Annotated in this window: 54 protein-coding genes and 3 tRNA genes (2 of these 57 only partly in view); 20 read left to right on the top strand and 37 right to left on the bottom strand. The window is 71.6% G+C overall.

Going from position 1 to position 56,443, the window contains the following annotated elements:
* The 9 genes from MTF65_RS15825 to MTF65_RS15785 all read right to left on the bottom strand — a co-directional run.
* Positions 1-66 carry the beginning of a TetR/AcrR family transcriptional regulator gene (locus MTF65_RS15825; RefSeq protein ID WP_243629332.1) on the bottom strand. 543 nt of this gene lie to the left of the window's left edge, so only the first 66 of its 609 coding nucleotides appear in the window; it begins with the start codon at positions 64-66; the stop codon falls past the left edge of the window.
* A 99-nt stretch (positions 67-165) separates the two neighbouring features.
* The gene (locus MTF65_RS15820; protein WP_243629331.1) at positions 166-2,436 is read right to left on the bottom strand and encodes a glycosyltransferase family 39 protein; all 2,271 of its coding nucleotides are present in this window, start codon (positions 2,434-2,436) and stop codon (positions 166-168) included.
* The gene (locus MTF65_RS15815; RefSeq protein WP_243629330.1) at positions 2,433-3,710 is read right to left on the bottom strand and encodes a glycosyltransferase; all 1,278 of its coding nucleotides are present in this window, start codon (positions 3,708-3,710) and stop codon (positions 2,433-2,435) included. Before MTF65_RS15815 ends, MTF65_RS15820 begins: the two co-directional genes overlap by 4 nt.
* A gap of 25 nt (positions 3,711-3,735) precedes the next feature.
* On the bottom strand, positions 3,736-5,346 hold the full coding sequence (locus MTF65_RS15810; RefSeq protein ID WP_374207236.1) for a sensor histidine kinase: 1,611 nt from the start codon (positions 5,344-5,346) through the stop codon (positions 3,736-3,738).
* A complete protein-coding gene (locus MTF65_RS15805) occupies positions 5,346-6,113 on the bottom strand; it encodes a response regulator transcription factor (protein WP_243629328.1) in 768 nt (255 codons plus the stop codon). The genes MTF65_RS15810 and MTF65_RS15805 overlap by 1 nt, the downstream gene beginning before the upstream one ends.
* Positions 6,114-6,200: 87 nt before the next feature.
* On the bottom strand, positions 6,201-7,082 hold the full coding sequence (locus tag MTF65_RS15800) for an amidohydrolase family protein (RefSeq protein WP_243629327.1): 882 nt from the start codon (positions 7,080-7,082) through the stop codon (positions 6,201-6,203).
* Positions 7,063-7,404, bottom strand: coding sequence for an antibiotic biosynthesis monooxygenase (locus MTF65_RS15795; protein ID WP_243629326.1), 342 nt, complete (start codon positions 7,402-7,404; stop codon positions 7,063-7,065). The genes MTF65_RS15800 and MTF65_RS15795 overlap by 20 nt, the downstream gene beginning before the upstream one ends.
* 127 nt (positions 7,405-7,531) lie before the next feature.
* Positions 7,532-8,494: a DUF2797 domain-containing protein gene (locus tag MTF65_RS15790; protein ID WP_243629325.1), complete on the bottom strand. Its 963-nt coding sequence runs from the start codon at positions 8,492-8,494 to the stop codon at positions 7,532-7,534.
* Complete coding sequence (locus tag MTF65_RS15785) at positions 8,491-8,925, bottom strand: Lrp/AsnC family transcriptional regulator (protein ID WP_243629324.1); 435 nt, start codon at positions 8,923-8,925, stop codon at positions 8,491-8,493. Before MTF65_RS15785 ends, MTF65_RS15790 begins: the two co-directional genes overlap by 4 nt.
* Positions 8,926-9,043: 118 nt before the next feature.
* Here MTF65_RS15785 and MTF65_RS15780 point away from each other — a divergent pair, with 118 nt between their 5' ends.
* Complete coding sequence (locus MTF65_RS15780; protein WP_374207241.1) at positions 9,044-9,961, top strand: SMP-30/gluconolactonase/LRE family protein; 918 nt, start codon at positions 9,044-9,046, stop codon at positions 9,959-9,961.
* Positions 9,962-10,019: 58 nt separating this feature from the next.
* On the opposite strand, the gene MTF65_RS15775 is transcribed toward MTF65_RS15780, so the two are convergent.
* The 3 genes from MTF65_RS15775 to MTF65_RS15765 all read right to left on the bottom strand — a co-directional run bounded on the left by MTF65_RS15775 (position 10,020) and on the right by MTF65_RS15765 (position 10,998).
* Positions 10,020-10,385: a PH domain-containing protein gene (locus MTF65_RS15775; RefSeq protein WP_243629322.1), complete on the bottom strand. Its 366-nt coding sequence runs from the start codon at positions 10,383-10,385 to the stop codon at positions 10,020-10,022.
* 219 nt (positions 10,386-10,604) lie between these two features.
* Positions 10,605-10,677 (bottom strand) — tRNA-Arg (locus MTF65_RS15770).
* 230 nt (positions 10,678-10,907) lie between these two features.
* A tRNA-Ser gene (locus MTF65_RS15765) sits at positions 10,908-10,998 on the bottom strand.
* A gap of 214 nt (positions 10,999-11,212) precedes the next feature.
* Here MTF65_RS15765 and MTF65_RS15760 point away from each other — a divergent pair.
* From MTF65_RS15760 to MTF65_RS15750, 3 genes are all read left to right on the top strand, one after another.
* On the top strand, positions 11,213-11,632 hold the full coding sequence (locus MTF65_RS15760; RefSeq protein WP_243629321.1) for an SSI family serine proteinase inhibitor: 420 nt from the start codon (positions 11,213-11,215) through the stop codon (positions 11,630-11,632).
* Positions 11,633-11,756: 124 nt separating this feature from the next.
* On the top strand, positions 11,757-15,347 hold the full coding sequence (locus MTF65_RS15755; RefSeq protein WP_243629320.1) for a PAS domain-containing protein: 3,591 nt from the start codon (positions 11,757-11,759) through the stop codon (positions 15,345-15,347).
* A gap of 13 nt (positions 15,348-15,360) precedes the next feature.
* Complete coding sequence (locus MTF65_RS15750; RefSeq protein ID WP_243629319.1) at positions 15,361-15,933, top strand: antibiotic biosynthesis monooxygenase; 573 nt, start codon at positions 15,361-15,363, stop codon at positions 15,931-15,933.
* A 7-nt stretch (positions 15,934-15,940) separates the two neighbouring features.
* Here MTF65_RS15750 and MTF65_RS15745 read toward each other — a convergent pair whose 3' ends face one another.
* The 17 genes from MTF65_RS15745 to MTF65_RS15665 all read right to left on the bottom strand — a co-directional run bounded on the left by MTF65_RS15745 (position 15,941) and on the right by MTF65_RS15665 (position 31,357).
* Positions 15,941-17,590, bottom strand: a complete 1,650-nt coding sequence (locus MTF65_RS15745; RefSeq protein ID WP_243629318.1) for a long-chain fatty acid--CoA ligase — start codon at positions 17,588-17,590, stop codon at positions 15,941-15,943.
* Between the two features lie 205 nt (positions 17,591-17,795).
* Entirely contained in the window at positions 17,796-18,329 is a 534-nt protein-coding gene (locus MTF65_RS15740; protein WP_243629317.1) for a SigE family RNA polymerase sigma factor, read from the bottom strand.
* Between the two features lie 145 nt (positions 18,330-18,474).
* Positions 18,475-19,641, bottom strand: coding sequence for a lipid-transfer protein (locus tag MTF65_RS15735; RefSeq protein WP_243629316.1), 1,167 nt, complete (start codon positions 19,639-19,641; stop codon positions 18,475-18,477).
* A complete protein-coding gene (locus tag MTF65_RS15730) occupies positions 19,638-20,042 on the bottom strand; it encodes a MaoC family dehydratase (RefSeq protein ID WP_243629315.1) in 405 nt (134 codons plus the stop codon). Before MTF65_RS15730 ends, MTF65_RS15735 begins: the two co-directional genes overlap by 4 nt.
* Positions 20,039-21,094: an acyl-CoA dehydrogenase family protein gene (locus MTF65_RS15725; protein ID WP_243629314.1), complete on the bottom strand. Its 1,056-nt coding sequence runs from the start codon at positions 21,092-21,094 to the stop codon at positions 20,039-20,041. Before MTF65_RS15725 ends, MTF65_RS15730 begins: the two co-directional genes overlap by 4 nt.
* The gene (locus tag MTF65_RS15720; protein ID WP_243629313.1) at positions 21,094-22,140 is read right to left on the bottom strand and encodes a bifunctional MaoC family dehydratase N-terminal/OB-fold nucleic acid binding domain-containing protein; all 1,047 of its coding nucleotides are present in this window, start codon (positions 22,138-22,140) and stop codon (positions 21,094-21,096) included. Before MTF65_RS15720 ends, MTF65_RS15725 begins: the two co-directional genes overlap by 1 nt.
* Positions 22,137-23,297 (bottom strand): acyl-CoA dehydrogenase family protein, encoded by a 1,161-nt coding sequence (locus tag MTF65_RS15715; RefSeq protein ID WP_243629312.1) that lies wholly within the window; start codon positions 23,295-23,297, stop codon positions 22,137-22,139. The genes MTF65_RS15720 and MTF65_RS15715 overlap by 4 nt, the downstream gene beginning before the upstream one ends.
* A gap of 161 nt (positions 23,298-23,458) precedes the next feature.
* Entirely contained in the window at positions 23,459-23,770 is a 312-nt protein-coding gene (locus MTF65_RS15710) for a hypothetical protein (protein ID WP_243629311.1), read from the bottom strand.
* Positions 23,771-24,247: 477 nt separating this feature from the next.
* Positions 24,248-24,637, bottom strand: a complete 390-nt coding sequence (locus MTF65_RS15705) for a DUF6344 domain-containing protein (protein ID WP_243629310.1) — start codon at positions 24,635-24,637, stop codon at positions 24,248-24,250.
* 142 nt (positions 24,638-24,779) lie between these two features.
* Complete coding sequence (locus MTF65_RS15700) at positions 24,780-24,974, bottom strand: antitoxin (protein WP_243629309.1); 195 nt, start codon at positions 24,972-24,974, stop codon at positions 24,780-24,782.
* Between the two features lie 131 nt (positions 24,975-25,105).
* Positions 25,106-25,426, bottom strand: a complete 321-nt coding sequence (locus tag MTF65_RS15695) for a hypothetical protein (RefSeq protein ID WP_243629308.1) — start codon at positions 25,424-25,426, stop codon at positions 25,106-25,108.
* 219 nt (positions 25,427-25,645) lie between these two features.
* Positions 25,646-25,732 (bottom strand) — tRNA-Ser (locus tag MTF65_RS15690).
* A gap of 129 nt (positions 25,733-25,861) precedes the next feature.
* Complete coding sequence (locus MTF65_RS15685) at positions 25,862-26,827, bottom strand: serine protease (RefSeq protein WP_243629307.1); 966 nt, start codon at positions 26,825-26,827, stop codon at positions 25,862-25,864.
* Positions 26,828-26,999: 172 nt separating this feature from the next.
* The gene (locus MTF65_RS15680; protein WP_243629306.1) at positions 27,000-28,052 is read right to left on the bottom strand and encodes a YeiH family protein; all 1,053 of its coding nucleotides are present in this window, start codon (positions 28,050-28,052) and stop codon (positions 27,000-27,002) included.
* Positions 28,052-28,606 (bottom strand): cysteine dioxygenase family protein, encoded by a 555-nt coding sequence (locus MTF65_RS15675; RefSeq protein WP_243629305.1) that lies wholly within the window; start codon positions 28,604-28,606, stop codon positions 28,052-28,054. Before MTF65_RS15675 ends, MTF65_RS15680 begins: the two co-directional genes overlap by 1 nt.
* A gap of 153 nt (positions 28,607-28,759) precedes the next feature.
* Positions 28,760-29,665, bottom strand: a complete 906-nt coding sequence (locus MTF65_RS15670) for a LysR family transcriptional regulator (RefSeq protein ID WP_243629304.1) — start codon at positions 29,663-29,665, stop codon at positions 28,760-28,762.
* 96 nt (positions 29,666-29,761) lie between these two features.
* On the bottom strand, positions 29,762-31,357 hold the full coding sequence (locus tag MTF65_RS15665) for a S1C family serine protease (RefSeq protein WP_243629303.1): 1,596 nt from the start codon (positions 31,355-31,357) through the stop codon (positions 29,762-29,764).
* A 235-nt stretch (positions 31,358-31,592) separates the two neighbouring features.
* On the opposite strand from MTF65_RS15665, the gene MTF65_RS15660 reads away from it, so the two are divergent.
* The 3 genes from MTF65_RS15660 to MTF65_RS15650 all read left to right on the top strand — a co-directional run bounded on the left by MTF65_RS15660 (position 31,593) and on the right by MTF65_RS15650 (position 34,281).
* Positions 31,593-32,393, top strand: coding sequence for a glycerophosphodiester phosphodiesterase (locus MTF65_RS15660; protein ID WP_243629302.1), 801 nt, complete (start codon positions 31,593-31,595; stop codon positions 32,391-32,393).
* Between the two features lie 85 nt (positions 32,394-32,478).
* Entirely contained in the window at positions 32,479-33,081 is a 603-nt protein-coding gene (locus MTF65_RS15655; RefSeq protein WP_243629301.1) for an ATP-binding protein, read from the top strand.
* Between the two features lie 225 nt (positions 33,082-33,306).
* Positions 33,307-34,281 carry a DUF5926 family protein gene (locus MTF65_RS15650; protein ID WP_243629300.1) on the top strand — a complete coding sequence of 325 codons (975 nt, stop codon included), beginning with the start codon at positions 33,307-33,309 and terminating at the stop codon, positions 34,279-34,281.
* A gap of 180 nt (positions 34,282-34,461) precedes the next feature.
* On the opposite strand, the gene MTF65_RS15645 is transcribed toward MTF65_RS15650, so the two are convergent.
* Entirely contained in the window at positions 34,462-35,049 is a 588-nt protein-coding gene (locus MTF65_RS15645) for a hypothetical protein (RefSeq protein WP_243629299.1), read from the bottom strand.
* 181 nt (positions 35,050-35,230) lie between these two features.
* On the bottom strand, positions 35,231-36,010 hold the full coding sequence (locus tag MTF65_RS15640; RefSeq protein ID WP_243629298.1) for a bifunctional DNA primase/polymerase: 780 nt from the start codon (positions 36,008-36,010) through the stop codon (positions 35,231-35,233).
* A 524-nt stretch (positions 36,011-36,534) separates the two neighbouring features.
* On the opposite strand from MTF65_RS15640, the gene MTF65_RS15635 reads away from it, so the two are divergent.
* The gene (locus MTF65_RS15635) at positions 36,535-37,962 is read left to right on the top strand and encodes a PP2C family protein-serine/threonine phosphatase (protein ID WP_243629297.1); all 1,428 of its coding nucleotides are present in this window, start codon (positions 36,535-36,537) and stop codon (positions 37,960-37,962) included.
* A 95-nt stretch (positions 37,963-38,057) separates the two neighbouring features.
* Positions 38,058-39,524, top strand: a complete 1,467-nt coding sequence (locus MTF65_RS15630) for an aminopeptidase P family protein (protein ID WP_243629296.1) — start codon at positions 38,058-38,060, stop codon at positions 39,522-39,524.
* A gap of 132 nt (positions 39,525-39,656) precedes the next feature.
* Here MTF65_RS15630 and MTF65_RS15625 read toward each other — a convergent pair whose 3' ends face one another.
* Complete coding sequence (locus tag MTF65_RS15625) at positions 39,657-40,139, bottom strand: ATP-binding protein (RefSeq protein ID WP_243629295.1); 483 nt, start codon at positions 40,137-40,139, stop codon at positions 39,657-39,659.
* A gap of 182 nt (positions 40,140-40,321) precedes the next feature.
* Between MTF65_RS15625 and MTF65_RS15620 the strand changes: the two genes are divergently transcribed.
* The 9 genes from MTF65_RS15620 to MTF65_RS15580 all read left to right on the top strand — a co-directional run bounded on the left by MTF65_RS15620 (position 40,322) and on the right by MTF65_RS15580 (position 50,107).
* Entirely contained in the window at positions 40,322-41,146 is an 825-nt protein-coding gene (locus tag MTF65_RS15620; protein ID WP_243629294.1) for a hypothetical protein, read from the top strand.
* A gap of 110 nt (positions 41,147-41,256) precedes the next feature.
* Positions 41,257-41,988, top strand: coding sequence for a YcnI family protein (locus MTF65_RS15615; RefSeq protein WP_243629293.1), 732 nt, complete (start codon positions 41,257-41,259; stop codon positions 41,986-41,988).
* 54 nt (positions 41,989-42,042) lie between these two features.
* Positions 42,043-42,693 carry an SCO family protein gene (locus tag MTF65_RS15610; protein ID WP_243629292.1) on the top strand — a complete coding sequence of 217 codons (651 nt, stop codon included), beginning with the start codon at positions 42,043-42,045 and terminating at the stop codon, positions 42,691-42,693.
* Positions 42,690-43,238: a copper chaperone PCu(A)C gene (locus tag MTF65_RS15605; protein WP_243629291.1), complete on the top strand. Its 549-nt coding sequence runs from the start codon at positions 42,690-42,692 to the stop codon at positions 43,236-43,238. The genes MTF65_RS15610 and MTF65_RS15605 overlap by 4 nt, the downstream gene beginning before the upstream one ends.
* Positions 43,239-43,260: 22 nt before the next feature.
* Complete coding sequence (locus MTF65_RS15600) at positions 43,261-45,189, top strand: copper resistance protein CopC (RefSeq protein WP_243629290.1); 1,929 nt, start codon at positions 43,261-43,263, stop codon at positions 45,187-45,189.
* Between the two features lie 5 nt (positions 45,190-45,194).
* The gene (efeB, locus tag MTF65_RS15595) at positions 45,195-46,493 is read left to right on the top strand and encodes an iron uptake transporter deferrochelatase/peroxidase subunit (protein WP_374207235.1); all 1,299 of its coding nucleotides are present in this window, start codon (positions 45,195-45,197) and stop codon (positions 46,491-46,493) included.
* 42 nt (positions 46,494-46,535) lie between these two features.
* On the top strand, positions 46,536-47,471 hold the full coding sequence (gene pheA / locus MTF65_RS15590) for a prephenate dehydratase (protein WP_243629288.1): 936 nt from the start codon (positions 46,536-46,538) through the stop codon (positions 47,469-47,471).
* Between the two features lie 549 nt (positions 47,472-48,020).
* Entirely contained in the window at positions 48,021-49,298 is a 1,278-nt protein-coding gene (gene serS / locus MTF65_RS15585; RefSeq protein WP_243629287.1) for a serine--tRNA ligase, read from the top strand.
* Complete coding sequence (locus MTF65_RS15580; RefSeq protein ID WP_243629286.1) at positions 49,295-50,107, top strand: HAD family hydrolase; 813 nt, start codon at positions 49,295-49,297, stop codon at positions 50,105-50,107. The genes serS and MTF65_RS15580 overlap by 4 nt, the downstream gene beginning before the upstream one ends.
* Positions 50,108-50,286: 179 nt before the next feature.
* Here the strand turns inward: MTF65_RS15580 and MTF65_RS15575 are convergent, their stop codons facing one another.
* The 5 genes from MTF65_RS15575 to MTF65_RS15555 form a co-directional block, all read right to left on the bottom strand.
* A complete protein-coding gene (locus MTF65_RS15575) occupies positions 50,287-50,934 on the bottom strand; it encodes a rhomboid-like protein (RefSeq protein ID WP_243629285.1) in 648 nt (215 codons plus the stop codon).
* An 85-nt stretch (positions 50,935-51,019) separates the two neighbouring features.
* Positions 51,020-51,739: an ABC transporter permease gene (locus tag MTF65_RS15570; RefSeq protein WP_243629284.1), complete on the bottom strand. Its 720-nt coding sequence runs from the start codon at positions 51,737-51,739 to the stop codon at positions 51,020-51,022.
* A 13-nt stretch (positions 51,740-51,752) separates the two neighbouring features.
* A complete protein-coding gene (locus MTF65_RS15565; RefSeq protein ID WP_243629283.1) occupies positions 51,753-52,664 on the bottom strand; it encodes an ABC transporter ATP-binding protein in 912 nt (303 codons plus the stop codon).
* Complete coding sequence (locus MTF65_RS15560) at positions 52,661-53,548, bottom strand: ABC transporter permease subunit (protein WP_243629282.1); 888 nt, start codon at positions 53,546-53,548, stop codon at positions 52,661-52,663. Before MTF65_RS15560 ends, MTF65_RS15565 begins: the two co-directional genes overlap by 4 nt.
* The gene (locus tag MTF65_RS15555; protein WP_243629281.1) at positions 53,538-54,521 is read right to left on the bottom strand and encodes an ABC transporter ATP-binding protein; all 984 of its coding nucleotides are present in this window, start codon (positions 54,519-54,521) and stop codon (positions 53,538-53,540) included. The genes MTF65_RS15560 and MTF65_RS15555 overlap by 11 nt, the downstream gene beginning before the upstream one ends.
* Before the next feature lie 215 nt (positions 54,522-54,736).
* On the opposite strand from MTF65_RS15555, the gene MTF65_RS15550 reads away from it, so the two are divergent.
* Both MTF65_RS15550 and MTF65_RS15545 read left to right on the top strand, forming a co-directional pair.
* Positions 54,737-55,594 (top strand): M24 family metallopeptidase, encoded by an 858-nt coding sequence (locus tag MTF65_RS15550; protein WP_243629280.1) that lies wholly within the window; start codon positions 54,737-54,739, stop codon positions 55,592-55,594.
* Positions 55,591-56,443, top strand: the 5' end (the start) of a protein-coding gene (locus tag MTF65_RS15545) for an SDR family oxidoreductase (protein ID WP_243629279.1). It continues 920 nt past the right edge of the window; only the first 853 of its 1,773 coding nucleotides appear in the window; the start codon lies at positions 55,591-55,593; its stop codon lies beyond the right edge, outside the window. Before MTF65_RS15550 ends, MTF65_RS15545 begins: the two co-directional genes overlap by 4 nt.

The following is a 56,443-nucleotide window of genomic DNA, read 5'->3' as shown; positions in this document are numbered from 1 at the left end:
GGCCGGGTGCCGGGCGGCCAGCCATACGCTGGTCCGGGGCTTTCCGGGATCAGCCGCGATCACCACGGAGGCACCCTCCTCACGACAGGTGGATCAGCCCGGAATGTCCGGTCCGCCCTCTTACTGCTCCTTGATGCTCTTCCTGATGCTAGGGGGTCCGGTGGATCAGGAGGTGGGTGCCGTCGGGGCCGTGAGGTCGTAGAAGGTGGCTCCGCCGACCGTGGTGACCTTGAAGTTGGCCTTCACCCAGTCCGAGATGGCGCTGCTGGTGCCGCCGCCGGGGCCACCGCCGGGGCCGCCGCGCATGGCCGGGCCGCCCTCCCCGCCGGCACCACCGTCGTTCTGCCCGATGAAGTAGTGGATCTTCCCGGCCTTGACGTACTCCTGGAACTTCGCGAGCGTCGGCGAGGGATCGCTCCCGTTGAACCCGCCGATCGGCATCACCGGCTCGCCCGACGCCAGTTGGTAGCTCGCCGCGTTCTGCGCACCGATGGCGGCCGCCGCCCAGGTGTACCTCCCCGCGTCCGCGCGCAGCGCGGCCTTGGCCTCGGCGCTCGCCGTCGTGCCGCTCAGCAGACCGCCGGGGCCGCCGATGGCGTTCTGAGGACCGCGCCTGCCCGAACCCGTACCGGTACCGGCCGTACCCGCACCGGTACCGCCGGGGACGCCCTGGTCGCCGGGGGCCGTCCGGCCCGGTCCGCCCTGGGGAGCGCCGTCTTGGCCGCCACCCTGCGGACCGCCCTGCTGCCCCTGCCGGGGCGCGAGCTGCGGGCCGCCGTCCTGGAGGGCGCCTTCGCCCGGGCGGGCGAACCGCATCCCGCCCGGACCACCCGAGACGGCGGGTCCGGCCGTCACGATCGAGCCGCCCCGCGCGGAGTCCACCGTGGTCAAGCAGTACGCGAGGGGGCCGGCCAGCGCCGCGCCCACACCCAGGACCGCCGCGCCCAGGACGAGCGGGCCGCCCGAACGGGAGCCGAGGGGCCGCCGCGATCCGAGGAGCAGCCCGGCGGCCGCGACGAGGCCGGCGACCAGCACCGTCCAGCGCAGCCACGGCAGATAGCCGGGGGCGCGCCCGAGCAGGACGTAGGACCAGTACGCGGTCAGGGCGAGGGTTCCGGAGAGGGCGAGGGCGGCGGCCGGGCTGCCCCGCTCCTCCCACAGCACGGCGACGCCCATGCCGACCAGCGCGGCCACGAACGGCGCCAGCGCGACGGTGTAGTACTCGTGGAAGATGCCCTGCATGTAGCTGAAGATCAGCCCGGTGATCAGCAGGCAGCCGCCCCAGGCCAGGAAGGCCGCCCGGGCCATGCTCGCCACGGAGTCGGTGGCCCGGCGGGCCCGCCAGGTGATCACCAGACCGGCCACGAGCATGATCAGGGCCGCCGGCAGCAGCCAGGAGATCTGGCCACCGATATTGCCCGAGAAGAGCCGGTCGATCCCGGTCTCCCCCCAGCCTCCTCCCCCGCCTCCCCCGCCGGCTCCGCCCGGGCGGCCGGCGCCCCCACCGCCGACGCTGCCCACCTCGTTGCCGTTGATCCGGCCGAGGCCGTTGTAACCGAGGGTCAGTTCCAGGAAGGAGTTGTTCTGCGAGCCGCCGATGTACGGGCGGGAGCCGGCCGGCCATAGCTCGACGATCGCCACCCACCAGCCGCCCGCCACCACCATGGCGAGACCCGCGAGCAGCAACTGGCCGAGCCTGCGGCGCAGCCGGGTGGGCGCGCACACGGCGTAGAGCAGGGCGAGCGGCGGCAGGATGACGAACGCCTGGAGGGTCTTGGTCAGGAAGGCGAAGCCGATCGCGACGCCGGCCCACACCAGCCACTTGGTGTGCGCTCCGTCGAGGGCGCGCAGGACGCAGTACACGGTGACCGTGAGCAGCAGGGTCAGCAGCGCGTCGGGGTTGTTGAAGCGGAACATCAGCGCGGCGACCGGTGTCAGCGCCAGAGCGGCGCCGCTCAGCAGCGCGGCCGGGGGCCCGAACTGGCGGCGTACGGCGGCGTAGAGCACGGCGGTCGTACCGACGCCCATCAGGGCCTGCGGGACGAGGATCTGCCAGGAGCCGAGTCCGAACAGCCGGACCGAGAGCGCCATCGGCCACAGGGCGACCGGGGGCTTGTCGACGGTGATGGAGTTGCCCGCGTCGGAGGAGCCGAAGAAGAAGGCCTTCCAGCTCTCGCTGCCCGCCTGAACGGCGGCGGAGTAGAAGGAGTTGGCGTACCCGGAGGCGCCCAGGTTCCACAGCAGCAGCGCGGCGGTGCCGACCAGCAGCGCGATGTACGCGGGGCGCTCCCAGCGGGGGCGCGCCGCGACGGCCGCCGTGGGCGGCACGGTCGGGGAGGTCGGGCCGGTCGGGGGTGTTGGGGAGGTCTGGGCGGTCGGGCCGGTCGGGGCCCGTTCCGGGATGGGGGCGCCCAGGGGCGGTACGGCCGTGGTCATCGGATGTCGTCCTTCTCGGGAGTGGCGCGCCGCTCGGGGAAGACCCAGGCGCGGAAGAGCAGGAAGCGCAGCACGGTGGCGGCGAGGTTGGCCGTGATCAGAACGGCCAGTTCGGTGCTGTGGGCGGACTGGGCGGGCACGGCCGCTTCGAGGGCGGCCAGCGAACCGCTGGTGAGGGCCAGCCCGATGCCGAACACCACCAGGCCCTGGGCCTGGTGGCGCACGGCCCGGTCCCGCCCGCGGACGCCGAAGGTGAGCCGGCGGTTGGCCGCGGTGTTGGCGACGGCGGAGAGCAGCAGGGCGGCGGCGTTGGCGGCCTGCGGCCCCGCCGCGGACCGGAACGCGGAGTACAGGAGCAGGTAGAGCAGGGTGCTGAGCAGCCCGACGGCGCAGAAGCCGAGGAGCTGGCGGGCCAGGCCGCGCGGTACCCCGGGCAGCGCGGTGCGGTCGCGCGGGTCGTCGCCGAAGGGGCGGGCGAGCCGGTCGAGCGGGAGCGCCCCGAGGGCCAGCGCCCTGCCCACCCGCCAGACGCCCTTGAGGTCCTCGGTGGCGGTGCGCACGATGTGGACGGTGGAGTCGGGATCGTCCACCCAGTCGACCGGTACCTCGTGGATCCGCAGCCCGGCCCGCTCGGCGAGCACGAGCAGCTCGGTGTCGAAGAACCAGCCGGAGTCCTCGACGAGTGGCAGCAGCCGCTCCGCGACCTCCCGCCGGATGGCCTTGAACCCGCACTGGGCGTCGCTGAACCGGGCGGCGAGGGAGGAGCGCAGGAGCAGGTTGTAGGCGCGGGAGACGAACTCCCGCTTCGCCCCCCGCACCACGCGCGAGGAGCGGGCGAGGCGGGTGCCGATGGCGAGGTCGGAATGACCGGAGATCAGCGGGGCGACCAGCGGTAGGAGCGCGTTGAGGTCGGTGGACAGGTCCACGTCCATGTACGCGAGGACGGGCGCCTCGGACCGGGACCACACGGTGCGCAGGGCGCGGCCCCGGCCCTTCTCCTCCAGCCGGGTGCTGCGGACCCCGTCGACGGTGGTGGCGAGGTCGGCCGCGACTTCGGGGGTGCGGTCGGTGCTCGCGTTGTCGGCGATCGTGATGCGGAAGGGGTACGGGAAGGTGCGGGTGAGGTGCTCGTGCAGCCGGCGCACACACGGCCCGAGGTCCTTCTCCTCGTTGAACACCGGGATCACCACGTCGAGTACGGGCATCCCCGGCACGGGCGCGAGGGGCGCCCGGGCCGGGAGGGCGCCGGGTCCGGGAGAGGTGTCGGTTGGCATGTACCGACCCTCGCCGGGCGGGCTGTCACCGCTGTGTGGTGAGCCTGTGGCCTGTCTGTGAGTCCGCCGGAGCGTCGCCGAGCGGGAGGAGGACCTCGAAGCGGGTGCGCCCCGGCTCGCTCGCGACCTCTACGCGTCCTTCGTGTGCCGAGACCACGGCCTCGACGATGGCGAGCCCGAGGCCCGTGGAGCCGGCGGCCCGGGAGCGGGAGGCGTCGCCGCGCGCGAAGCGCTCGAAGACATGGGGGAGCAGGACGGGCGGGATGCCGGGCCCGTCGTCCTCGATCCGCAGCCGGACGGCCCGTGTTTCACGTGAAACATGGGCGGTGACGGTGGTGCCCGGCGGCGTGTGGGTCCGGGCGTTGGCGAGGAGATTCACCAGGACCTGCTGGATCCGGGCCGGGTCCGCGCGGATGGGCGCCGGCCCGTCCGGGAGTTCCAGGCGCCAGTGGTGCGCGGGCCCGGCGGCCCGGGCGTCACTGACGGCGTCCACCACCAGCGGGGCGAGGTCCGTGTCGGCGCGGGAGAGCGGGCGGCCGGCATCGAGCCGGGCCAGCAGCAGCAGGTCCTCGACCAGGCCGGTCATCCGGGTGGCCTCCGACTCGATCCGGCCCAGGGCGTGCCGGGTGTCGGGGCCCGGCTCCTCCCGTCCCCGGCGGGTGAGCTCGGCGTAGCCCCGGATGGAGGCCAGTGGTGTGCGCAGCTCGTGGCTGGCGTCGGCGACGAACTGCCGGACCCTGGTCTCGCTCTGCTGGCGGGCGATCAGGGCCGAGGAGACATGGCCGAGCATCCGGTTCAGGGCGGCGCCGACCTGGCCGACCTCGGTGCGCGGGTCGGCCTCGGCGTCGGGCACCCGGTCGTGCAGGGCCGGTTCGCCGCTGTGCAGGGGGAGTTCGGAGACCCGGGTGGCGGTCGCGGCGACCCGGCGCAGTGGGCGCAGGGCGACGCCGACCAGGGCCTGCCCCGCGAGGGAGGCGGCGACGAGGCCGGCCAGGGTGACGAAGACCTCGACCGCGATCAAGGTGCGCACGGTGGAATCGACATCGCCGAGCGGGAAGCCGAGGGCCAGACTCCCGTCCGTGGCGGTCAGTACCCGGTAGCTGCCGAGGTCCGGCAGCTCCAGGTCCACCGGTCCGAACGCGCCCCGCGCGGTCGCTTTGCGGGCGGCCTTGGTGAGGGCCGCCGTCTGGGCGCCGGTGAGGGGCTGGCGGTGGTCCAGCGCGGGGCCACCGATGGCGTCGCTGCGGGCGGTGCCGGTGACGGTGCCGTCGGAGTCGAGGCGGATCCCGGCGGTACCCAGCGGGGTGCCGGGGGCCAGGACGAAGCCGAGGCTGCTCTCGTGGACCTGCTTTCCGCCGGGGCCCCGGGTGGCCATGACCACGGAGGTGTGCAGCTGGTCGTCGAGCTTGTCCACGAGGTACGAGCGCAGGGAGAGGGTGGTGACGGCGCCGATGGCCGCGCCCACCACGGCGATCAGCGCGACGGCGGAGACGACCAGCCGGGTCCGCAGGGACCAGGGACGCCGTAGCCGCAGGCGCCGCAGCGGGAGTCCGAGGCGCGGCCGCACGAGGCGCGGAAGCCCGAGACGCGGCTGCCCGAGGCGCGGCCGCCGGAGGCGCGGGAGCCTGGGCGCCACTACTCGGCCGGTTTGATCAGATAGCCGGCGCCGCGCCGAGTGTGGATCATCGGCGGCCGCCCGGTCCCGCTCTCCAGCTTCCGCCGCAGGTAGGAGATGTACAGCTCCACCACATTCGCCTGGCCGCCGAAGTCGTACGACCACACCCGGTCCAGGATCTGCGCCTTGCTCAGCACCCGCCGGGGATTGCGCATCAGGTACCGCAGCAGCTCGAACTCGGTGGCGGTCAGGTGGATCTCCTGGCCGCCCCGGGTCACCTCGTGGCTGTCCTCGTCCAGCCGCAGGTCCCCCACGGCCAGGACCGAGCTGCCGCGCGCCGCCTGCGCCGCGCCCGAGCGGCGGACCAGACCGCGCAGCCGGGCCACGACCTCCTCCAGGCTGAACGGCTTGGTGACGTAGTCGTCGCCGCCCGCCGTCAGGCCCGCGATGCGGTCCTCGACGGAGTCCTTGGCGGTCAGGAACAGCACGGGGACCTGCGGGATCTCCCGCCGCAGCTGCCCGAGGACCGCCAGCCCGTCCATGTCGGGGAGCATGATGTCGAGGACGACCACGTCCGGGCGGAACTCCCGTGCCACCCGCACCGCACCCGCCCCGTCGCCCGCGCTGCGGACCTCGCAGCCCTCGTAGCGCAGGGCCATGGAGAGCAGCTCGGAGAGCGAGACCTCGTCGTCGACGACGAGCACCCGGCAGGGGCCGCCGTCGGGCCGCACGAGGGCCGTGGGATTGCTGGTGGACGTGGACGCGTGGGAGGTGGTCGTCGCTGTCATGGGACCACGCTGACCGGCGGCTCTGAGAGCGTTCTTGGCCCTCCCTGTGAATTTCCTGAGAACTGCGACGTCCCGGGGAAGCGGCCGTCAGCCGAGACGGAAGAGCCGGGCCCCGTTGTCGTGGCAGACGGCGCGCAGCCAGTCGTCGCCCAGCCCGAGGCGTTCGAGGGCGTCGAGCTGGTGCTCGTAGGGATAGGGAATGTTCGGGAAGTCGGTGCCGAGCAGGATCCGGTCCCCGAGGTCGGCGAGCCTGCCCAGGTCGCCGGACGGGAACCCGCTGAACTGCTCGGAGAAGTCGGTGAAGGCCATGGTGGTGTCGAGGCGGACCTCGCCGTACCGGTCGGCCAGGTCGAGGAAGTCGGCGTACTCGGGCATACCCATGTGCGCGATGACGAGCAGCAGCCGGGGATGCCGGGCCAGCAGCCGGGCGATCGGCTCGGGTCCGGTGTGCTTGCCCGGGACGGGCCCCGAACCGCAGTGGATCACGGTCGGGACGCCGGCCTCCGCCAGCAGCCCCCAGACCGGTTCGAGGCGGTCCTCGTTCGGGTCGTAGCCGCCCACCTGGAGGTGCGCCTTGAAGATCCGGGCCCCCGCCTCCACGGCCTGCCGGACGTACGCGGCGACGCCCTCCTCCGGGAAGAAGGTGGCGGTGTGCAGGCAGTCGGGAGTGCGGGCGGCGAAGTCGGCGGACCAGGAGTTGAGCCAGGCCGCCATCGCGGGCTTGTGCGGGTAGAGCATTGCGGTGAAGGCCCGCACCCCGAACTCCCGCAGCAGCGCGACCCGCTGCTCCTCCTCGTGCCGGTAGGTGATGGGCCACTCGACCCCGGTCAGCGGGCCGACCGCGTCGAAGTAGTCCCACACCTTGTCCAGGACCCGCTCGGGCATGAAGTGCGTGTGGACGTCCACCAGGCCCGGCAGTCCGAGCCGCTCCCGGAAGGCGCGGACCGCCTCAGCCGTCTTCGCGGACAAAGCCGTGGCTCCGCTCGACGGTCGCGACGTGCAGGGTGTAGCTCTCGTACCAGTCGGCGCGGCCCTGCTTCATGGCCGCCTGGTGCTCCAGGTTCTCGCGCCAGGCGGCCAGGGATTCGTGGTCGCGGAAGTAGGCGACGGTGATGCCGAGGCCGCCGGGGGTGCGGGCGGCCTCGTAGCCGAGGAAGCCGGGGTTGGCGCGGACGATCTCGTTCATCCGGGCGTTCGTCTCCGGGTAACCGGTGTCGTCAGGGGTGCGGACGTTGGTGAAAACGGCCATCAGGTACGGCGGTTCGAACGCGGGTACGGGCTGGATGCTCATGACCACCACCCTCGGCGGCGGCCCCCTGGCATGTCCACCGGAAAGCGGCCCCGGAGGCCAAAGGGATCCAAGTTTTGACCTTGGACCGGTCACGCGGCCCTGGGCGGACCGTGGTGCGGCGGGGGCCTCAGAACAGCCCGTCCTGCTCGGCGGCGGGCCCGGCGGCAGCGATCTCCGCCACGGGCACGGGCACGGGTACGTCGGTCCCGGCGCCGGCGTCGGCGGTCGCGGGTGCGACCAGTTCCCAGCCGGCCAGCAGCCGGGTGTCCACCACGAGGCCGTCCGCGAAGTGCAGATCCGGACCGGCCGCACCCACCAGCCGGCCCGCCACGGTCCCGCCGGGCACCATCTCGGTGATCACCCGGGCGGGGGTCGGCAGCCCCGGCAGCCCGAACGCCTCGGCATGGTCGGTGACTTCGCACCCCATCCGCTCCAGCGACTCCGGCCATCCGGACAGCGCCGCGGCCCGGGCGTGCAGCTCGGCGACCTCCCCGGCCCGCTCGGCCGCCGGCGGCAGGTGGGCCCGTACCGCGCGCTTGCGGGCGTACGCGATCCGGTCGGGCACACCCAGCGCCGCCCGCAGCAGCTCCTCGGTACGGCGGGTGGCCATCAGCGGCCCCCGCCCGAGCCAGGTCCAGGTCACCGCGCCCTGCTCCAGCAGCCGGGTCGCGCCCCGCTCCTCGGCGGTGATGCCGACCTTGACCATCCCGGGTCCGAACCAGGCCAGATACACCCGGTAGGTGCGCGGATCAGCGGCGTTGGTGTCGGCGGCCACCGAGAACGACCGGTCCAGGCGGGCGCACTCGGGGCACTGGGCGCTCCCGGCCCGCCCGGGCACGGTCCGGGCCGTCGGACACGCGGTCCGCTTCCCGGCCCGCCGCACGCCGAGGCAGTGCCGCTCCCCCCGGGCGGCGAACGCGAGCGGCTGCCCGTACCCGAGCACGCTGGTCCGCTCCCCGCGCCCGTCCGCGCGCCACTCCCCGCGCCCGTCCCCGCGTCCCGCCGCGCGCTCTTCGTCGCGCCCCTCCTCGTACCAGCCGATGGCCGGGCGCCCGTCGCTCCACCGGATGCCGGTGCACCGCCAGGTCACAGCGGGAGGGGGCGCTCGAAGAAGGTCTCCAGGACGACCGTCGCGTGCGTGCCGCTGACACCTTCGATGGCGTAGAGACGGCGCAGCACGTCCTGCAACTGCTCGGTCGACGCCGTGCGCACCTTCACCAGCACGGAGGCGCTGCCCGCGATGATGTGCGCCTCCTGGATCTCGGCGATCTTCTCGAAGGCGGCCGCGGAGTCCCCCATCCACGCGTTGGAGTCGACCATCACGTAGGCCAGCACCCCGCTCCCGACGGCCGTCGGATCCACCTCGATCGTCGTCCGCCGGATGACCCCGCGCTCGCGCAGCTTGCGCACCCGCTCGTGGGTTGCCCCGGCCGATAGCCCGACGGCCGCGCCGAGGGCGGCGTAGGACTGGCCCGCGTCCTGCTGCAGGCGCTGGACGAGCGCCCGGTCGATGTCATCCACGCGTTTCTTCCTCCCACCGGCCCGCCGACTCTTGCGAAGACGGTACCTGATCCTGCAATCTCACCTTCACGCCGAACATAGTTCGGACTATCAGCCATATGGGGGAACAGTGTCATCCATCGCCGACCCGAATCTGTACGAGATCCTGGACGACCGCTTCCGCACCGGCCGCTGCGCCAACGGCGACGCGCGGCTGGAGCGGCTCTACGACGACTGCCGCTGGGCGGAGGGCCCGCTGTACCTGCCGGCCTGGCGGCAGCTGGTGTGGAGCGACATCCCCAACGACCGGATGCTGCGCTGGGACGAGGCGACCGGCGCGGTCTCGGTCTTCCGCGCCGCCGCGGGTCACTCCAACGGCAACACCCTGGACCGCGAGGGCCGCCTGATCACCTGCGAGCAGGGCAACCGGCGCGTGACCCGCACCGAACCGGACGGCTCCCTCACCGTCGTCGCCGACCGGTACGAGGGCAAGCGGCTCAACAGCCCGAACGACGCGGTGGTGCGCTCCGACGGCTCGATCTGGTTCTCCGACCCGGACTTCGGCATCACCAACGACTACGAGGGCCGGCGCGCGCCGAGCGAGATCGGCGCCTGCAACCTCTACCGCGCCGACCCCGCGAGCGGCGAGGTCCGGCTCGTCGCGGACGGCTTCCTGGGCCCGAACGGCCTCGTCTTCTCGCCGGACGAGACCGAGCTGTACGCGTCGGACACCCGGGCGGGCCACATCCGCGCGTTCAAGGTCACCGACGACGGCCGCCTGACGGACGACCGCGTCTTCGCGGAGTGCCCCCGGCCGGACAACATCCGCTTCGACGACGAGGGCCGCCTGTGGGCGGCCGCGATCGAGTCCGGGGTCCACTGCTACGCACAGGACGGCACCCTGATCGGCCGCCTCCGCGTCCCGGAACCGGTCTCGAACATCACTTTCGGCGGCCCGAAGAACAACCGCCTCTTCATCACCGCCACCACGTCCCTCTACTCCCTGGTGATGTCGGTGACGGGCCTCCCGCGCGTGCTGGAGCGCCGCATCAGATGAGCCGTCGCCGCAGGCGAGTTGGTGGCTCGTAGATCTCCGGGCCAGGTCGCGGATGTGCCTACCGCGCGACGAATTGCGTGAGGATCGCCTGCACCTCGTAGATGTTGACTCCCTTGGTGAACGTCTTCTCGATCGGCGCAGCTGTGCCCGAGATCCAGATCTTGAGCTCGGCGTCGAGGTCGAAGTGACCGGCGGTCTCCACCGAGAAATGCGTGATGCTCCGGTACGGGACGGAGTGGTACTCCACCTTCTTCCCGGTGAGCCCCTGCTTGTCGATGAGCACCAGGCGCCGGTCCGTGAACAGGATCGTGTCGCGGATCAGCAGGTACGCGGCGTGCACCTGCTCCCCCTGACCGAGCAGCCGCGCGTAGTCCCGCTGCGCCGCCGCCGGATCGGTGGTGTGCGCGTTCCCGAACAGGCCCATGGGAGTCCCCCTTATATCCGTCCCGCACATCTGTCCGGGCATCCGCGCCGGACGATCTCCCGGAACCGTACCCAGGGCCCTCGGCACCCCGCGTCCCCCGGCAGACCGACTCAAACCCGGAGAATCCCCGGAGTCCGCCCTCCCCACAAGGGAGGAGCCGGGCAGGCCGGGCGGACAACGCAAGAGGCCCCCCGGTAAACCGGGGGGCCTCTTCGGCTGTGCACTCGGCAGGATTCGAACCTGCAACCTTCTGATCCGTAGTCAGATGCTCTATCCGTTAAGCTACGAGTGCTTGGGCTTCTCGGGGTTTTTCGCCCCGTTGGCCTTGCGAGAACAACAATACATGGACCTCGGCGGGACGCGAAATCCATTAGCCGAACCGCTGCTGACCTGCGGAAACGGGCCGGATGAAGATCATCCGGCGGGGGCCCGGGGCGGCGTCGGGGCGGGTTTGGACCTTCGAGTTCCGAAGCCGAAACGCACCGAAGCCCCGGTCCATGAGGACCGGGGCTCCGTAAGGTGCGGAGGCGGAGGGATTTGAACCCTCGATGGGGTGTAAGCCCCAAACCGCATTAGCAGTGCGGCGCCATAGACCGGACTAGGCGACGCCTCCAGCACACCCCCGCGTACGAGGGTGCGTGCAGATGATGACACAGGCCAGGGGCCGGTCACCAATCCGCTCCCACGGTACAAGGAGCGGAGGCCGCAGGGCAAAGCCTTAAGCCCACCTCCTATCCGGCGTCGGAGTACGCAACGCCGGAATACGCAACGTCGGGGCGGGCACGTCGTTGGTCAGGCGTACGACGTACGGACGACCTGGAGTGCCCATGCTGCGTCTCGCCGCCTTCGCCGTCACCTCCGCCCTGGCCGCCACGGCCGCCGGTCCACTGCCACCGCTGCCCCTGGGCCGACTGCTGGTCGGGCCCGACCGGCTCACCATCGCCGTCTCCGACACCGGCAACCGGCGGGCCGACGGCGAGTACCGGCTGGAGTGCGACCCCATCGGCGGGAACCACCCCGAGGCCGAGCAGGCCTGCGCCCGCCTCGACGAGTTCGCCAAGGCGGGCAAAGACCCCTTCGCCGCCGTCTCGGAGCGGCAGATGTGTTCGATGCAGGACGGCGGGCCGGCCACCGCCCGCGTCACCGGCACCTGGCAGGGGCACAAGGTGGACACCACGTTTCGGCGAACCAACGGTTGTGAGATCAGGCGTTGGAAGGATTTGGAACCTGTGCTTCCGCCCGCGTAGGCCTGACCAGCGATGATGTGGGAATGCCCGGTATCCACCCCGCATCCGCCACCCCACCACGGGACTGTGGCCTTAGACTCCTCCCGTGACATGCCGGTAGTTGTGGTCAGGGAGGAAGCTCGTCGTGAGCAGCAGGCCATCCCGAGGCGCTGCTCGCCTCGCAGCAATACTCGACGCTCTTCCGGACGCGCTGTTGCTCGTCAACGCCAACGGCACGGTCGTCAACGCGAATTCGATCGCCCTTGAGGTCATGGAGAGCCCCGGTACCGGGCTCGTCGGCCGCGGGGTGCTCGACCTCCTGCCCGAGTTCGACTCCAAGCTGATCCCCGGCTCCATGCGCCGACCCGGCGAGGACGAGGGCGGGCGCGCCAAACCGAAACGGATGATCGCGCGCCGCACCGACGGTTCCGAGTTCCCCGTCGAGGTCACCGCCGCCCATCTCGACGGACGCGACGCCTACCGCGAGCCCCAGCCCGGCTACACCGGCGACGAGCTGCTGATGCTCGTCGTGCGGGACCTCTCCGAGACCGTGGACACCGAGGCCGAGCTGGCCCGCTCGCAGCGCCAGACCGAGATGATCCTGCGGGCCGCCGCCGAGGGCGTCGTGGGCACGGACACGGACGGCCGGGTCGTCCTCGTCAATCCGGCCGCCGCGCAGATCCTCGGATACCGCGCCACCGACCTCGGGAACCGCGAGCTGCACGGGCTGATCGCCCACTCGCGCGCCGACGGCTCCCCGTTCCCGTTCGAGGAGTCCCCGCTCGCCGACACCCTGCGCAGCGGCCGCAAGCACCGGGTCCGCAGCCAGGTGCTGTGGAACAAGTCCGGGCAGCCGGTCGCCGTCGATCTGACGACCTCGCCCGTACGGGACGGCGAGCTGCTCGTCGGCGCGGTGATGACCTTCACCGACCGACGCCCCTACGACGCCCTCGCCGCGCGGCACGCCCAGCTGCTGGCCGTGCTCGGCGAGTCACTGCGCGGTCCGCTGGACGAGCTGCGCGGGGAACTGGCGACGCTGGCCGCCGACGACGCCGGCCAGCTGTGGCCGGAGGCCAACCAGCTGCTGCACCACCTGGCCGCCGGGTACTCACGGATGACCGCGCTGGTGGACAACGTGCTCGGCTTCCAGCGGCTGGACGCGGGCACCGACAAGCTCGCGAAGAAGAAGGTCCTGATCAACCGGGTGGTCGCGGCCGGTGTGGACGGTGCGGTCGAACTGATCGGGCCTGGGCGGGCGCAGTTCGCCATCCACGCGCCGACCATCGAGGCCGAGGTGGACGCGGAGCGGATCTCGACCGCGCTGGCGCACCTGGTCGCGGATGTGGCGGGCGTGGACGCCACCGGCAAGACGCCCCAGGGCAGCGGGTACATGGACTCCACGATCGTGGTGGCCGCCGCGCAGCGCGGTGATGTCGTACGGATCGAGGTGCGCGGGCCGTACGAGGGCGGGAGCCCGGTGCACGAGCCGATCGTGCGGGGGATCGTGGCCGCGCATGGCGGGGTGCTCCAGACCGTGGAGGTTCCGGGCGCTCCGGGCGGGGCGTACGTGCTGGAGCTGCCGCTGGGGGCGGGGGCCGGGGCGGTGACCCTGCCGGAGCCGGCGGAGGAGCCGGAGAGCGACGAGGACAGTGGGAGCGGCGCCAAGGCCGTCCCGGCCGGGGGCGACGCCGCCGCGGCGGGTCCCGCCGGCCGGCGCGCCCGCCGCGGCGTGGACGCCTTCCTGGAGGACGAGGCCGCAGCGGCCGAAGCAGCCGGAGCCAACGGACTCGCCGGGGGACCTGGGGGTGCCGGAGCTCCCGGATTTGCCGGGGCACCCGGAGCTCCCGGGGTCGCCGGAGCCAATGGCAGGGCAGGAGCTCGCGGAGCTGCCGGAGCCCCCGGGCTCGCCGGAGCCCCCGGGGTTGCAGGAGCCCCCGGATTTGTCGGAACTCCCGGAGCCGCCGGACCAGGAACTGGCGGAGTACCCGGGGGTGTCGGGGCTCCCGGGGCGCCCGGAGCTGGTGGGGCGCCCGTGAAGGGCTCCGGGGGGCGCGAGGGTGGGGGCGCGTTGGCGCTGCCGTCCGGGCGGCGGCGGGGCGGCGAGGTCGGTGCCCCCGACGCGGGGCCGGAGCTCGCGCAGTCCCCGGTGAACCCGGCGGGCCTCGGTACCGGGCGCCGTCGCGGCCGGGACGGTGACGGCAGTGGTGAGGGCGGTCAGGGCGGCCCCGGCCGGCCCGTGCCCCCGCAGGGCACCGCCATGCCCGCGCTGCCGCCGGTTCCGGTGCCCCCGATCCCGGTGACGGAGCATCCCGCCGCGCGCCGCCGGGCACTGGGACCGGCCGGTCCGGTGCCGGCGACCGGGCTCCCCGCTCCGGCTCCCGCGCGGCCGATCGCCCCCGAGGGCGGCTTCGCGCTGCCCGCCGGGCCGACCCCGGCCGCCGCGCCGACGCCATCGGCCCCGCAGGCCCCGCCGGCTCCGGCCCCCGCCATGGCCGGTTCGGCCCCCTCTCCCGTCACGGCCGACTCCGAGGCCGAGGCTCCGGGCGGGCGGCGTGCCCGCCGGACTCTGGGCGCGCCCGCCGCGCAGCCCGAGGCCCCCGACGCACAGGCCGCCGAGGCGTCGCAGAACGGGGGGCAGGTGCCCCCGACCGGGCGGCGCCGTGCGCTGCCCGCCACTCCCGCATGGCCCGTACCGGCTGCGCGGACCTCCGAGGACGACGAGGCCGCCGGGCCGGTCTCCGTACCCGGTGCCCGCCGGCCGCAGGACACCCCGGTCGAGTCGGGGCAGCCGATCAGCGTGCGCGCGCTCGGCACGCTGGGCCAGGGCATCTCGGTCGACGCCTCCGGCTCCGGCCGGCGGCGCCGGCTCTCCGAGCCCGCGCCCGAGGGCCGGGCCTTCGCCATAGGGGCCCCCGAGGCGGGCTCCGCCGAGGGGCCCGAGCCGCTGGACGGCCCCGGTGGAGCCGTCGAGGTGGTCAACCGGCCCGTGCCGCTGCCCGTGGACGACGAGCTGCCTCCGGAGCCGCTGGACAACCCGCGCCGGCTCCTGGTGTGGCCCGCGCCCGATGTACAGACGCAGCAGGCGCTCAGCGACCGCGGCTACCGACCGGTGATCGTCCACTCCCGCGAGGAGGTGGACGCGCAGATCGCCGCGTTTCCCGCCGCGCTGTTCGTGGACCCGCTGACGGGGCCGATCACCCGGACCGCTCTGCAGTCCCTGCGCCAGGCCGCGGTGGCCGCCGAGGTGCCCGTACTGGTCACCGCCGGGCTGGGGCATGCCACGCGGGAAGCGGCGTACGGAGCCGATCCGGCCGTCCTCCTCAAGGCGCTCGCGCCTCGCGACAGCGAGCAGCACCCCTCCCGGGTGCTGCTGATCGAGGAGCACGACGAGATCGCGACCGCGCTGACCGCCGCCCTGGAGCGGCGCGGCCTCCAGGTCGCCCGGGCGGGAGCCGACACCGACGCCGTGGAGCTGGCGACCCGGATGCGGCCCAACCTCGTGGTCATGGACCTGATGCAGGTCCGCCGCCGCCGGGCCGGGATCGTGGACTGGCTGCGCGCCAACGGGCAGTTGAACCGCACTCCGCTGGTCGTCTACACGACCGCCGGGATCGACACCGCGGAACTGCCGCGGCTGGCCTCCGGCGAGAGCGTGCTGTTCCTCGCCGAGCGGGCCACCACCGCCGATGTCCAGGGCCGCATCGTGGACCTGCTGGCCAAGATCGGGACCAACTAGCCATCCTGGCCGCATGGCCATCATCGACATGCCCGAACACACCGTCCCCGCCGACAACGGCGAGGTGAACCTCCTCATCGCCCGCCAGGTGGAGCCGGGCCACGAGGAGACGTTCGAGGCGTGGGCCCACGGGATCCTGGAGACGGCCGCGACCTTTCCGGACCACCTCGGGTACGGGCTGTTCCGCCCGGCGGCGGAGGGCGGCCCCTGGTTCCTGGTTCACCGCTTCCGCGACCAGGCGGCCTTTCAGCGGTGGCAGGACTCCTCCGAGCGGGCGCAGTGGTTCTCTAACTGCCTCGGCCACCACCACACCGAGATAGCCCGGCGGGAACTGCACGGCATGGAGACCTGGTTCGCCAGACCGGGTACGACCCGGCCCGCGCCGCCTCGGTGGAAGATGGCGGTCAGCTCGGGGCTGGCCATCTTCCCGATCTCACTCGCGGGCAACGCGGTGCTCGGGCCGTACCTGGTGGATGTGCACTCCGTCCTGCGGACGGCCGCCTTCGCCATCGTCTTCAGCACCCTGATGACCTACCTGGCGATGCCGGCCGTCAGCAGGCTGCTGCGCCCCTGGCTGACGAAGTGAGCCGGGGCTAGTCCAGCGTGGTGACGTCCAGCTCGCCGTCCGCGTACTGCCTGCGGATCACCTTCTTGTCGAACTTGCCGACGCTGGTCTTCGGCACGGCCTCGATGACCGTCCAGCGCTCGGGCAGCTGCCACTTGGCGATCGACTGGGCGAGGAACGCCCGCAGCCCCGTGTAGTCCGCGGTCGCGCCCTCCTTGAGGACGACGGTGGCCAGCGGGCGCTCGCCCCACTTGTCGTCGGGCACGGCGACGACCGCCGCCTCGGCGATCTCGGGGTGCGCCATGAGCGCGTTCTCCAGCTCGACACTGGAGATCCACTCGCCGCCCGACTTGATGACGTCCTTGGCCCGGTCGGTCAGGGTCAGGAAGCCGTCGTGGCTGATCACGCCGACGTCGCCGGTCTTGAGCCAGCCGTCCGCGCTGAACTTGTCCTCCGGGCGGAAGGGTTCGCCGGACGCGCCGCCGTAGTAGGCGCCCGCGATCCAGGTGCCGCGTACTTCGAGCTCACCCGCCGACTCCCCGTCCCAGGGCAGGAAGTCGCCGCCGGGGCCGACCAGGCGCGCTTCCACGCCCGCCGGGAAGCGGCCCTGGGTGACCCGGTACGGCCACTCCTCCTCGCCGCTCAGACCGGCTGGCGGGTGCGCCATCGTGCCCAGGGGCGAGGTCTCGGTCATGCCCCAGGCGTGGCAGAGGCGGACGCCGAGCTTGTCGTAGGCCTCCATCAGGGAGGGCGGGCAGGCCGCTCCGCCGATGGTGACCTGCTTCATCGAGGTCAGATCGCGCGGGTTGGCGGTGATCTCGGCCAGCAGGCCCTGCCAGATGGTGGGGACGGCCGCGGCGTACGTGGGCTTCTCCCGCTCGATCATCTCGGCGAGCGGGGCGGGCTGCAGGAAGCGGTCCGGCATCAGCAGGTTGATGCCGGTCATGAAGGTGGCGTGCGGCAGGCCCCAGGCGTTCACGTGGAACTGCGGAACGACGACGAGGGCGGTGTCCTTGTCGGTCAGCCCCATCGACTGGGCCATGTTGACCTGCATGGAGTGCAGGTAGATCGAGCGGTGCGAGTAGACAACGCCCTTGGGGTCCCCGGTGGTGCCGGAGGTGTAGCACATGGCGGCGGCCTGGCGCTCGTCCAGCTCGGGCCAGGCGTAGGTGTTGGGGCGACCCGCGAGGAGCTCCTCGTACTCGTGCACGCGCACGTCGAGGCCTTCGAGCACGGAGCGGTCGCCGATGCCCGCGACCACGACGTGCTCGATGGTGGGCAGGTGCGGCAGCAGCGGTGCGAGCAGCGGCAGCAGGGTGCCGTTGACGAGCACGACCCGGTCCGCGGCGTGGTTGACGATGAAGACCAACTGCTCAGGGGGCAGCCGGAGGTTGAGGGTGTGGAGTACCGCGCCCATCGAGGGGATCGCGAAGTACGCCTCGACGTGCTCGGCGTTGTTCCACATGAGCGTGGCAACTCGGTCGTCCTGCTGGACGCCGAGCTCATCGCGCAGTGCGTTGGCTAGGCGGGTGGCGCGGGTACCGATCTCGGCAAAGCTGCGGCGGTGCGGCTCAGCCTCCCCGGTCCAGGTCGTGACCTGGGACTTTCCGTGGATCGTCATCCCGTGTTGGAGTATGCGGGTGACGAGGAGCGGTACGTCCTGCATGGTGCTCAGCAAAGCGTCCTCCCGGTGGGCGCTGCGGCGCTGCGACGGCTACGGTGCTTGCCGATTCTGCGCACGTACCGGTCGGCATGTCACTACCCGAGGGTAGAAAGACGTCGAGTATTCGCAGCGTAAGTCCACCGACGGGGTGTTTCACGTGAAACGCCGGACTGTTTCACGTGAAACACGGCGCGCTTGTTTCACGTGGAACATCGCCCGATCAGCGGACCGGGGTGAGTTCCGGGTCCTCGCGGAGCTTGACGAGCGCGCGGGAGACGGCGCTCTTGACCGTGCCGACCGAGACCCCGAGCAGCTCGGCGGTCTGCACCTCGGTCAGGTCCTCGTAGTAGCGCAGGACGACCATGGCCCGCTGCCGGTCGGGAAGCCGGGTGACCGCGCGCCACATCGCGTCGCGCAGTGCCTGCGCCTCGGCGGGGTCGGTGGCCGGCGCCTCCTCGATCTCCGGGAGCTCGTCGCAGGCGAACTCGTCCACCTTGCGCTTGCGCCACTGGGAGGTGCGGGTGTTGACCAGTGCCCGCCGGACATAGCCGTCCAGGGCCCGATGGTCCTCGATCCGGTCCCAGGCGACGTACGTCTTCGCGAGGGCTGTCTGGAGCAGGTCCTCGGCGTCACACGGGTTGGCGGTGAGCGAGCGTGCGGTGCGCATCAGGACGGTGCCGCGGGTCCGTACGTACGCCGAGAACGACGGGTACGGCGTCGGGTTCGAGGCGAGCGTGCACACAGGCGTGGTCATGCCTCCACGCTATGAGCGCGCTCCGGTTCTGGGATCGGCCGCAGGTGCCGAAGCGGGATCCGTCTCAGGTTGTAGAGGTGGGGCGTGCCCCACCTCCTGAAGGTGGAGGAGGCGGGGCGTCGCACTCCGGGTCCGCCGCCGGCGGTCAGCCGTCCGCGCCGAGTATCAGTCCGGAGGTCGGCACCCCGGTGCCGGCCGTGACCAGGGCGTGCGCCGCGCCCTCGACCTGGTTGACGGAGCTGCCGCGCAGCTGGCGGACGGCCTCGGCGATGCCGTTCATTCCGTGCAGGTAGGCCTCCCCGAGCTGGCCGCCGTGCGTGTTGATCGGCAACGCGTCGGCGGCCACGAAGTCGGCGGCCTCCCCGGGCGCGCAGAAGCCGAACTCCTCCAGCTGCATCAGCACGAACGGCGTGAAGTGGTCGTAGAGGATGCCGACGTCGATGTCCGACGGCCGCAGCCCGCTGGTCCGCCACAGCTGGCGGGCGACCACGTCCATCTCCGGCAGCCCGGTCAGATCGTCGCGATAGAAGGAGGTCATCCCCTCCTGGCGGCGGCCGGCGCCCTGGGCGGCCGCTGTGATCACGGCGGGTGTGTGCCGCAGGTCCCTGGCCCGTTCGGTGCTGGTGACGATGACGGCCTGCCCACCGTCCGTCTCCTGGCAGCAGTCGAGGAGCCGCAGCGGCTCGACGATCCACCGCGAGGCCGCGTGGTCGGCAAGGGTGATGGGCTTGCCGTGGAAGTACGCGGCGGGGTTGTTGGCGGCGTGCCGGCGGTCCGTGACCGCGACGTGCCCGAAGGCCTCGGGCGTCAGGTTGTAGGTGTGCAGATAGCGCTGGGCGGTCATGGCCACCCAGGAGGCCGGGGTGAGCAGGCCCCAGGGCAGCGACCAGCCGAGCGCCGCGCCCTCCGCGGACGGCTCGCGCTGCTGTACGCCCGAGCCGAAGCGGCGGCCGGAGCGCTCGTTGAAGGCCCGGTAGCAGACCACGACCTCCGCGACCCCGGTCGCGACGGCGAGGGCGGCCTGCTGGACGGTGGCGCAGGCCGCGCCGCCGCCGTAGTGGATGCGGGAGAAGAAGGAGAGGTCCCCGATGCCGGCCGCCTGGGCCACGGTGATCTCGGGGCTGGTGTCCATCGTGAAGGTGACCATGCCGTCGACGTCGGCGGGGGTGAGCCCGGCGTCGTCGAGCGCGGCGTGGACGGCCTCGACGGCGAGCTTGAGCTCGCTACGGCCGGAGTCCTTGGAGAACTCCGTCGCCCCGATGCCGGCGATGGCGGCGCGGCCGCCCAGCTCGTCGCGGTGGCGCACGCTCATGCCACGCCCTCCTCGGCGCCGAGGGGGACGGCGACGGTGACGGTTCCGGTGACGTGGCGGCCGATGCCGTTGGCGCCGACCACGCGGATCTCGGCGGTGTCCCCGGCCAGGGCGGTGACGGTGCCGGTCAAGGTCATGGTGTCGCCGGGGTAATTGGGGGCGCCGAGGCGGATGGCCACCTTGCGCAGCACGGCGTGCGGACCGAGATGGTCGGTGATGTACCGGCCGACCAGGCCGTTGGTGGTCAGGATGTTCATGAAGATGTCCGGGGAGCCTTTCGCCCGTGCGAGCTCGGCGTCGTGGTGCACGTCCTGGTAGTCGCGGGAGGCGATCGCGCCCGCGACGATCAGGGTGCGGGTGACCGGGATCTCCAGCGGCGGCAGTGTGTCGCCGACGTTCATGCGGCGTCCTCCTCGGGTGCGTCCGGCACGTCGGCGGTGATGAGGGCGCCCAGTTCGGACAGCAGCTCGCTGCCGCAGCCCAGGTACGCGTCCAGCTGGCGCCCCCACAGGAAATGGCGGTGTACGGGGTGGTCCAGATCCGCGCCCGTCCCGCCGTGCAGGTGCTGGCCCGTGTGCACCACCCGCTTCCCCGCCTCGGAGGCCCACCAGGCCGCCGTCAGCGCGTGCTCGCCCGCCGGAAGCCCCTCATCGATGCGCCAGGCGGCCTCGTAGGCGGTGACCCGGATCGCCTCGGTGTCCATGTACGCGTCGGCCGCGCGCAGCATGACCCCCTGGTTCGTGGACAGCGGCCGCCCGAACTGCTCGCGGGTGGAGGTGTACTCGACGGCGCGGGCCAGCGAGCCCGCGCAGACCCCCGCCTGGAGGCCGGCGAATGCCGTCCGGGCGGCGGCGAGGACCTGGTCGTAGGCGTCCTCGGCGCCGAGGCGCTCCGCCTCCGCCCCGGTCAGGGTCAGCCGGCCCGCCGACCACGGGGCCGTGGTCTCCACCGGTTCGGTGCCCACGCCGGGCGCGTCCGTCCGTACGAGCCACAGCACCCGGTCCGCGTCCGGGACCAGTACGTGCGTGGCGTCGCGCAGCCATGGCACGGCGGGCGCGGTTCCGGTGAGCCGCCCGTCCGGCGAGGCGGTGATACGGCCTCGGGCCGGGAAGGCGCCGGTGGCCACCGCCTCGCCCGTCCCGAGGGCGGGCAGCAGCCGGGCCCGCTGCTCGGGGCTGCCGTGCCGGGCGACGGGCAGGGTCCCGTACACGCAGGTGGCGGCGTACGGGACCTGCGCGGTGGTGCGGCCCTGCTCCTCCAGCAGCAGGACCAGGCCGAGCAGGCCGATGTCCTCGACGGCGGCGGTCAGGCCGGCAGCGGTCAGGGTCTTCCAGAGCTCGGTGTCGCTGCCGGTGCCGGTGGCGGCGAGGCGGTCGTGGGTGGCGAGGTCGCCGAAGATCCGGGCGGCGAGGCCTGCCGCGGCGGCCTGCTCCTCGGTGGGGTGAAAGTCCATCAGCCGTCGCTCCCCCGGAAGACGGGCAGTTCCAGCTCTTCGTCCACGCGGAGGAACTCCAGCCGGACGGGCATTCCGATGCGGACCTTGTCGTACGGGACACCGGTGATGTTGCTGATCATGCGGACGCCCTCCGCGAGTTCGACGAGCGCGACCGCGTAAGGGCCCCCGGGGCCCCCCGCGTCAGCGGGATGATCATGCGCGGTGAAGGCCGGGAAGGTCGGGTGATGCATGACGACGTACGAGAACACCGCGCCGGTTCCGGTCGCCTCGACGGTGTCCCAGTCGGGGGAGGCGCAGGCGTTGCAGCCGGGGAGCCAGGGGAAGCGGAGGGTCCCGCATGCGGTGCAGCGCTGGATCAGCAGCCTGTGATCCCGGACTCCGTCCCAGAATCCCTGGTTGTCGCGGTTGATCACGGGGCGCGGGCGCCGGGGCGGGCGCTGGGGGTGCTTCCCCCGGGTCTGTGGCGGTGTCTGGCCTTCCGGCGTGGGCTTCGGCGCGGGCGTGGGCTTTGGCCGCGGCGTGGGCTTCGGCGGCGGGGCGTACTTGAGGATCCGGAAACGGTGGGTCCCGGCGAGCTCTCCGTTCGCGTGGACGTCCATCCGGGTCGTCACGAAGTGGCCGGCGCCCAGCGTGGTCGTCTTGCGGGGTGACACGGACTCGATGACGGCGTCGAAGGTGACCGCGTCACCGGGGCGCAGCGGCCGCACGTACTCCTGCTCGCAGTCGGTGGCGACCACGGAGGTGCAGCCTGCCCCGTCGAGGAGTGCGAAGAGCTCGTCCTGGGCGGAGGAACGGCCGGTGTGGCCGGAGAGCCCGCCCATCGTCCACGCCTGGAGCATGGTGGGCGGCGCGATGGCGTCCGGGCCGGTGTAGGCGGGGTTGGCGTCGCCCATCGCCTCGCACCAGTGGCGGATCATCGGATCGTTGACCGGGTCCTTGGCCCGGCCCCCGGTGACGGCGGCCCGCCCCTCGAAGGCCTTGAGCAGCTCGTGGAACCGGGCCGCCTCATCGGCTCCGTCCGGCTCGTCCGCCGTGGCGGTCATCGCTTCCTCCCCTTCATGCCGAGCCGCATCATGGCGACGATCTCCCGTTGGACCTCGCTGACCCCGCCACCGAAGGTGTTGATCTGGGCGGCCCGGTTCATCCGCTCCAGCTCACCGCCCGCGAAGGCCGCCGGCCCCCGTACGAGTGCCTCCTCGCCCACCACCTCCTGGCACATCCGGTACACCTCGACGGTGGATTCGGTGCCGAGGAACTTCACGCCGCTGGCGTCGCCCGGGGCGAGGGTGCCGGCGCCCACGTCCTGGACGAGGCGCCAGTTGAGCAGGCGTACGGCGGCCAGCCGCGCGTGTGCCTCGGCGAGCCGGGACCGCACCCAGGGGCGGTCGGCCGGGCGGTCTCCGGTCACCGGGTCGGGGGTACGGGCGTGGCCGAGTGCGCGCCGGAAGAAGTCCTCGGCCTGCATGCCGATGGCGGCGAGGGCCACGCGCTCGTGGTTGAGCTGGTTGGTGATCAGTCCCCACCCGCCGTGCTCGGGTCCGACGAGGTTGCCGGCCGGCACGCGGATGGAGTCGTAGTACGTCGCCGTGGTGGTGAGCCCGCCGACCGTGTCGATCGGGGTCCAGGCGAACCCGGGGGTGTCGGTGGGCACCAGGATGATGGAGATCCCCTTGTGTTTGGGGGCCTCCGGATCAGTGCGGCAGGCGAGCCAGATCCAGTCCGCGTTCTGGGCGTTCGAGGTGAAGATCTTCTGCCCGTCGACCACCCAGTCCCCGTCGGCGCCGCCGTCGCGGACGGCCCGGGTACGGAGGGAGGCGAGGTCGGTGCCGGCTTCGGGCTCGGAGTAGCCGATGGCGAAGACGAGCTCCCCCTTCAGAATCCGGGGCAGGAAGTACTCCTTCTGCTCCCGCGTCCCGTACTTCATCAAAGTCGGGCCGACGGTGTTGAGGGTGACCATGGAGACGGGCGCCCCGGCCCGGTAGGCCTCGTCGAAGAACACGAACTGCTCGCCGGGGCCGCAGCCTTGGCCTCCGTACTCGACGGGCCAGCCGAGGCCGAGCAGTCCGTCGGCGCCGATGCGGCGCAGCAGCGCGCGCTGGGCGGCGGGGTCTTCGGGCACCCCGTCCGGCAGCAGGTTCTGGAAGTACTCCCGCAGTTCGGCGCGGAGCCGCAACTGGCCTTGGGTCGGGGCGAGGTGCACGGCGCTGGCCTCCCGGCATCACATCAACGAGTGAACCTGACTGTCCGTCAGATTCCTGGTCGATGTCAAGGTCGGGAACGCGCGAGGGCGCCTGCGCTACCGGACCCCAGCCGGTCCGGTCGCACAGGCGCCCTCAGTGGTCAGCGCCGCTCAGGGGCGGTCTACCACCACGGGTGGAAGTCCACCGCGACGTCGGAGTTGGACTGGTCGATCGCCGTGAAGGCCGAGCCGTTGACCTGCGCGGTGTTGTTCTGGTTCGACGCGCCGGAGCCCGTGGCGACCTGCTGAGAGGTGGAGGAGTTGCCGTGGTTGTTTCCGCCCACGCCGCTGCCGATGACGCTGGCAACGCTCGCATTCGATCCGTCGTTCGCGAAAGAGCCGTTGTCTGCCGAGGCCACCCCGCCGAAGAGTGCGACAGCGAGGGGGAGCGCGGCGACGGCGGCGATGACGCGGGCGGTACGGATGCTTGCCATGTTCTTTGTCCTCCATGAAACCGAAGTGGGTTCTCTTCCAAGGCAGTTGGCCGACCGCCTCGGTCGTTCCGTGTGGTGACGACGTCGCGAGATCAGAATTGCCCACCGAATCCCCGGCGAACCACCCGAGAGGCTGCGATTCCCCCGCAAGCATGAGCAACATCGGATAAACCTCATTCGCGCCCCCTACGCCCCAGGTCAGCGCCCTGGACTCAGGTGAAACCGGGGCCTCGCAGGGGATGAACGTTCCGCCAAAACACCGCACCCCGGACATGCCGAAAAGGCCGCGCCGTTCGGGAACCCCGCCATTTCCCGAGCTTGCGGCCCTGCGATACCAAGCTGCGCGCCCCTTGCGCGCCCCCGGCGCCCGCCGGGGCGATCACGCTGTACCCCGCTCCGGGGCACGGCACGGCGCGATCCTCGGTCGTGACCGACCGGGCTCCAGCGCCTGCTCTTCCGTACTGCGTACTGCGTGGGCTACGCGGCGAGCCGCATCTGATCCCGGCTGGTCCCGGTGGCCGGGGCGGCACCGACAGGTACTCCGGCAGGCATGGGGGCGGGAGCGGTTCCGCCGGCGAGGGCGGCGGCGGTCGTCGAGCGGCGGACGGACGGGGCCTTGCCGTGCGCCTCGGCGCGGATGCGCTGCTTGATGGTCGGCGGGAGCGAACCGCCCCGCATCATCGCCCGCCAGGTCCGCCGGGCCACCACCGCCACCGGCCGGCGCACGGCAGCGGCCGCGGGAGCCGGGGAAGCGGAAGCAGCGGCGGCGATCGGGGCCGGCTTCCCGGCGAGTCCGAGGGCGGCGAGGAGCGCCACGAGCGCGCCGAGAACGGCGGTCCAGACCGACGTGATGCTGCGGTGCGCCATGGCGGGGTGCCTCACTTCTCAATAAGCCGACAGACGATGTTCCGACGGGCGGATCTGCATACATTCGTCATGATGCGTCCGCAACCGCACCGTCCCCACCACGCGCGCCGATCTTCCGACAAACACCACTCGTAAGGCCCAGTCACGACTGGGGCGGCTCTTCCTGCGGTCGGTCGGATCCCAACTGCTCCTTGAGCTTGTCCTGGGCAGTGTCGACCTGACTGCTGTACTTGCCCTGGGTCTTCTCGTCGACGAAGTCTCCAGCCTTGTCGATGCCCTGTCCGGCCTGCGCCTCGTGGCCCTTCAGCATCTGCTTGAGCTTGTCCACCACAGACATCGCGGCTCCTTCCGTTGTTTTCCCCTCCCTTCCAGGATCGCGGCCCGCCACGGAGGCCGCATCTCGATGGCCGCATCCCACGACGAAGGGGTGCCCCTCGATCGGGACACCCCTTCCGATGAGGCGTGGGCCTACAGGTCCCACTCCACTCGCAGCACCGTGTCGTTGTACTCCGCCGGCTCCTCAAGCTTCGCGCCGGCCTTCAGAATGCGCACGCCCTTGCCGATCAGCTTCGCGTCGCTGTCCGTCAGGTTCACCCAGGACGAGACGTTCTTGGACATGCTGCCGCCGTCGGGCATGGGCAGCTGACTGAGGTCGACGTTGTAGCCGGCTCCGATCCCGTAGCCCGTGCCCTGACGGTTGTAGTGCCGGTACAGGCCCAGGGTCTTGGGCGGACAGTCCGCACCGTCAGGGAGGATTTGGACTACGCCGCCGGGCAGGTTAGCGCTCATGGCTCTCTCCGTTCATCAGCTCCGCCACCTTCCGGCGGGGCTTGTGCCGCCAACGTTCCACACGGAGGAGGCACGAACGGGCTCCCACAGGGCTTGATCGTTTCTGCAATGGACATGACCACCCGCACAGCCGAACCGCCCGCTCAGCGACAGCCCACGGCAAAGGGGCGCCCCTGTTGCGGGACGCCCCTTCTGACCTGCACATACTCTGACCTGCTGCGGTGGGTGTGGGATTTGAACCCACGGTGACATCGCTGCCACGACGGTTTTCAAGACCGTTCCCTTAGGCCGCTCGGGCAACCCACCCTGCGCCGCCTCACCTGGTGCGGAGCGGCTACAGCCTACCGGCTGGGTGATCCCTGTGGGGCCCACCGGCGTGAGGATCGGCGCCCGCCTGCCGGTACGCGTGCCGACAGGCGGTGCGGAGCGGCCGGGTCAGGAATTCTGGGCCTTGTCGTAGGCCGCCTTCGCCTCGTTGCCGAAGTACGGGCCGTACATCCGGTTGGGCAGGAAGGTGTAGCCGAAGCTGTTCACCGAGACCTGGGTGCCCAGGCCGGTGGCCTCGTTGAAGTCCTGGAACCAGGGGCCGCCGCTGGAGCCGCCGGTCATGTTGCAGCCCAGGCTGTGGTCCTTGGTCAGCAGGAAGTCCTTGCCGGTGTTCCCGCTGCAGTAGACGAGCTTGGTGCCGTCGTAGGGTGCTGCCGCGGGGAAGCCGAAGGAGTACATCTTCTTGTTGTAGCCGCCGTTGAACAGGACGCCCTGGGCGCCGACGGCCTGGCTGAGCGTCTGGCCGTTCAGCGGGGCGACGACGGCCAGGCCGACGTCCATGTTCATGTCCTCGCTGGCCGCCCACTGGTCGGTCGCGAAGGTCTTGGTGGCCGACCACTGGCCGTAGGGCGCGTTGCCGTTGTTGTACGCCGGGACGAAGACCCAGTTGGTGTGCCAGGCGCCCTGGTACTTCACGCAGTGGCCGGCGGTGATCACCGTGCTGCCGTTGGCGCTGGTGATGGAGTCGCCGGAGCAGGAGGCGGTCCGGTCTCCCATCGTGAAGAAGACCCGGCCGGAGGTCTTCACGACCGCGCCGCCGCCCGTCCACGCGCCGCCCGCCTGCGGGAAGGCCGTGGGGGAGGCGGTGGGGGAGACCGGTGCCGTCGGGGCGATGGCGGTCGGCCGGTCCGAGGCGGTGACCGCCGTACGGCCGGCGCCCGGGGCGGCCGTCACATCGAGCGGCGTGGCGTTGCGCATGCGCTCGGCAGTCCAGAAGCCGCGGGTGTGCTGCTGCTTGAACGAGGCCGACGCGTCCGCGGGAGCCGCCGCCGAGGGGGTGGCCGCCGTCAGCGCGCCCGCGATCAGGGCGCCCGCCGCCAAGAGGACCGATGCTGCCGTGCGATGACGATTCACGCATGACTCCTTCTGCCGTGCCCGGTCCGGTCGGTCCTGGGCAGGGTGGGGGTGAAGAGCTGTCGGTGCGGATCGGGTGCAGGGTCGCATGGGCGGGGCGAGATGTCAGTGCACAGTCAGAACGTTCGGTCGGTTCCGGCCAGGAATTGGCCAACTCCCTTCCCTGTGTGCCTCATACAGTGAGCAGCACCCCGGCGTACGAAACCCCGGCCACCACCACCCACGCCCCGAGGCCCAGCACCGCGGCCCGCCCTCCCGTCCGGGCCAGCGTCGGTAGATGGACGGCGCTGCCGAGACCGAACAGGGCCGCCGCCAGCAGTGCCTCCTGTGCCGTGTGCGCCCACTCCAGGGCCGCATCGGGCAGCACTCCGGTGGCCCGCAGCGCGGCCGCCGCCAGGAACCCGGCCACGAACAGTGGCACCGGCGCCGGCCTGCGACCCGAAGCGGTGCGCACCCCGCGCCGCCGGGCCCGTACGGCGAAGGCCACGGCCGCCACCAGCGGGGCCAGCAGCGCCACCCGCATCAGCTTGACCAGTACCGCCTCCCCCAGCGCCCCCGGGCCCGCGGTCTGGGCGGTGGCCACCACCTGGCCGACGTCGTGGACGCTCGCACCCACCCAGCGCCCGAAGGCCGGGTCGGAGAGCCCCAACGGTCCCTGGAGCAGCGGGAGCACCGCGATGGCCAGGGTTCCGCACAGGGTCACCAGCGCCACCGAGGACGCCACGTCCTCCTCGTCGCTGCCGGACACCTCGCTCACCGCGCCGATCGCCGAGGCCCCGCAGATCGAATACCCGGTGGCGATCAACAGCGGCTGGTCTCCCGGCAGCCCGAGCCGGCGGCCCAGCCACAGAGTGCCGAAGAAGGTGGCCGCCACGACGCCGACGACCATCGCCACCGTGGCCCAGCCCAGCCGGAGCACCTGGTCCAGGCCCAGGCCGAGTCCCAGCAGGACGATGCCGATCCGCATCAGCCGCCGTCCCGCCAGGGAGAGCCCGGGCCGGGCCGTCCCGCGTACGAAGGTCCGTATGCCCGGGAGGTGAGCCACCGCGATGCCCAGGACGACCGACGCGGTCAGCATCGGCACTGCCGGGACCAGCCAGTGAACACTCAACGCCACCAGGGCGCCCGCCGCGGCCAGCGCCAACCCCGGCCAAGAAGCGGGTGTTTCACGTGAAACACCGCTCGCCCGCACCGTCTGGTGGGTGGGGCGGTTCAGCAGGGCCATCAGTCGGCGGGGAGCGTGTAGACGCGGCGGACGCTGCTGCCGAGGCGGGAGACGTCGGCGCCGTAGACGTGCAGGGAAATCGCCGTCGTACGACAGGAGTTGCGCACCTTGTGGATATCGCCGGGCGGGGCGAAGCCGCAGACGTCACCAGGGCCGTTGACCACCTCCTCGGTCGCCACCAGCCGGGCGAGGGCGGATCCCGTGGCGGGGGCCAGCCGGTAGCGGAGCTCGCTCTCCTGACCCTCGTGCACCCCGGCCACACACCACGAGACGTGGTCGTGGATGGCGGTCTCCTGACCGGGCAGCCACACCAGCGCCACCACCGAGAAGCTGCCGTCCGCCTCCGCGTGCAGAACGTGCTGCCGGTACCGGTCGGTGTGCCCCACGCGCTGCTCCGGAGTGAGCAGATCGGGCGTGCCCAGGTGCGGGGCCACGCGCTCGCCGACCAGGTAGGCGGTCAGGTCGGGGGCGAGGCCCCGGTCCACGACCGTGCGGATCTCACTGACGAGGGCGGCCATCCTCGCGGTGGTGCGGGCCTGGGTGGTGGTCGTCATAAGGGCAGCGTCGGGCAGAGCATCCATCACGTCCAACGACAGTTCCGACGTGAAATCCCAAGTACCGCTTATGGATGGGGTCTCGGGAGATCGCCGAGGTCGCCAGCCCTCAGCCGCCCTCAGCCGCGCGCCCTCAGTAGCCGTCAGCAGCCCTCAGCAGCCGATCCGGTTCGACGCCACCCGTTTCAGTTCGTTCAGCACCACGGCCGTCGCCGGGATCCGCAGATGGTCGCGGTAGACGTACGCGGCGATGTGGCGGCGCGCGGCCGGCTGGAGCGGGCGCCCGCAGACCCGGCTCAGGGAGAGCGAGGGCAGCACCAGCGCGGGCATCATGGCCACGCCGAGGCCCTGTGCGACCAGGCTCTGCACCACCAGATTGTCGTCGGTGGCGAACCGGATGTCGGGAACGAAGCCCAGCTCGGCGCACTCGTGCAGCAGGTTCGCCCGGCAGCGCGGGCAGCCCGCTATCCACCGTTCCTCGGCGAGGTCGGCCAGGTGCACGGCCCGGCGCCGGGCGAGCTGATGGCCGGTCGGCAGCAGTACCGTCAGCTGGTCCTCCAGCAGCCTGACCTCGGCGACCTCGTCCGGGATCTCCTCGTGCAACCCCGGGTAGGTGAAGGCCAGGGTGATGTCACACTCCCCGCGTTCCAGCCGCCTCAGGGACTCCGGCGGCTCCCCCTCCAGCAGCTCGACCTGCACGCCCGGGTGGTCCTTGGCGAGGCCGCTGAGCGCCTCGGGGACGAGGGTGACGTTGGCGCTGGGAAATCCGCAGAGCCGGACCCGTCCGGTGCGCAGTCGTGCGTACGCCTTCAGTTGGGCCTCGGCGGCGGAGAGGCTGCCGAGGATCGACTCGGCGTGCCGGGCCAGGGACTCGCCCGCCTCGGTGAGTTGCATCTTGCGGCCCACGCGGGTGAACAGCGGGGTGCCGACGGCGCGTTCGAGCGCCTTCATCTGCTGGGTGATCGCGGGCTGGGTGTACCCCAGGACGCGGGCGGCCGCCGAGTAGGACCCGGAGACGACCACCTCGTGGAACGTCCGTATATGCCGCGAATCGAACACAGCTGAAGCATAAGCGGACGTTGGGAGGGGCCGTAGGCGGAATCCCGCCCACGGCCCCTCACCATCAAGCCACCGATCCCGGCCCGTCGCCGGTTTCTACTTGTCGCCGACGCGCGAGCCGAGCGTGATGTCGACCGTGGTCGTCTTGCCGTCGCGCACGTAGGTCAGCTTCACGACGTCGCCCGGCTTGTGCGTCCAGATCTCGCTGATCAGGCTGGGTCCGCTGTCGATCTGCTTGCCGCCGAACTGGATGATGAGGTCGCCGGGCTTCAGACCCGCCTTGCCGGCCGGGCCGTTCGGGTCGACGAGCTCGGCGGCGGAGGCCCCGTTCTCGGAGATCTTGGCGCCCTCCGCCTTGGACTGGATGTCCACGGAGACCGAGATCACCGGGTAGACGGGCTTGCCCGTCTTGATCAGTGACTCGGCGACGTTCTTCGCCTGGTTGATCGGGATGGCGAAGCCGAGGCCGATGGAGCCGGTCTGGCCGCCGCCGAATCCTCCGTTGCCCGCGGACTGGATCGCGGAGTTGATGCCGATGACCGCGCCGCGGCCGTCGAGCAGCGGGCCACCGGAGTTGCCCGGGTTGATCGAGGCGTCCGTCTGGAGCGCGCTCATGTACGAGTTCTTGCTGCCGGAGCCGTCACCGGAGGCCACCGGGCGGTTCTTGGCGCTGACGATGCCGGTCGTGACCGTGTTGGAGAGGCCGAACGGCGCGCCGATCGCGATGGTCGGGTCGCCGACCGCGACCTTGTCGGAGTCGCCGAGCGGCAGCGGCTTGAGGCCGGCCGGCGGGGTCTTCAGCTTGAGCACGGCCACGTCGTAGCCCTGGGCGCGGCCGATCACCTCGGCGTCGTACTTCTTGCCGTCGGAGAAGGTCGCGGACAGCTTGCCGCCGTTCGCGGCGGAGGCCACCACGTGGTTGTTGGTGAGGATGTGGCCCTGCTGGTCGTAGACGAACCCGGTGCCGGTGCCGCCCTCGCCGTCGCCCGCCGAGGCCTCGATGGTGACGACGCTGGGAAGCGCGCCGGCGGCCAGGCCCGCGATGGAGCCGGCTTCCCGCTTGAGGTCCTTGGGGGTGTTCCCGGCGGTGATCGTGGTGGAGCCGCTGCCCTTGTCGCTGCGCTCGGCGGCCCAGTAGCCGACACCGCCGCCGATACCGCCGGCGAGGAGGGCCGCCACGAGCACGGCCGCGATCAGGCCGCCCCGGCCCTTCTTCGGCTTGGGCGCGGGCTGGCCGTCGGCGGCCAGGTGCGCGCCCCACACGCCGTGGCCGCCGCCACCGTACGCCGGGACCGCGGGCGGGGGCGGGGGCGGAGGCCAGCCCGCCGCGCCGTGCGCGGCCGGGGCGGGGCCCGCAGGGTGCGGAGCGGGAGCCTGACCGTAGGCCGGGGCCGCCGGCGGCGCGGGCTGCGGAGCCGGGGTCGGGGCCGGCTCGGGAGCCGGGGTCTGCGGGAGCTGCTGGGTGGGCTCGGTCCCGGGCGCGGGCGTCGGCGGGAGCTGCTGGGTCACAGGCTCGGCGGCGGCAGGCGCGTGCGCCTCAGTGGGCGCGGGTGCGGGCGCCTGGTCGGCCGCCGGGGCGGGCGCCTCCGGGGCAGGCGCCCGGTCGGCGTGGGGAGCGGCCACCGGCACAGGGGGTGCGGACGGGGCCGCGGGGGGCGTAGGGGCCGCGGTGCCCTCGTTCTCGGTGCTCACAGCGCTCTCTCCTCGTCACACGCAACACACACAGCTTCTGCAACTATCTGGCGGTATCGGTCCGACTGAACGTTCGACATGCCGCACAAGTTCCCGGGTAAAGCCTTTCCCATGACCCGTCAGAGCACTGTAAGCCGGACCTGTGCGTCTCCCCCCATCCTTTCTCCCCGGCATTTCGGACGCATCCCCAGGGTTCCCCCCGACGCGGGGCACCCCTCGGTGGCACCATGACCCAGTGACCCACGCAACGCCGAGCCGCATCCAGGTCGTCGCCCACCGCGGCGCCTCGGAGGACGCCCCCGAGCACACCCTCGCCGCCTATCGCAAGGCCATCGAGGACGGCGCCGACGGGCTCGAATGCGATGTCCGGCTCACGGCCGACGGCCACTTGGTCCTGGTCCACGACCGCCGGGTGAACCGCACCTCCAATGGCCGCGGCGCCGTGTCGGCCCTGGAGCTGGCCGACCTCGCCGCGCTCGACTTCGGCTCCTGGAAGGACCGCGAGGAGTCCCCCGACTGGGACGCGGACCCCGCGCTCACCTCCGTGCTCACCCTGGAGCGGCTGCTGGAGCTGGTCTCCGACGCCGGCCGCCCGGTGTCGCTCGCGATCGAGACGAAGCACCCCACCCGCTGGGCCGGGCAGGTGGAGGAGCGGCTCCTCTTCCTCCTCAAGCGCTTCGGACTGGACACTCCGCCCGCCGACGGTCCGCACCCGGTCCGGGTCATGAGTTTCTCCGCGCGCTCCCTGCACCGGGTGCGGGCGGCCGCCCCGACGGTGCCGACCGTGTACCTGATGCAGTTCATCACGCCCCGGATGCGGGACGGGCGTCTGCCGGCCGGCGTGACGATCGCCGGACCCGGGATACGGATCGTGCGCAACCACCCCGGCTACATCCGCAAGCTCCAGGTCACGGGCCACTCCGTGCACGTATGGACCGTAAATGAGCCGGAAGACGTTCAGCTCTGCGCCGATCTGGGCGTGGAAGCGATCATCACGAACAGACCTCGACAGGTTCTGTCACAGCTGGGACGCTGACTTCCCGGTTCGCACACCCGCCACCCCGGGCCCGTACGTCACAGGGTGTGCCCCGGCGCATCCGCTCCGCGTCCACCGGTCATGAATGCGTCACAGCTCTCCACTTTGGCGGTTTCCGGTCCAGGCCATTGGGGCATCCAGACCTTGGCGTGGGGCTAAGGAGGTTCCGGGGGTGGCGTTGGTGGTGGCACAAGAGGTGCCCACGTCGTCGTGCATGGACGTGTCCCATGGTCCTGCGGGCGTGGGCGAAGCGAGACACCGCATGCGCGAGGAATTGCGTATCGGCGGAGTGTCCGAATCGGTCGTGGACGACGCCGTACTGATCCTTTCCGAACTGCTCAGCAACGCCTGCCGCCACGGCCGGCCGCTGGGCTCGCGTGAGATCGGAGACGGGGAGATACGCGCCGCCTGGCGCGTCGACAGAGCGGGGCGGCTGACGGTCGAGGTCACGGACGGAGGCGGTCCCACCCGCCCGGTCCCGGCCACGCCCTCGGTCACCGCGCGCGGCGGCCGGGGGCTGAACATCATCAGCGCCCTGGCCCTGGACTGGGGTGTCCGGGACGGTGCGGCGGGCGAGGTCACCGTGTGGGTGATTGTCGCGTGCGGGGCCCGGCACGATGATTTCGCTACGCGCGTTGCGCCTCCGGCGATCGACTTCAGCACCGCATTCGACGATCTGGATCCCTGAACACCGCATCACCCGTCAGAGGATCCCCGACAGCAGTACTGACATCAGTACCGACAGCAGCAGCGACAACAGCACCGACAGCAGTACCGGTCATCGGCACACGCGGCCGACCGGGAGCGCACGCCGACCGTGCTCCCGGCCGCACCCCACCGGTTCCGGCGGTACGAACGGCTAGGCTCGCGCCCAGACACAACGCCGTACCGCCGCAACCGGGAGACACCCACGATGGCCAAGAAGCGCCCCGCAGCGAAGACTGCAAAGCCGCAGCTCAACAACGGGGAGATCCCGGTGGTAGGCGCCCGCGAGCCCTGCCCCTGCGGATCCGGTCGCCGCTACAAGGCCTGTCACGGCGCCGCCGCCTCGCACGCCGTCACCGAGCACGTCCAGCGCCCGTTCGAGGGACTTCCCGGCGAGTGCGACTGGGTGGCGCTGCGCGAGCTGGTCCCTGCGGCCACCGTTCCACTCACCCTCAAGGGCGGTCTGCCCGAGGGCGTCCCCTCCGTCACGCTGGTGACCGTACTCCCCATGGCCTGGCCGGCGCTGCGCCGTGAGGACGGGTCCGTCCTCCTCGGCCTGCAGAACGACTCGACCACCGGGGACCTCTCCCGGGACATGGCCGACACCCTGGAACGCGCGCTCGCAGCGGAACCTGGAACTCCGATTCCGGCCCGCCGAGTTCCGGCCGAAGGTCCCCGACTTCAGGATCTCCTGGACACGAGCGGCGCTTTCGAGCCGGTTGTGCACACCGGCTTCGAATTCTGGATTCCGGAATCGGAGAGCGCCCAGAACGCCTCTCCGGAGATCGCCGCCTCGCTGGAGCGCGCCAACGCCGCGGCGATCCCGACCGTCAAGATGGCCGGCCTCGACGCGGCCTACTGGTGCGAGACCCCGGAGAAGAATCACCTGCGCTGGGTCATGCCGCACCCCGAGGAGAAGCTGCTCGACGCCCTCGCGCGACTGCACGCCGCAGGCACATCCTCCCTCGGCGAAGGCACCAAGCTCGTCGGTTCCTTCCGCGCGCACGGCCTGATGGTCCCCGTCTGGGACCTGCCCACCGGGGTCTCCGCCGACGACGTGGAGAAGCCCGCCGCGGAGTTCGCGGAACGGCTGGCCGCGGCCCTCGCCACGGACGCCCCGCTCTCCGTCGAGGAGCGCCGGGCACGCGGTGGCCTCACCAATCGCCAGGTCACGATCAGCTGACCTCCGTGCACCCGCGGGTCCGGTGACTGGGGTCACAACTCCCGCTAATCGCCTGCAAATCTATGTCTGAATATCAGAGATCGAATTTGCGAACAGGCGATCTCTTGTTACGGTTCTTGTAGCCCGGTCGCTGGTGCATCCCCCGTCGCCAGCGACCGGGCCTTCAATTTTCCACGGCGGTCAACCGTCTCCTGGTGCCGGTGAGTTGCTTCCGGACCGCAGCAGCAGCTTCCCTTCATCATCCGGAACTGCAAACTCCGCAACGGCCGTGTAGTCGTCCGGCAATCCCGCCGAAGCCTCCCTCGGCGTCTCGCACAGACCCGGCTCATCGCCCGAGTCGACCGCGCACAGGATCTGCACGGTACGCCCGGCCGGCCCCATCACCGTCAGTACGGCGTCCAGCGGATGCCCGCTGGTGTTGCGGTAGTAGCTGCGGCCCCAGGTCTGGCCCGCACCCACCAGCACGCACGTCTGCGCCTCCACGCCCTGCGGCGAGGAGAGTTCGGGCCCGCACCGGGAATCCGTACGGGGCTGCTCCGGCGGTCCGGGCGGCGCAGGCTCGGCGGGCCGGGCGGCCGACTGGGCCGGCCGCGCCTGATGTGGGGTACGCGAGTGGCCCGCGGGATCGGACAGTCCCAGCGAGGTGAGCAACCCGCCGCCCTTTCCGTCGCCCTGACCGGCGAAATCCGGCCCGGCGATCGCTCCCGCGAGCGGGAGCGACAAGATGACCAGCACACCGGCGCCGATACCGATCAAGCGGAGATTCATTCGCCGAAGATAGCGACGCGGGAATGGGGCTCGGAGATCCCCGCGCCCAATTCCCTTGGAAACTCGTCCCGCTGGCACCCGTACGAGTGATGCGTCGAGTGAGCCCGACGAACGAGCGCCCAGAGCCCCCGGAACGCCGAGAACGCCAGGAGCGCCCAGACGCCTGGAACACGCGGAACGCTCAGTACGCGAGCCGGCTCCCGCCGCCGGGCGCCCCGCTGCTCGCCTCGACCAGCGCGTGCACGACCTCCTCGACCTCCGGCAGCCAGAGGCTTCCGATGCCGTCGGCCGGCTCCCGCTCCCACCGCACCTGGCCGCCACCGGACGCGGCGGAGGGCGGCAGCAGCAGATAGCCGCCCTCGCCGTGGAAGCGCAGCGAGGAGGGCACATGGTCCTTGGCGTAGAGGAGTTCGCCGAGCCGCTCCAGCGAATACGGCGCCACCAGCAGCGACCACCGGGTCGGCGTCGCGACGATCGGACCGAGCCGCATGCCCTGCGCGTCCAGGCGTACGACGGCACGCGCCGCCGCGCCGGCCGGGAGGCTCACGGCGCACGGGGCAGCGCCACCGGTGGCCAGCAGTACGGGGGCCGAGGGGCGCCTCGTCCACCACCAGGCCACCATCCGGGCGTCAATGGTGGCCGCCAGGAGCCCCGGATCGAAGGGGTGCGCGCCGGGCACCACACAGTCGGGGTCCGGACAGGCGCACCGAGCACTGTCGCCCCCGGCGCGGCCGACCCCCGGCAGAACCGGCCACTGCCAGGTCGTGGCGCAGGTCAGCGCCGCGTCGAGAAGAGTCGAGGTACCGGCCGGAGTGCCGACTTCCGCTGAAGGCGTGCCCGAGGACGGAGCCGAGGGCAAGACCGAAGACAGGGCAGAGGACAGGGCAGAGGACAAGGCCGAGCGCAGGGATTGGCAGCGATTACGGAGCCGCTGGAGACGCCTTCCGAGGATCTCGCGCATGAGCGCTCGTTCCTTTCCGTTGAACGCCGAGGGCCACATCACACCATGTAAGCGGTGTTTCACTACACGTACACGTTTCGCGTCACTGTCCGCCTGAAGCAGGTTCACACGGTTCGTGCAGTTTTCTTACGGGTCCATGAAACGTCCGGCGGGGGCTGAGCGCGACCCGCAGCAGTACCCAGACCGGCTGCCGCCGCTTAGGACGACGGCCCGGGCCGGGCGGTTCCCAGCGGGTGCCGGACCGCGTCAACTGCCCCCGGGCACCAACGATTACGTACCCGGAGCGACTTCGACGCCCGCTCAGTCGATCGCAAAAACCGTCTGCTTCCGGCTTTTTCCGGCCAAGTTCTAGCCTTGGCTCGACAGTGAGTTGCCGTCCCACGGACACCAGGATTCCCACCTGGGCAATGCTGGACATCGCTCCTCGTGTGCGTGTAGATGTGGATTCATTGATGGCGGCGCAGCACGATCTGGGGGTTTGCGATGCTATATGGCGAATCACACCAGGTGGATAGGCGGACGCCATGAGCGCCCCGCATCTGCCGAAAGTGGCTGGAATCGATCCGGCCGTTACAGCGTCACCGCACACTGCGGCGCCCACGCCCGCACGCCCCGCCGCCACACCGGCCGCCCCGCCCCCTGCCGCCGGCACGCTCATCCAGGACCGGCTGGCGGGCATGGTCTCCGACCTCACCACCCTCAACGAGCTCACCGAGCGCCTTGCCCGCGCCGGCGACCTCGACTCCTCCCTCCATGAGTTCCTGCGCGCCGGAGCCGCACTCGTCGGCGCCCGCCGCGGCCTGATCGTCCTGGAGCCCTCCGACGGCCTCGGCCCCACCACCACCATCGGCCTGGGCCTCGGCCGCGCCGACCTCGGCCACATCGAGACCGTGCCGCGCAGTGCCACCTCGTACGGCCGCATCCTCGACGGACTCCCCGACGCCCAGGGCGGCTCCGAGGTGCTCCCCGAACCCGGCGCCGCGCCCGGCACCGGGGGGTACGGCGCTCCCGTCGACCCCCGCCACCGCGAGGTCGCCGCCCGTCTCGGCTACGCCGCCAGCTACGCGCTGCCGCTGACCGCCGAGGCCACCGGACGGCTCGGCGCGGCCGTCTGGCTCTACGACGAGCAGGCCGAGCCCAGCGAACGCCAGCGCGACCTCGTCGGCCTCTACGTCCGGCACGGCGCCGAGCACCTGGCCCGGATGGTGGAGGTCGAGCGCTCCCGCTCCCGGCTGGCCATCGTCGCCGAGGAATTGCTGCCCAGCCGGCTCCCGCGGATCGCCGGAGTCCAGCTCGCCGCCCGCCACCACACCGGCCCGCGCGGCGGCGGCGACTGGTACGACGCGCTGCCGCTGCCCGAGGGGGCACTGGGCCTGGCCGTCGGCTCCGTCACCGGGTCGGGCCCGAGCGCCGTCGCCGCGATGGGGCGGCTGCGGGCGTCGCTGCGCGCGTACGCCGTCATGGAGGGGGAGGACCCCGTCGCCGTCCTGTCCGACCTGGAGCTGCTGCTGCGCCTGACCGAGCCGGCGCGCTCGGCGACCGCCCTCTTCGCGTACTGCGAGCCGGCCCAGAGGAAGATCCTTCTGGCCGGCGCCGGGCACACGCCGCCGCTGCTCATCGGAGAGCGCCGCACCGAGTACGTGGAGACCTCGCTCTCCGCGCCGCTGGGGATGCTGGCCTGCTGGGAAGCGCCGAGCGTGGAGATCGAACCCGCACCTGGAGAAACGGTGCTGCTGTACACCGACGGGCTGCTGCGGCGTACCGGTGACCCCATGGACCGGGCGTACGCCCGGCTGCACGCGGCGGCCGCGGGGGTTCCCCGTAGCGCCCGCGACGACCCGGCCGCCCTCTGCGACCACGTCCTGCGCAATGTGCTCCCGGAGGGAGCCGCCGAGTCGGCGCGGGAGGACGCCGTCGAGGACATCGTGCTGCTCGCCGCCCGGTTTGACTGATGTATCACAGATCCATCGGGTATCTTCCGCTCGCGCCTACGATGGGTGGGTCCGCACCCGGACTTTGCCTTACCGTCGCAGCTTGAGGAGAAGACGTGGCTGACGAGCTCACCCCGGAGACCCTGGAAGAAGAGCAGCCCCAGGAGAAGCACAAGCAGCGCAAGAACACGCTGTACCCGGGCGTCAGCGACGAACTCGCGGACAACATGCGCACCGGCTGGGCCGACACCGAGCTGCACGGGCTGAAGCCCATCGCCCAGGCCGCGCACACGGCCACCCGCCGCGCCGCGCTGTCCGCGCGGTTCCCCGGCGAGCGCCTCGTCGTCCCCGCGGGCCGGCTCAAGACCCGCTCGAACGACTGCGAGTACCCGTTCCGCTCCTCGACCGAGTACGCGTACCTCACCGGCGACCAGACGGAGAACGGCGTGCTGGTCCTGGAGCCCTCGGGCACGAGCGGCCACACCGCCACCCTCTACCTGCTGCCGCGCTCCAACCGCGAGAACGGCGAGTTCTGGCTGTCCAACCAGGGCGAGCTGTGGGTCGGCCGCCGCCGCTCCCTCGCCGAGGCCGAGCAGCTCCTGGGCATCCCCGCCAAGGACGTCCGCGAACTCGCGGACGCCCTCGCCGCGGCCGAGGGCCCGGTCCGCGTGCTGCGCGGCCACGACGCGGTCATCGAGAAGGCGCTGACGGACAAGGTCACCGCCGAACGGGACGAGGAGCTGCGCGTCTTCCTCTCCGAGGCCCGTGCCGTGAAGGACCGGTTCGAGATCGGCGAGCTGCGCAAGGCCGTCGACTCCACCGTCCGCGGCTTCGAGGACGTCGTGAAGGTGCTCGACAAGGCCGAGGCCACCTCCGAGCGCTACATCGAGGGCACGTTCTTCCTGCGCGCCCGCGTCGAGGGCAACGACGTCGGCTACGGCTCCATCTGCGCCGCCGGCCCGAACGCCTGCACGCTGCACTGGGTACGCAACGACGGCGAGGTCCGCCCCGGCGACCTGCTGCTGCTCGACGCCGGTGTGGAAACCCGCGACCTCTACACCGCAGACGTCACGCGCACGCTGCCGATCAACGGCACGTACAGCGACATCCAGCGCAAGATCTACGACGCGGTGTACGAGGCCCAGGAAGCCGGCATCGCCGCCGTGCAGCCGGGTGCGAAGTTCCGCGACTTCCACGATGCCGCGCAGCGCGTGCTGGCCGAGAAGCTCGTGGAGTGGGGCCTGCTGGAGGGCCCGGTCGAGCGCGTCCTGGAGCTGAGCCTCCAGCGCCGCTGGACCCTGCACGGCACCGGCCACATGCTCGGCATGGACGTCCACGACTGCGCCGTCGCGCGGACCGAGGCGTACGTGGACGGGACGCTGCAGCCCGGCATGTGCCTCACCGTCGAGCCCGGGCTGTACTTCCAGACCGACGACCTGACCGTGCCCGAGGAGTACCGGGGCATCGGCGTCCGGATCGAGGACGACATCCTCGTCACCGAGGACGGCAACGAGAACCTGTCGGCCGGACTGCCGCGCGCGTCAGCAGAGGTCGAGGCGTGGATGGCGCGGCTCAAGGGCTGACCTTCCGCGCGGCTGGTGTTCCGCACGGCTGGTGGGCGGGTTCCCGTACGCGGGTCCCGCCCATCGGCATGTCCGGAGGCGCGCGGGCTGGTGTCCGGAGGCAGGCGGGCCGGTGTCCGGAGGCGCGCGCGGCTACGACACCTTGAGCAGCGCGCCCTCGCGCCACTTGAGGATCTTGTCGAAGCTGACCACCGCGCCCCGGCCCGGCCGGTTGCGGAACCGGACGTGATCGGCGAGTTCGGTGATGAGCCCCAGGCCCCGGCCGTGCTCTTTCTCCGAGGAACCGGCCGGCTCCGGTCTGCGCCCGGACACCGTCGAAGGCGGGAAACCCGGACCCGAGTCGGTCACCTCGATGCGGCAGCAGTCCCCGTCCAAGTACGCCGTGACGCGGTACGCCGCGCACGCCTCCGGGACCGGGTCCCCGTCGGGGCCGAGGCCGACCGACGGACCGCCGTGTTCCACCGCGTTCGCGCAGGCCTCGCTCAGCGCCACCGACAGTTCGAAGGAGATGTCCGGGTCCACCCCCGCGGTCTCCATCGCCCCCAGCAGCAACCGCCGGGCGAGCGGGACGCTCGCGGCTTCGCGCCGCAAGTGGAGAGACCACCAGATGCTCATACGGTTACCTATTGCCTCATGCGGTCAGCCGTAAGCCCCCGGCGGCCGCCACAGCCCTCATTCGGCCGATGTGACACTCCCGGGCGGCGGTGTATGACGTCCGACGCGGCCGGGAGGGACGCATCGGACGTTCCGGACCTGCCGTATGGGAAGCATCGGCGCAGTGCGATGATGGCCCGGCCATGACTGCCCCCCACACGACGCATGCCGGAGCGGGCCTCCGGATGATCCGGGCCGCGGTGTTCACCGCGGTCTGCGTCGTGCTGTCGGCGGCCGGCCACGCCATGGCCTCCTGCGCCACCGTGCCCTGGTGGGTGGTCGGCATCGCCTTCCTGGCCGTGTTCGCGGTCGCGGCCCCGCTCGCGGGCCGCCGCCACTCGCTGCCCGGAATCGCCGCCGGACTCACCGTCGGCCAGCTCGGGCTGCACGCGCTGTTCGGCCTCGGCCAGCACAGCGCCGCGGCCGCCCCTTCAGCCGGTGGCGCCACCGCCTCCTCCGACACCTCGCTGGCGGCCCTCGCCGCCCAGTTGGTCTGCGGAGGCAACTCCATTCCGCTCAGCCCGGCCGACGCCCGGCGGATCGTGGAGAGCGCCGGGCTGGATCCGGCCGCCATGGCCGGACAGACCGCCGCACAAGGCCACGCGGCCCACGCACACATGGCCCAGGCCACCGCGGCACCCGCGACCGGCCTGTTCAGCCCCGCCATGCTGCTCGGCCACCTGCTGGCCGCGCTCGCCGCCGGCTGGCTGCTCGGGCGCGGCGACGCCGCCCTGTTCCGGCTGGTCGAGCTGTCCCGGCTCTCCTCGGAGACCCACCCGGTACGTCCGCTGCGCGCCGCGCTGGCCTTCGTACGAGCCCTCGCGTCCGGACTTCCGAGCGCGCCGGACCGTACTCCGCGGGCCGCCCGGACCGCGGCGGCCCCGGCGGCCGCGACCGGCCGGGAGGCACTCCAGCACACGGTGATCAGGCGGGGGCCGCCCGCGGCGGCGTTCGCCCTCGCAGCCTGACGCGGCACCCCACTCCCAGGGACACCCAGAGGGAGCACCGGTGCCGCGCACTCCGCGCGCGCCCGTGCCCGGAGCCACCGTCATCCCTGCTTCTGTGGAGTGATTCCGCCATGAAGACCTCTCGCGTCTCCTTCGCCGCCGCCCTCGCCGCCGGTACCGTCCTCGTCCTCTCCGGCCCCGCCTTCGCGCACGTCAGCGTGCAGCCCGGCGACGCCGCCAAGGGCGGCTACGCAACGATCAACTTCAAGGTCCCGAACGAGCGCGACAACGCGTCGACCACGCAGCTGGAGGTCAACTTCCCGGTCGACCAGCCGCTCACGTCCGTCATGCCGCAGGACGTCCCGGGCTGGACCGTGAAGGTCGAGAAGACCAAGCTCGACAAGCCCCTCACCGTGCACGGCAAGCAGATCAACGAGGCCGTCACCAAGGTCACCTGGAGCGGCGGCAAGATCGAGGCCGGCAAGTTCCAGCAGTTCCCGGTCTCCGTCGGCAAGTTGCCCGAGGACGCCGACCAGATGGTCTTCAAGGCGATCCAGACGTACGACAACGACGAGGTCGTCCGCTGGATCGAAGAGCCCAAGGAGGGCGCCGCCGAACCGCAGAACCCGGCGCCCGTCCTGAAGCTGACCGCCGCCAAGGGCGGCGACCACCACGACGGTGGCGCCAAGAAGACGCACGAGGCCGACGGCGGCAAGAACGCCGACAAGGTCCACAAGGACGGTACGGAGAAGGCCGCCAAGGGCAGCTCCGACACGACCGCGCGTGCCCTCGGCATCGCCGGCATCGTCGTCGGGCTCGGCGGTATCGCCTTCGGCGTCGCCTCGCGCCGCCGCGCCTCCTGACCTGCCGTGCCCGTACAACAACCTCAGCATCCCCGATCCCAGGGACATCTCTCCATGCGCACCACACGTGTGACGGTCGCCGCCCTCGCGGCGGTGGCCGCCCTCACCCTCACGGCCTGCGGCGGTGAGCCGGTCAAGACCGACGCGGTCACGCAGATCAGCGGCCAGTCGAAGGCCGGCTCCGCGACCGTGCTCGACCGACCCTTCACCAAGCCGGACCTGGTCCTGACGGACACCACCGGCAAGCCCTGGAACCTGCGCGAGCAGACCAAGGGCAAGCCGACGCTCATCTACTTCGGCTACACCAACTGCCCCGACGTGTGCCCCCTGACGATGAGCAACATCGCCATCGCCAAGAAGGCGCTCCCGAAGGCCGATCAGGAGAAGCTCCAGGTCGTCTTCGTCACCACCGACCCCGAACGGGACACCCCCGACTCCCTCGGCGCGTGGCTCAGGTCCCAGGATCCGGCCTTCACCGGACTGACCGGGGACTTCGCCACCATCCAGGCCGCCGCGCGCAGTCTCGGCATCGGCATCGACCCCGCCGAGAAGGAGGCCGACGGCAGCGTCGTCTCCATGCACGGCGCGCAGGTCATCGCCTTCTCTCCCAAGACGGACGACGGATACGTCCTCTACGGCGAGAGCACCACCGTCGATGACTACGCCAAGGACCTGCCGAAGCTCGTCAAGGGAGAGAACCCGTGAACCGCCGCACCACCCGCACCATCGCCGCCGCCCTCTCCCTGACGGCAGCGCTCGCGATATCCGGCTGCTCCTCCAACTCGGGCTCGGGCTCGGGCTCGGACTCCGGCTCCGGCTCCGGCTCCGGCTCCGGCTCCAAGACCGAAGCGGCCAAGCCCGCGATGACGGTCACCGGCGCGTTCATGCCCGAGCCCGTCAACGACAAGATGGCCGGCGCGTTCATGGTCATCAAGAACGGCTCCAAGACGGCGGACAAGCTCGTCGCCCTCACCAGCCCGCTCTCGGACGATCTTCAGATCCACGAGACCAAGGACCTGAAGATGCGGCAGGTCCCGTCCATGGACGTGCCGGCCAACGGTGAGCTGAAGCTGGAGCGCGGCGGCAGCCACGTCATGTTCATGGGCCTCAAGAGCACCCCGAAGGTGGGCGACAAGGTCACCGTCGAGCTGCGCTTCGAGAAGGCCGACCCCGTCAAGGTCGAGCTGGACGTCAAGGCGCGGACGTACAACGGGAAGGCTCCAGCACACACCGATGGCACCGCCCACTGACGGACCGAGGGACTGACACGCCATGACGGCCACCGCCCCCGCCCCATCCACGGCCCGCACCCGGACCGCCGCACTCCTGCCGCGGCTCGCGCTGGTCCTCGCCGCCCTGTTGGCGACGCTGTTCACCGCGGCCTCCCCGGCCGCGGCGCACGCCGCACTGACCGCGAGCGACCCCAAGGAAGGGGCGGTGGTCGCCACGGCCCCCGCCCAGGTCACCCTCTCCTTCTCGGAGCAGGTCGCCATGGGCGGCGACTCCATCCGCGTCCTGGACCCCCGGGGCAAGCGCGTCGACACCGGCGAACTGCGCGACATGTGCAGTGGATCGACCATCCGCTACGGCACCGCCCTGCACTCCGGCCTGCCCAACGGCACCTACACCGTCGCCTGGCAGGCCGTCTCCGCCGACAGCCACCCGGTCTCCGGCGCCTTCACCTTCTCCATCGGCGCCCCTTCGGCCACCAGCGTCACCCTGCCCAGCCGTGAGGCGGGCGGCGGGCCCGTCGGCATCGCCTACGACATCGCCCGCTACGCCGCCTACGGAGGTTTCGCCGTCCTCGTCGGCGCCGCCGCCTTCGTGCTGCTGTGCTGGCGCCGGGGCGCGGCCGAGCGGCCCCTGCAAAAACTCGTCGTACGCGCCTGGGTCACCCTCACCTCCGCGACCCTCGCGATGCTGGTGCTGCGCAACCCGTACACCGGCTCGGGGAAATTCGCGGATGCCCTCGACCTCGCCGGGCTGAGGGCCGTGCTGGAGACGAAGACCGGCGCCTCCCTCGTCTCCCGGCTGCTGCTGCTCGGCGCCGCCGCCCTCTTCATCGCGGTCCTGTTCGGGGCCTACGCACGGAGCCAGAGCGGGGCCGGGCGGTCGGCGAAGGACACGAGCGACCTCGCCTTCGGCCTCGGGATCGGCGGGACCGTCGTCGCGGCGGGCATCGCCGCCACCTGGGCCCTCTCCGAGCACGCCTCCACCGGCATCCAGCCCGGCATCGCCATGCCCGTCGACATCCTGCACCTGCTGGCCGTCGCCACCTGGCTCGGCGGCCTCACCGCGCTGCTCGTCGCCCTCCACAAGGTCCCGGACATCGAGCGGGAAGCCGTCCAGCGCTTCTCCAGGGTCGCGTTCCTCAGCGTCCTGGTCCTCGCCGTCACCGGCGTCTACCAGTCCTGGCGCCAGGTCGGCAGCTGGTCCGCCCTCATCGGCACCAGCTACGGGCAGCTCCTGCTCATCAAGGTCGGCCTCGTCGCCGTCCTCGTCGCCATCGCCTACCTCTCCCGGAAGTGGACCACTCGGCTCGCCGCGTCCTCCGCCGGGAAGCCGGCCAAGGTCGTCGCCCAGCGCGATGTTTCACGTGAAACAGAGCCCGTGACCGTCCCCGCCGATCCCCAGCGCGCCGCCCAGCTCGCGCGGCAGCGCGCCGCCCGCGAGAGCGCCCGCGAGAAGCAGGTCCGCGACTCGGACTCCGATCGCGTGGGCCTGCGCCGCTCCGTCCTCGCCGAGGCCGGGGTCGCCGTCGTCCTGCTGGCCGTCACCACCGTCCTGACCAGTACCGAGCCCGGCCGCACCGCCGAGCTGGAGGCCGGCAGCGGATCCGCCGTCACGGCCGTTCCCGACCGAGCCGTCAAGATCAGCCTCCCCTTCGACACCGGCGGCCCGGCCGGCAAGGGAACCGTCCGGCTCGAACTCGACCCCGGCCGGGTCGGCGCCAATACCGTCCACCTGTGGGCGGACACTCCGGACGGCCAGCCCTTCGACCTCCCCGAGGTCAAGATCGCCTTCACCCTCCCCGCCAAGGACATCGGCCCCCTGCCGCTCGTCCCCGAACACTCCGCACCCGGCCACTGGACCGCGTCCGGCGTCCAGCTGCCGCTCGCCGGCGCATGGCGGATCGACGTGACCGTCCGCACCTCCGACATCGACCAGACGACCGTCCAGAAGAACGTGAAGATCGGCTGACCCGCGTGACCGAGACCAACGAGAGCAACGAGAACAACCCCGACATCGAGATCTCCCGGCGCCGGCTGCTGGGCACCGTCGGCGCCGCGGGCGCCGCCGGGCTCGCGCTCGGCGCCACGGGCGGCGCCCTCGTACAGTCCGCCGCACGGGGCGACTCGGGGACAGGCGGCACCACCGGCGGCGCCGGATCGCTCGCTTCCCTCGGCGCCACCCGGGTGGCCTTCGACGGAGACCACCAGTCCGGCATCACCACCCCGCTTCAGGCCAAGGGCCACGTGATGGCCTTCGACCTCGCTCCCGGCGCCGGCCGCAAGGAGGCCGCCGCACTGCTGCGGCGCTGGTCGGACACCGCCCGACGGCTCATGGCGGGCGAGACCGCCCCGACCGCCGACACCGGTATCGCCCTCGACGCCGGGCCGTCCTCGCTCACGGTCACCTTCGGCTTCGGTCATTCCTTCTTCGAACGCACCGGCCTCACCGACCGACGCCCCACCGCCCTGGACCCGCTGCCGGACTTCTCGTCCGACCGGCTCGACCCCCAGCGCAGCAACGGCGACCTGTGGGTCCAGATCGGCGCCGACGACGGGCTCGTCGCCTTCCACGCCCTGCGCTCCCTCCAGAAAGATGCCGGGGACGCCGCCCGCGTGCGGTGGCAGATGAACGGATTCAACCGGTCTCCCGGAGCCACCGGCGCCCCGATGACCGCCCGCAACCTGATGGGCCAGATCGACGGCACCGGCAACCCCAAGCCGTCGCAGCCCGACTTCGACAAGCGGATATTCGTCCCCGGCGCTGGACCCGGGCCCGCCGAGCACGCCTGGATGGGCGGCGGCTCGTACGCCGTCGTCCGCCGGATCCGCATGCTGCTCGACGACTGGGACAAGCAGTCCACCGCCCAGCAGGAGCAGGTCATCGGCCGTACGAAGGCCACCGGGGCACCCCTGACCGGAGGCACCGAGACCACCACGATGGACCTGGCCAAGATCGGAGCCGACGGCAAGCCCGTCATCCCCGCCAACGCCCACGCCCGGATCTCGGCCCCCGAGCAGAACGGCGGGGCCGCCATGCTCCGCCGCCCCTTCTCCTTCCACGACGGAATCGGAGCCGACGGCATCCCGGACGCCGGGCTCCTGTTCATCTGCTGGCAGGCCGACCCGCTGCGCGGCTTCGTCCCCGTCCAGCGCAAGCTCGACCGCGGCGACGCGCTGTCCGCGTTCGTCCGGCACGAGTCCAGCGGTCTGTACGCCGTGCCGCCCGGGCCGCGCGCCGGGGAGTACGTGGGGCAGCGGCTGCTCGAAGGGTGAACACGCCCTCGGCGGTCGGTGACCCGGCATTAGGCTGATCGCATGTCGGCCACCCGCTTCACCTATCTCGGTCCCGAGGGCACGTTCACCGAAGCCGCCCTTCGCACCCTCCCGGAAGCCGCCACGCGGGAGCTCGTCCCGATGGTGTCGGTCCCGGCCGCCCTGGACGCCGTACGCAACGGCGAGGCCGCCGCGGCGCTGGTACCCATCGAGAACTCGGTGGAGGGCGGCGTCACCGCCACCCTGGACGAGCTGGCGTCCGGCGAACCGCTGATGATCTACCGCGAGGTGCTGCTCCCCATCGCGTTCGCGCTGCTCGTGCGGCCCGGGACCAAGCTGTCGGACATCAAGACGGTCACCGGCCACCCGGTCGCGCAGCCGCAGGTGCGCAACTGGCTGCGGGCGAATCTGCCCGACGCGCTGTGGGAGTCGGCGGCCTCCAACGCCGATGGGGCCCGGCTGGTCCAGGAGGGCCGGTTCGACGCCGCCTTCGCGGGTGAGTTCGCCGCCGCCACCTACGGGCTGGAGCCGCTGGTCACCGAGATCCACGACGCGCAGAACGCCGAGACCCGGTTCGTGCTCGTCGGGCGCCCCGCCAGGCCGGCCGCGCCGACCGGCGCCGACAAGACCTCCGTGGTGCTGTGGCTCGGCGACGACCACCCCGGCGCGCTGCTGGAGCTGCTTCAGGAGTTCGCCGTGCGCGGGGTCAATCTGATGCTGATCCAGTCCCGGCCGACGGGTGCGGGCATCGGCAACTACTGCTTCGCCGTCGACGCGGAGGGCCACATCTCCGATCGCCGGGTGAGCGAGGCCCTGATGGGTCTCAAGCGGACCTGTCCGCAGGTCCGCTTCCTCGGTTCGTACCCTCGGGCCGGTGTCGCTGTGAGTGACGTGCGCGCCGCGCGGCCCGGTACGTCGGACCGCGATTTCACGGCCGCCTCGGACTGGCTGACGCGCTGCCTCGACGGCCGGGCTTAAAGCGGTCGTCCACTGTCCACAGAGTTATCCACAGGCCGGGATGCGGGCCTGGGGACAAGTCGACAGAGCGGCACGACAAGGTCGACAAATCGGTCGGGTGGCCCAGGTTTCGCGCTGGGGAGCGGAGGGTGAACGGCGTCACCCCCGTATCACCGCGCAACTCTTTGGGGCGAGGCATTCCCACCCGAATGAGTGTGTGAGGGCGGTTTGAACCCCGGTTCACCCCGACCGCCCGCCGGTGGGGAATGATCTAATGCCGTGTCCACAGATGCGGCACACAGCCTGTGGATAAGATGGGGAATCTAAGAATTCCTGTGGACAAGGAAACCCTCCGGCCCTGCTCAGGGGCGGGCGCCCGCTCGACGTTCTGCCCCCTTTCGGGGAATGCGGGCACTTATATTGACCCGCTGCGGGGCCATCGCTCCCGGCCGGCGGGTGCGCCTTTCCGGTCGGCGGGTACGCCTTTTCCATTCGCCTCAATTGGGGCATAACGACACACAGCGTGATATCGGTGTGATCCCCTGAAGCCCGGCCCGGTAGCCTGGAGGGGTGATTGACCTCCGGCTGCTCCGTGAAGACCCTGACCGTGTCCGTGCCTCGCAGCGCGCCCGTGGAGAGGACGTCGGCCTCGTCGACGCATTGCTCTCCGCCGACGAGCGCCGCAGGTCCTCCGGCATGCGCTTTGACGAACTGCGCAATGAGCAGAAGTCGCTCGGCAAGCTCATCCCGAAGGCCTCCCCGGAGGAGCGGGCGGAGCTCCTGAAGAAGGCCGAGCAGCTCAAGGCCGACGTCAAGGCCGCCGAGGCCGAGCAGAACGAGGCCGACGAGGCTGCGAAGCAGCTCCTCCTCCAGCTCAGCAACATCGTCCACACGGACGTCCCGGTCGGCGGCGAGGAGGACTTCACCGTCCTTGAGACGCACGGCACGATCCGCGACTTCGCCGCCGAGGGCTTCGAACCCAAGGACCACCTGGAACTCGGCGAGACGCTGGGTGCCATCGACGTCGAGCGCGGCGCCAAGGTGTCGGGCTCGCGCTTCTACTACCTCACCGGTGTGGGCGCCCTGCTGGAGCTCGCCCTGGTCAACGCGGCGATCGCGCAGGCCACCGAGGCCGGCTTCATCCCGATGCTGACCCCGGCGCTGGTCCGCCCGCGCGCCATGGAGGGCACGGGCTTCCTCGGCCAGGCCGCGGAGAACGTGTACCACCTGGAGAAGGACGACTACTACCTGGTCGGCACCTCCGAGGTCCCCCTCGCCGCGTACCACATGGACGAGATCATCGACGCGGACAAGCTGCCGCTGCGGTACGCCGGCTTCTCGCCGTGCTTCCGCCGCGAGGCCGGTACGTACGGCAAGGACACCCGCGGCATCTTCCGCGTCCACCAGTTCGACAAGGTCGAGATGTTCTCGTACGTCGCGCCGGAGGAGGCCGAGGCCGAGCACCAGCGCCTCCTGGCGTGGGAGAAGCAGTGGCTGACCAGTCTGGAGCTGCCGTTCCAGGTGATCGACGTCGCCACCGGTGACCTGGGCTCCTCCGCCTCGCGCAAGTTCGACTGCGAGGCGTGGATCCCGACCCAGGGCAAGTACCGCGAGCTGACCTCCGCCTCGAACTGCGACGGCTTCCAGGCCCGCCGTCTGTCGATCCGCTACCGCGAAGGCAAGAAGACCGCGCCGCTCTCGACGCTGAACGGCACTCTGTGCGCCGTCCCGCGCACGATCGTCGCCATCCTGGAAAACCACCAGCTGCCCGACGGTTCGGTGCGGGTGCCGGCGGTACTCCGTCCGTACCTGGGCGGCCGCGAGTTCCTGGAGCCGATCACCAAGTGAGCCCGGTTCCGTTCCCGTACAAGCTCGTCGCGACCGATCTCGACGGCACGCTGCTGCGTGGCGACGACACCGTCTCGGAACGCACCCGTGAAGCGCTCGTCGCGGCCACCGCGGCGGGCGCGGCCCACATCATCGTCACCGGCCGGGCCGTTCCCTGGACCCGGCACGTGCTGGACGATCTCGGCTACAAGGGCATCGCGGTCTGCGGTCAGGGTGCCCAGGTCTACGACGCGGGGGCGCACCGGCTGCTGACCTCGGTGACCCTGGACCGGCAGCTGGCCGGGCTGGCGCTGGCGAAGCTGGAGGCCGAGATCGGTCCACTGGCGCTGGCGGCCAGCCGGGACGGGGTGGACGGCGAGGTGCTGCTCGGCCCCGGCTATGAGGCGCAGGGCGGCCTGCCCGCCCGCTACCTGGACGACACGGCGGCGATGTGGACGGCTCCGCTGAACAAGCTGTACATCCAGCACCCGGGGCTCGATGACGACGCGCTCGTCAGCGTGGCCCGGGAGACCGTGGGCAACCTGGTGGACATCGTCATGGCCGGCCCCGGCATAGTGGAGATCCTTCCGCTGGGGCTGACCAAGGCAACCGGCCTGTCGCTCGCCGCGCGACGACTGGGCGTGAAGGCGGCGGAGACGATCGCCTTCGGCGATATGCCCAACGACATCCCGATGTTCGGCTGGGCGGCACACGGGGTGGCGATGGCCAACGCCCATGCCGCGCTGAAGAGGGTGGCCGACGAGGTGACGACCTCCAACGAGGAGGACGGCATCGCGGTGGTGCTCGAACGCCTGCTGGGCGCTGTCTGACGGCCGCATCAGCACAGGAAGGGTCCGGGGCGGCCCGCGCCGTACGGCGCGCTCGAAGTGGCTGCCCCGGACCCTTTTGTTGCTCCCCGCGCGACTCACTCTGCCCGGGCCGCACGACCCGTACCAGCGATTTTCCATCCGTCACGGGTGCGGGAGGTCCGCAACAGCGCAACCACGCCTCATGTTTCACGTGAAACAGTGGTCGGCTGCGGGTGCCGGGTGAGCGGCCAGGCGAGCAGGCCGACGGCCAGGGAGACGGCATGGCCGAAGTCGGTGAAGGTGCCGCCGGTGGCGAGCGGGATGCCGAAGAAGGCGACGGCGCCGGCGAGGTAGAACCATCTCCAGGGGCTGGGGAGCCGATAGGTCAGGACCCCGACGGCGGCCGCGAGTCCGTAGCTGACGCCGATGTCGACGACGTGGACCATGCTGCGCGGAGCCCTGTGGTCCTCGATGGCCATCAGCACGGCCTTCTGGCTCACCAGGGTCGCGGTGATGTGGGCGGTGGCGACGATCACCAGCCAGCGCAGGGTGCCGAGCCAGCGTTCGACGGGCGCGTGGAAGAACTCGAAGAGCACGGCGTACAGGGCGAGCGACGCCGGATTCTCGATCCAGAAGGCGCTGGAGAGCAGGGACCGTATGGGGTGCCGGGTGAGCTCGTGGAGGTTGCTGCTGTTGCGGTGGAGCAGGACGTGGTCGAGGCGGTCCGGCGCGATCGCCACGACGAGGCTGGTGATGGCGATGACGAGCAGCCAGAGGTGCGTGCCGGGCGAGGAGCGTATCCAGGACCTCAGGGGCCTGGACGCCTCGGGCGCCGGATGCTCGATCATGCACCGATGATGACCCGTATGGCTGTGCCCCGCCCGGCCGGTGGGCCGGGCGGGGCACAGTCCTCGGAGTTGCCGGGGCGGAGGCCTACTCCTCGCCCGCCAGGGTGAGGCGGCGCAGCTTCTGGCCGGCGTAGGCGGTGGCGCCGACGGTGACCACGACGAGCAGCACCGCGGCGGTGGGCAGGCCGACGCTGGCGTCCACGTACCCGTCGCCGGCGACCTTCTCGGCCAGGGACAGCGCCCACTGCTGGACGCTGAGGGTCTTGGCACCGGAGACCAGGCTGCCGAAGAGCGACTCCCAGATCAGGGCGTAAACGAGGCCGAAGACGACCGCGTGCCGGCTGACCGTGCCCAGCAGCAGGAAGAGCGCGCTGTAGGCGATCGAGGCGACGAGGGCGGCGACGGTGTAGGCGACGGCGATCTGCTGGCCGTTGCCGTTGAGGATGAAGCCGGCGATCAGGGTGGGGATCGCCGAGAAGGCCATCGTGACGGCGATCGCGACGGTCAGCTTGGTCATGATGATCGTCGGGCGCTTCACCGGCTTGGAGAGCAGGTAGACGATCGAGCCGTCGTCGATCTCGGGGCCGATGGCACCGGTGCCGGCGATGACGCCGATCAGCGGGACCATCGTGGCGAGGGCGAACCCGCCGAGCAGGTCGGCGGCGACCTTGTCGTCCACGCCGGTGAAGGCACGGACGGCGATGGCGATGACGATCAGCAGGGCGGGCAGTACGAAGAGGATCAGCGCGCGGCGGCGGCCGAGCAGGGCCCGGTAGGTGAGCCGGGCGACAGTGGGGTTGTACATGGTGCCAGCTCCTTCAGGCCGCGACGAGGTAGGAGAAGACCGACTCGAGGGACTCGTCGGAGGGCGAGACCGTCATCAGCCGGATGCCGTGCTCGCGGGCGACCCGCGGCAGCAGCTCGGTGAAGCGTCCGAAGTCGACGGCCTGGACGCGCAGCGCGCCTTCCTTGTGATCGACCTCGATACCGGCGGTGGACGGGTCGGCGATCAGGGCCGCGGCGAGGGCCCGGTCGTCGGAGGAGCGGACGAGGTACCGGTGCGGGCGGTCCGTCATCAGGCGGCGGATCTTGCGGAAGTCGCCGGAGGCGGCGTGCCGGCCGGCGACGACCACCTCGATGTGGGAGGCGAGCTGCTCGACCTCCTCCAGGATGTGGGAGGAGAACAGGACGGTGCGGCCCGATTCGCCCATCCGCCGCAACAGGTCCATGAGCTGCATCCGCTGGCGCGGGTCCATGCCGTTGAACGGCTCGTCGAGGAGCAGGACGGACGGATCGTGGACGAGGGCGGAGGCCATCTTCACGCGCTGGCGCATGCCCTTGGAGTACGTGGAGATCTTGCGGTCCTGGGCGTACTCCATCTCGACGGTGGCGAGCGCCCGCTGGGCGGCCGCGTCGTCGAGCCCGTGCAGTTCGGCGTTGGCGACGACGAACTCACGGCCGGTGAGGAAGTCGTACATGGCCTCGCGCTCGGGCACGACGCCGATCTGCTTGTAGACCTGCTCGTTCTGCCAGATCGGCGCGCCGTCGAGGGTGACGGTGCCGGTGGAGGGGGCGAGGAAGCCGCCCATCATGTTGATGAGCGTGGACTTGCCGGCGCCGTTGGGGCCCAGCAGTCCGGTGACGCCGGGACCCACGCGCATGGTCACGTCGTTGACGGCCACGACGTTTCCGAACCAGCGGGAGGTGTGGTCGATGTCGATGAAGGTCACAGCCCGGCCTTCCGGTAGCGGGCCATCAGCGCGGCGTAGGAGCCGGCGACGAGGCCGAGGATGACGAGCAGGTAGACGAAGCCGACACCGGCCGAGGGGCCCTCCTGGCCGGGGAAGCCGGAGGTGCCGCCGAGGAAGGCGGCCTGGAATCCGTCGATCAGGCTGACCGGGGAGAAGAGGCCCATCCACTCGATGACTCCGGCGTTCCCGGTGCTGTAGGCGATGCCCTGGATCGCGGTCACCGCGCCGAAGGGGATCAGGAGCACTCCGATGATCGCGGCGACGCCGAAGCCGCGGCGCGGGGTGAGCGCGGCCATGACCAGGCCGAGGCCCGAGAAGAGGAGCGACAGCAGTAGCACCGACACCAGTCCCTGTCCGAATCCCTTGGTCTGGTCGCCGAAGTCGAACTTCGCCAGCAGCGAGCCGATGTACATGATCAGCAGCGGGGTGGCCGTGAGGACGAACAGGGCCGAGGCCATCGCCGCGTACTTGGCCACCACGTAGTCGACGCGCTCGATGGGCCGCGAGAAGTAGAGCGGCACGGTCTTGAAGCGCAGGTCCCGGGAGACCGACTGGGGGGCCTGGGACGCGAGGTAGAGGCCGATGATCACCTGGGTGGTCAGGGCGTACGTCGTGTACTTGATCGACAGGGCGGTGGAGCCCGGCACCGCGATGGCGATCGCGACGATGATCAGCGCCGGCACGCACATCACCGCGAAGAGGAGCATCGGCAGGACCTTGGACTTGGCCGAGCGGCCGAGTCCGTAGGCGCCGCGCAGGGACTGCGAGAACAGCGACTTGCGCGCGTAGGCGCGGCCGAGCCGGGAACCTTCGTAGGACCGGTATCCGATGTTGTGGATCTGGGTCGAGGTGTCAGGCGCCATCGGAACCGGCTCCCTTCCGGAGGAGCTGCTGCTGGTCGTTGGCGCGGAAGACCTCCGCGATGTGGTGGCGGCGCTGCTCCATGCGGACCAGGCCGAGTCCGAGGTCGGCGACGGTGTCGCGGACCCGGTCGTACGTCTCTTCCCCCGTGGCCTCGACCAGGAGGATGTGGCCGGCGCCGGGCAGCCCCTGCTCCTCGCCCGCGTGCAGGATGATGCCCGCCGCGGTGAGCGCCTGGCGCAGGGCGGCGGTGCCGTCCGGGTGGGTGTCGGAGTCGGTCACCTCCACCGCGAGGGTGGTGGTGATCTGGGTGAAGTCGCTGGTGGAGCTGGAGCGCAGCAGCTTGCCGCCGTCGACGACCACGACGTGGTCGCAGGTCCGCTCCAGCTCTCCGAGAAGGTGGGAGGTGACCAGGACCGAGATCCCGAAGTCGGTGTGGACGCGCCGGATCAGGCCGAGCATCTCGTCGCGGCCGACGGGGTCGAGGCCGTTGGTCGGCTCGTCCAGGAGGACCAGCTGGGGGTCGTGGACGAGCGCCTGGGCCAGCTTGACGCGCTGCTTCATGCCGGTGGAGTAGCCGCCGATGGGGCGGTAGCGCTCCTCGTACAGGCCTACGTGGCGCAGGGTGTCGGCGGTCCGCTCACGGGCGGCAGTCGGGGGCAGTCCGGACATGCGGGCCATGTGCACGACGAACTCGGTGGCCGAGACGTCGGGTGGCAGGCAGTCGTGCTCGGGCATGTAGCCGACACGCTCACGGATGGCGCTGCCGTGGGTGGCGACGTCGAGTCCGAGCACGGCGGCGCGCCCCTCGGTGGCGGGGGACAGTCCCAGCAGAATCTTGATCAGCGTGGACTTGCCGGCTCCATTGGCACCCACGAGCCCGGTAACGCCGGGCCCGATGTCCAGGGAGAGCCGGTCGAGGGCGGTCACTCGGGGGTACCGCTTGCTCAGGCTTTCGGTCGCGATGACAGTCACGAGTCCGACGTTAGCGGCGGGCCCCCCGGTGAGACGTCAGACCTTGAGCTCGATCCTGTCTCAGCCTTCAGGCGTACATACCTGTACTGGAGGCTGATGGGCCGGGCAACTTTATCCACAGGTCCGCGCACGCCCCTTGACGTGATCTCCGGTCATTGTCACATTCATCAGTGTCAACTTACGGGCGCGTACGGCTCTACGGACGGACGGCTGGCATGGCTGGGGACACCAAGCGACGCACGACGCAACTCTCCGCGGACCTCCTCGGGTTCAGGGAGGTCCAGCGCCTCGCCTACGCGTGCGCGGAGGCCGTCGCGGCGCAGCTGCGGCCCGGTGTGACCGAGCGCGAGGCGGCGCGGATGCAGCGCGAGTGGCTGCGCGAGCGCGGGGTGCGGGACTGGTTCCATCTGCCCTTCGCCTGGTTCGGGGACCGCACCGCCTTCGTCAACTTCAAGATCCCCCTGCAGTTCTTCCCCACCAACCGGAAGCTGGAGCCGGGGATGCCGTTCATCCTCGACATGGCGCCCGTCCACAAGGGGTACGCGGCCGACATCGGCTACTCCGGCAGCCTCGGGCTCAACCCGGTGCAGGACCGGCTCATGTCCGATCTGCGCGAACACCGCGAGCTGATCCTGGAGCAGGCGCGCGAGCGCCGCCCGCTGCGCGAGATCTACGAGAACGTCGAACGGCTGATGAACCGCCAGGGGTACGCCAACCGGCACCGCGCCTACCCCTTCGGCGTGATCGCGCACAAGATCGACCGGGTCAAGGAGCGGCGCTGGTCTCCCACCGCGTTCGGTTTCGGCACGCAGTCGCTGAAGGGGCTGGCCAGTGATGCCCTGCGCGGGCACCGCGAGGGCTGGTCCCCGCTGTGGAGCCCGTACCGCTTCTCCGACCACCCGCCGCAGCCGGGGCTGTGGGCGGTGGAGCCGCACCTGGGCTTCCGGGGCACCGGCGCGAAGTTCGAGGAGATCCTGGTCGTCACCGACTCCCGGGATCCCGAGGAAAGCGCGTTCTGGCTCGATGACGATCTGCCGCACGTGCGGCGCTGGGCTGAGGAGAAGACGGCATGAGCGGGACGGCATTCGCGGGGGCGCGCGAGCGCCGGGTGAGCACCGGTGGGATCGAGCTGTGCGTCGTCGAGCTCGGCGAGGCGGACCGGCCGACCGTCGTACTGGTGCACGGCTACCCGGACAGCAAGGAAGTCTGGTCGGAGGTCGCCGAGCGGCTCGCGGCGCGTTTCCACGTGGTGGTGTACGACGTACGCGGCCACGGGCGCTCCACGGCTCCGGTGCCGCTGCGCGGCGGCTTCACCCTGGAGAAGCTGACCGACGACTTCCTGGCCGTGGCGGACGCGGTCAGCCCGGACCGGCCGGTGCACCTGGTCGGCCACGACTGGGGCTCCGTACAGGGCTGGGAGTTCGCGACGACCGCCCGCACGGAGGGCCGGATCGCCTCCTTCACCTCGATGTCAGGCCCCTCCCTGGACCACTTCGGGCACTGGATCAAGAAGCGGATCGCGCGGCCCACCCCGCGCCGGGCCGCGCAACTGCTGAACCAGGGCGCGAAGTCCTGGTACGTCTACATGCTGCACACGCCCGTGCTGCCGGAGCTGGCCTGGCGCGGCCCGCTCGGCAAGCGGTGGCCCAAGATGCTCCAGCGGATCGAGAAGGTCCCGGCCGACTCGTACCCGACGGCCTCGCTGCCCTCGGACGCGGCGCACGGTGCCTGGCTCTACCGCGACAACGTACGGACGCGTCTGCGCCGGCCGCGCGCCGACGCGTACGCGCACGTGCCGGTCCAGCTGATCACCCCGACCGGGGACGCCTTCCTGTCCGAGCGGCTCTACGACGAGCTGGAGCTGTGGGCTCCGGATCTGCTGCGCCGCACCCTGCCCGCCAAGCACTGGGTGCCCCGGACCC

The sequence above is a fragment of the Streptomyces sp. APSN-46.1 genome (assembly GCF_022815725.1).
GTDB lineage: Bacteria > Actinomycetota > Actinomycetes > Streptomycetales > Streptomycetaceae > Streptomyces.
This window is presented reverse-complemented; position numbering and strand designations above follow the sequence as displayed.

Excerpts from the sequence above, each read along its gene's own strand:
- MTF65_RS15820 (WP_243629331.1), bottom strand. The coding sequence starts at position 2,436 with ATGACCACGGCCGTACCGCCCCTGGGCGCCCCCATCCCGGAACGGGCC.
- MTF65_RS15815 (WP_243629330.1), bottom strand. The coding sequence starts at position 3,710 with ATGCCAACCGACACCTCTCCCGGACCCGGCGCCCTCCCGGCCCGGGCG.
- MTF65_RS15805 (WP_243629328.1), bottom strand. The coding sequence starts at position 6,113 with ATGACAGCGACGACCACCTCCCACGCGTCCACGTCCACCAGCAATCCC.
- MTF65_RS15795 (WP_243629326.1), bottom strand. The coding sequence starts at position 7,404 with ATGAGCATCCAGCCCGTACCCGCGTTCGAACCGCCGTACCTGATGGCC.
- MTF65_RS15775 (WP_243629322.1), bottom strand. The coding sequence starts at position 10,385 with ATGGGCCTGTTCGGGAACGCGCACACCACCGATCCGGCGGCGGCGCAG.
- MTF65_RS15760 (WP_243629321.1), top strand. The coding sequence starts at position 11,213 with ATGCTGCGTCTCGCCGCCTTCGCCGTCACCTCCGCCCTGGCCGCCACG.
- MTF65_RS15750 (WP_243629319.1), top strand. The coding sequence starts at position 15,361 with ATGGCCATCATCGACATGCCCGAACACACCGTCCCCGCCGACAACGGC.
- MTF65_RS15740 (WP_243629317.1), bottom strand. The coding sequence starts at position 18,329 with ATGACCACGCCTGTGTGCACGCTCGCCTCGAACCCGACGCCGTACCCG.
- MTF65_RS15735 (WP_243629316.1), bottom strand. The coding sequence starts at position 19,641 with ATGAGCGTGCGCCACCGCGACGAGCTGGGCGGCCGCGCCGCCATCGCC.
- MTF65_RS15730 (WP_243629315.1), bottom strand. The coding sequence starts at position 20,042 with ATGAACGTCGGCGACACACTGCCGCCGCTGGAGATCCCGGTCACCCGC.
- MTF65_RS15725 (WP_243629314.1), bottom strand. The coding sequence starts at position 21,094 with ATGGACTTTCACCCCACCGAGGAGCAGGCCGCCGCGGCAGGCCTCGCC.
- MTF65_RS15720 (WP_243629313.1), bottom strand. The coding sequence starts at position 22,140 with ATGACCGCCACGGCGGACGAGCCGGACGGAGCCGATGAGGCGGCCCGG.
- MTF65_RS15710 (WP_243629311.1), bottom strand. The coding sequence starts at position 23,770 with ATGGCAAGCATCCGTACCGCCCGCGTCATCGCCGCCGTCGCCGCGCTC.
- MTF65_RS15705 (WP_243629310.1), bottom strand. The coding sequence starts at position 24,637 with ATGGCGCACCGCAGCATCACGTCGGTCTGGACCGCCGTTCTCGGCGCG.
- MTF65_RS15700 (WP_243629309.1), bottom strand. The coding sequence starts at position 24,974 with ATGTCTGTGGTGGACAAGCTCAAGCAGATGCTGAAGGGCCACGAGGCG.
- MTF65_RS15695 (WP_243629308.1), bottom strand. The coding sequence starts at position 25,426 with ATGAGCGCTAACCTGCCCGGCGGCGTAGTCCAAATCCTCCCTGACGGT.
- MTF65_RS15680 (WP_243629306.1), bottom strand. The coding sequence starts at position 28,052 with ATGGCCCTGCTGAACCGCCCCACCCACCAGACGGTGCGGGCGAGCGGT.
- MTF65_RS15675 (WP_243629305.1), bottom strand. The coding sequence starts at position 28,606 with ATGACGACCACCACCCAGGCCCGCACCACCGCGAGGATGGCCGCCCTC.
- MTF65_RS15655 (WP_243629301.1), top strand. The coding sequence starts at position 32,479 with ATGCGTCACAGCTCTCCACTTTGGCGGTTTCCGGTCCAGGCCATTGGG.
- MTF65_RS15650 (WP_243629300.1), top strand. The coding sequence starts at position 33,307 with ATGGCCAAGAAGCGCCCCGCAGCGAAGACTGCAAAGCCGCAGCTCAAC.
- MTF65_RS15645 (WP_243629299.1), bottom strand. The coding sequence starts at position 35,049 with ATGAATCTCCGCTTGATCGGTATCGGCGCCGGTGTGCTGGTCATCTTG.
- MTF65_RS15640 (WP_243629298.1), bottom strand. The coding sequence starts at position 36,010 with ATGCGCGAGATCCTCGGAAGGCGTCTCCAGCGGCTCCGTAATCGCTGC.
- MTF65_RS15635 (WP_243629297.1), top strand. The coding sequence starts at position 36,535 with ATGAGCGCCCCGCATCTGCCGAAAGTGGCTGGAATCGATCCGGCCGTT.
- MTF65_RS15625 (WP_243629295.1), bottom strand. The coding sequence starts at position 40,139 with ATGAGCATCTGGTGGTCTCTCCACTTGCGGCGCGAAGCCGCGAGCGTC.
- MTF65_RS15620 (WP_243629294.1), top strand. The coding sequence starts at position 40,322 with ATGACTGCCCCCCACACGACGCATGCCGGAGCGGGCCTCCGGATGATC.
- MTF65_RS15615 (WP_243629293.1), top strand. The coding sequence starts at position 41,257 with ATGAAGACCTCTCGCGTCTCCTTCGCCGCCGCCCTCGCCGCCGGTACC.
- MTF65_RS15610 (WP_243629292.1), top strand. The coding sequence starts at position 42,043 with ATGCGCACCACACGTGTGACGGTCGCCGCCCTCGCGGCGGTGGCCGCC.
- MTF65_RS15600 (WP_243629290.1), top strand. The coding sequence starts at position 43,261 with ATGACGGCCACCGCCCCCGCCCCATCCACGGCCCGCACCCGGACCGCC.
- pheA (WP_243629288.1), top strand. The coding sequence starts at position 46,536 with ATGTCGGCCACCCGCTTCACCTATCTCGGTCCCGAGGGCACGTTCACC.
- MTF65_RS15575 (WP_243629285.1), bottom strand. The coding sequence starts at position 50,934 with ATGATCGAGCATCCGGCGCCCGAGGCGTCCAGGCCCCTGAGGTCCTGG.
- MTF65_RS15570 (WP_243629284.1), bottom strand. The coding sequence starts at position 51,739 with ATGTACAACCCCACTGTCGCCCGGCTCACCTACCGGGCCCTGCTCGGC.
- MTF65_RS15560 (WP_243629282.1), bottom strand. The coding sequence starts at position 53,548 with ATGGCGCCTGACACCTCGACCCAGATCCACAACATCGGATACCGGTCC.
- MTF65_RS15550 (WP_243629280.1), top strand. The coding sequence starts at position 54,737 with ATGGCTGGGGACACCAAGCGACGCACGACGCAACTCTCCGCGGACCTC.